Source organism: Microbacterium sp. A8/3-1 (assembly GCF_040267695.1).
Lineage (GTDB): Bacteria > Actinomycetota > Actinomycetes > Actinomycetales > Microbacteriaceae > Microbacterium > Microbacterium luteolum.
The window spans coordinates 1,806,340-1,864,010 of the sequence record NZ_CP158357.1 but is presented as its reverse complement, the minus strand read 5'-3'; the positions used below and the strand labels follow the sequence as shown (position 1 = coordinate 1,864,010).

General features: G+C 68.7%; 51 protein-coding genes and 3 tRNA genes (2 of these 54 only partly in view). 41 read left to right on the top strand and 13 right to left on the bottom strand.

The window, feature by feature from the left end:
* A protein-coding gene (locus ABS642_RS09185; protein WP_350353081.1) for a YhgE/Pip family protein crosses the window boundary here: on the bottom strand, positions 1-1,728 show its 5' portion. It extends 243 nt beyond the left edge of the window; 1,728 of the gene's 1,971 nt are visible here — the first part of the coding sequence; the start codon lies at positions 1,726-1,728; the stop codon falls past the left edge of the window.
* Positions 1,725-4,514, bottom strand: coding sequence for an MMPL family transporter (locus ABS642_RS09180; protein ID WP_350353080.1), 2,790 nt, complete (start codon positions 4,512-4,514; stop codon positions 1,725-1,727). The genes ABS642_RS09185 and ABS642_RS09180 overlap by 4 nt, the downstream gene beginning before the upstream one ends.
* A gap of 131 nt (positions 4,515-4,645) precedes the next feature.
* Here ABS642_RS09180 and ABS642_RS09175 point away from each other — a divergent pair, with 131 nt between their 5' ends.
* The gene (locus tag ABS642_RS09175) at positions 4,646-5,284 is read left to right on the top strand and encodes a helix-turn-helix domain-containing protein (RefSeq protein ID WP_350353079.1); all 639 of its coding nucleotides are present in this window, start codon (positions 4,646-4,648) and stop codon (positions 5,282-5,284) included.
* 6 nt (positions 5,285-5,290) lie between these two features.
* On the opposite strand, the gene ABS642_RS09170 is transcribed toward ABS642_RS09175, so the two are convergent.
* Positions 5,291-6,268, bottom strand: a complete 978-nt coding sequence (locus ABS642_RS09170; protein WP_350353078.1) for an o-succinylbenzoate synthase — start codon at positions 6,266-6,268, stop codon at positions 5,291-5,293.
* A gap of 150 nt (positions 6,269-6,418) precedes the next feature.
* Between ABS642_RS09170 and ABS642_RS09165 the strand changes: the two genes are divergently transcribed.
* The 12 genes from ABS642_RS09165 (at position 6,419) to ABS642_RS09110 (ending at position 17,267) form a co-directional block, all read left to right on the top strand.
* Entirely contained in the window at positions 6,419-6,751 is a 333-nt protein-coding gene (locus tag ABS642_RS09165; RefSeq protein WP_350353077.1) for a PadR family transcriptional regulator, read from the top strand.
* 1 nt (position 6,752) lies between these two features.
* Positions 6,753-7,745, top strand: coding sequence for a permease prefix domain 1-containing protein (locus tag ABS642_RS09160; RefSeq protein ID WP_350353076.1), 993 nt, complete (start codon positions 6,753-6,755; stop codon positions 7,743-7,745).
* Between the two features lie 83 nt (positions 7,746-7,828).
* The gene (locus ABS642_RS09155) at positions 7,829-8,755 is read left to right on the top strand and encodes a 1,4-dihydroxy-2-naphthoyl-CoA synthase (protein ID WP_350353075.1); all 927 of its coding nucleotides are present in this window, start codon (positions 7,829-7,831) and stop codon (positions 8,753-8,755) included.
* Between the two features lie 16 nt (positions 8,756-8,771).
* A complete protein-coding gene (locus tag ABS642_RS09150) occupies positions 8,772-9,932 on the top strand; it encodes an AMP-binding protein (RefSeq protein WP_350353074.1) in 1,161 nt (386 codons plus the stop codon).
* A gap of 24 nt (positions 9,933-9,956) precedes the next feature.
* Positions 9,957-11,036, top strand: a complete 1,080-nt coding sequence (locus ABS642_RS09145; RefSeq protein WP_350353073.1) for a hypothetical protein — start codon at positions 9,957-9,959, stop codon at positions 11,034-11,036.
* A 5-nt stretch (positions 11,037-11,041) separates the two neighbouring features.
* Positions 11,042-11,833, top strand: a complete 792-nt coding sequence (locus tag ABS642_RS09140) for a class I SAM-dependent methyltransferase (protein ID WP_350353072.1) — start codon at positions 11,042-11,044, stop codon at positions 11,831-11,833.
* Positions 11,834-11,892: 59 nt separating this feature from the next.
* Positions 11,893-13,080: a histidine kinase gene (locus tag ABS642_RS09135; RefSeq protein WP_350353071.1), complete on the top strand. Its 1,188-nt coding sequence runs from the start codon at positions 11,893-11,895 to the stop codon at positions 13,078-13,080.
* A complete protein-coding gene (locus ABS642_RS09130; RefSeq protein ID WP_350353070.1) occupies positions 13,077-13,712 on the top strand; it encodes a response regulator transcription factor in 636 nt (211 codons plus the stop codon). The genes ABS642_RS09135 and ABS642_RS09130 overlap by 4 nt, the downstream gene beginning before the upstream one ends.
* A gap of 102 nt (positions 13,713-13,814) precedes the next feature.
* Positions 13,815-14,576: an ABC transporter ATP-binding protein gene (locus ABS642_RS09125; protein ID WP_282214342.1), complete on the top strand. Its 762-nt coding sequence runs from the start codon at positions 13,815-13,817 to the stop codon at positions 14,574-14,576.
* Entirely contained in the window at positions 14,573-16,033 is a 1,461-nt protein-coding gene (locus ABS642_RS09120) for an ABC transporter permease (RefSeq protein ID WP_350353069.1), read from the top strand. The genes ABS642_RS09125 and ABS642_RS09120 overlap by 4 nt, the downstream gene beginning before the upstream one ends.
* 18 nt (positions 16,034-16,051) lie before the next feature.
* Entirely contained in the window at positions 16,052-16,711 is a 660-nt protein-coding gene (locus ABS642_RS09115) for a 2-phosphosulfolactate phosphatase (RefSeq protein WP_350353068.1), read from the top strand.
* Between the two features lie 136 nt (positions 16,712-16,847).
* Entirely contained in the window at positions 16,848-17,267 is a 420-nt protein-coding gene (locus ABS642_RS09110; protein ID WP_350353067.1) for a DUF3054 domain-containing protein, read from the top strand.
* Positions 17,268-17,289: 22 nt separating this feature from the next.
* On the opposite strand, the gene ABS642_RS09105 is transcribed toward ABS642_RS09110, so the two are convergent.
* The 4 genes from ABS642_RS09105 to ABS642_RS09090 form a co-directional block, all read right to left on the bottom strand.
* The gene (locus ABS642_RS09105) at positions 17,290-17,778 is read right to left on the bottom strand and encodes a SprT-like domain-containing protein (RefSeq protein WP_282214338.1); all 489 of its coding nucleotides are present in this window, start codon (positions 17,776-17,778) and stop codon (positions 17,290-17,292) included.
* A gap of 45 nt (positions 17,779-17,823) precedes the next feature.
* Positions 17,824-18,351: a hypothetical protein gene (locus ABS642_RS09100; protein ID WP_350353066.1), complete on the bottom strand. Its 528-nt coding sequence runs from the start codon at positions 18,349-18,351 to the stop codon at positions 17,824-17,826.
* A 110-nt stretch (positions 18,352-18,461) separates the two neighbouring features.
* The gene (locus ABS642_RS09095) at positions 18,462-19,322 is read right to left on the bottom strand and encodes a fused MFS/spermidine synthase (RefSeq protein WP_350353065.1); all 861 of its coding nucleotides are present in this window, start codon (positions 19,320-19,322) and stop codon (positions 18,462-18,464) included.
* Positions 19,323-19,353: 31 nt separating this feature from the next.
* Positions 19,354-20,625: an LCP family protein gene (locus tag ABS642_RS09090; RefSeq protein ID WP_350353064.1), complete on the bottom strand. Its 1,272-nt coding sequence runs from the start codon at positions 20,623-20,625 to the stop codon at positions 19,354-19,356.
* 178 nt (positions 20,626-20,803) lie between these two features.
* On the opposite strand from ABS642_RS09090, the gene ABS642_RS09085 reads away from it, so the two are divergent.
* The 6 genes from ABS642_RS09085 to ABS642_RS09060 all read left to right on the top strand — a co-directional run bounded on the left by ABS642_RS09085 (position 20,804) and on the right by ABS642_RS09060 (position 26,720).
* On the top strand, positions 20,804-22,093 hold the full coding sequence (locus ABS642_RS09085; RefSeq protein ID WP_350353063.1) for a sugar ABC transporter substrate-binding protein: 1,290 nt from the start codon (positions 20,804-20,806) through the stop codon (positions 22,091-22,093).
* 15 nt (positions 22,094-22,108) lie between these two features.
* The gene (locus ABS642_RS09080; protein ID WP_282214333.1) at positions 22,109-23,086 is read left to right on the top strand and encodes a sugar ABC transporter permease; all 978 of its coding nucleotides are present in this window, start codon (positions 22,109-22,111) and stop codon (positions 23,084-23,086) included.
* Positions 23,083-23,916: a carbohydrate ABC transporter permease gene (locus ABS642_RS09075; protein WP_282214332.1), complete on the top strand. Its 834-nt coding sequence runs from the start codon at positions 23,083-23,085 to the stop codon at positions 23,914-23,916. The genes ABS642_RS09080 and ABS642_RS09075 overlap by 4 nt, the downstream gene beginning before the upstream one ends.
* On the top strand, positions 23,913-25,424 hold the full coding sequence (locus ABS642_RS09070) for a glycoside hydrolase family 3 N-terminal domain-containing protein (RefSeq protein ID WP_350353062.1): 1,512 nt from the start codon (positions 23,913-23,915) through the stop codon (positions 25,422-25,424). The genes ABS642_RS09075 and ABS642_RS09070 overlap by 4 nt, the downstream gene beginning before the upstream one ends.
* A 14-nt stretch (positions 25,425-25,438) precedes the next feature.
* On the top strand, positions 25,439-26,317 hold the full coding sequence (locus tag ABS642_RS09065) for a MurR/RpiR family transcriptional regulator (RefSeq protein WP_350353061.1): 879 nt from the start codon (positions 25,439-25,441) through the stop codon (positions 26,315-26,317).
* A 115-nt stretch (positions 26,318-26,432) separates the two neighbouring features.
* On the top strand, positions 26,433-26,720 hold the full coding sequence (locus ABS642_RS09060; RefSeq protein ID WP_350353060.1) for a GIY-YIG nuclease family protein: 288 nt from the start codon (positions 26,433-26,435) through the stop codon (positions 26,718-26,720).
* Between the two features lie 48 nt (positions 26,721-26,768).
* Here the strand turns inward: ABS642_RS09060 and ABS642_RS09055 are convergent, their stop codons facing one another.
* Entirely contained in the window at positions 26,769-27,689 is a 921-nt protein-coding gene (locus ABS642_RS09055; RefSeq protein ID WP_350353059.1) for a sugar kinase, read from the bottom strand.
* Between the two features lie 168 nt (positions 27,690-27,857).
* Here ABS642_RS09055 and ABS642_RS09050 point away from each other — a divergent pair, with 168 nt between their 5' ends.
* The 7 genes from ABS642_RS09050 to ABS642_RS09020 all read left to right on the top strand — a co-directional run bounded on the left by ABS642_RS09050 (position 27,858) and on the right by ABS642_RS09020 (position 44,973).
* Entirely contained in the window at positions 27,858-29,531 is a 1,674-nt protein-coding gene (locus ABS642_RS09050; RefSeq protein WP_223626776.1) for an ABC transporter substrate-binding protein, read from the top strand.
* An 86-nt stretch (positions 29,532-29,617) separates the two neighbouring features.
* On the top strand, positions 29,618-30,622 hold the full coding sequence (locus ABS642_RS09045; RefSeq protein WP_282214327.1) for an ABC transporter permease: 1,005 nt from the start codon (positions 29,618-29,620) through the stop codon (positions 30,620-30,622).
* Between the two features lie 34 nt (positions 30,623-30,656).
* Positions 30,657-31,622, top strand: coding sequence for an ABC transporter permease (locus ABS642_RS09040; protein WP_282214326.1), 966 nt, complete (start codon positions 30,657-30,659; stop codon positions 31,620-31,622).
* A gap of 20 nt (positions 31,623-31,642) precedes the next feature.
* Complete coding sequence (locus tag ABS642_RS09035) at positions 31,643-33,325, top strand: ABC transporter ATP-binding protein (protein ID WP_350353058.1); 1,683 nt, start codon at positions 31,643-31,645, stop codon at positions 33,323-33,325.
* Positions 33,326-33,602: 277 nt separating this feature from the next.
* On the top strand, positions 33,603-37,106 hold the full coding sequence (locus ABS642_RS09030) for a DNA-directed RNA polymerase subunit beta (RefSeq protein WP_350353057.1): 3,504 nt from the start codon (positions 33,603-33,605) through the stop codon (positions 37,104-37,106).
* Positions 37,107-37,191: 85 nt separating this feature from the next.
* On the top strand, positions 37,192-41,067 hold the full coding sequence (rpoC, locus tag ABS642_RS09025; protein WP_282214323.1) for a DNA-directed RNA polymerase subunit beta': 3,876 nt from the start codon (positions 37,192-37,194) through the stop codon (positions 41,065-41,067).
* A gap of 252 nt (positions 41,068-41,319) precedes the next feature.
* Complete coding sequence (locus ABS642_RS09020) at positions 41,320-44,973, top strand: efflux RND transporter permease subunit (protein WP_350353056.1); 3,654 nt, start codon at positions 41,320-41,322, stop codon at positions 44,971-44,973.
* 29 nt (positions 44,974-45,002) lie between these two features.
* On the opposite strand, the gene ABS642_RS09015 is transcribed toward ABS642_RS09020, so the two are convergent.
* Complete coding sequence (locus ABS642_RS09015; RefSeq protein ID WP_350353055.1) at positions 45,003-45,599, bottom strand: hypothetical protein; 597 nt, start codon at positions 45,597-45,599, stop codon at positions 45,003-45,005.
* 83 nt (positions 45,600-45,682) lie between these two features.
* Here ABS642_RS09015 and ABS642_RS09010 point away from each other — a divergent pair, with 83 nt between their 5' ends.
* From ABS642_RS09010 to ABS642_RS08950, 13 genes are all read left to right on the top strand, one after another.
* Entirely contained in the window at positions 45,683-46,612 is a 930-nt protein-coding gene (locus ABS642_RS09010) for a PfkB family carbohydrate kinase (protein WP_350353054.1), read from the top strand.
* Positions 46,613-46,698: 86 nt separating this feature from the next.
* A tRNA-Tyr gene (locus tag ABS642_RS09005) sits at positions 46,699-46,783 on the top strand.
* A gap of 143 nt (positions 46,784-46,926) precedes the next feature.
* The gene (locus tag ABS642_RS09000; protein ID WP_350353053.1) at positions 46,927-47,760 is read left to right on the top strand and encodes a hypothetical protein; all 834 of its coding nucleotides are present in this window, start codon (positions 46,927-46,929) and stop codon (positions 47,758-47,760) included.
* Positions 47,761-47,977: 217 nt separating this feature from the next.
* Positions 47,978-48,157 (top strand): hypothetical protein, encoded by a 180-nt coding sequence (locus ABS642_RS08995; protein ID WP_350353052.1) that lies wholly within the window; start codon positions 47,978-47,980, stop codon positions 48,155-48,157.
* Between the two features lie 128 nt (positions 48,158-48,285).
* On the top strand, positions 48,286-49,182 hold the full coding sequence (locus ABS642_RS08990; RefSeq protein ID WP_350353051.1) for a bile acid:sodium symporter family protein: 897 nt from the start codon (positions 48,286-48,288) through the stop codon (positions 49,180-49,182).
* A gap of 9 nt (positions 49,183-49,191) precedes the next feature.
* Complete coding sequence (locus ABS642_RS08985; RefSeq protein WP_350353050.1) at positions 49,192-49,683, top strand: FBP domain-containing protein; 492 nt, start codon at positions 49,192-49,194, stop codon at positions 49,681-49,683.
* Between the two features lie 46 nt (positions 49,684-49,729).
* Positions 49,730-50,533, top strand: coding sequence for an enoyl-CoA hydratase/isomerase family protein (locus tag ABS642_RS08980; RefSeq protein ID WP_350353049.1), 804 nt, complete (start codon positions 49,730-49,732; stop codon positions 50,531-50,533).
* Between the two features lie 116 nt (positions 50,534-50,649).
* A complete protein-coding gene (locus tag ABS642_RS08975) occupies positions 50,650-51,618 on the top strand; it encodes a hypothetical protein (protein WP_350353048.1) in 969 nt (322 codons plus the stop codon).
* Positions 51,615-52,409 carry an inositol monophosphatase family protein gene (locus ABS642_RS08970; RefSeq protein ID WP_350353047.1) on the top strand — a complete coding sequence of 265 codons (795 nt, stop codon included), beginning with the start codon at positions 51,615-51,617 and terminating at the stop codon, positions 52,407-52,409. The genes ABS642_RS08975 and ABS642_RS08970 overlap by 4 nt, the downstream gene beginning before the upstream one ends.
* A 207-nt stretch (positions 52,410-52,616) precedes the next feature.
* On the top strand, positions 52,617-53,804 hold the full coding sequence (locus ABS642_RS08965) for a peptidoglycan DD-metalloendopeptidase family protein (RefSeq protein WP_350353046.1): 1,188 nt from the start codon (positions 52,617-52,619) through the stop codon (positions 53,802-53,804).
* 68 nt (positions 53,805-53,872) lie between these two features.
* Positions 53,873-53,944: transfer RNA gene (locus ABS642_RS08960), tRNA-Thr, on the top strand.
* Between the two features lie 36 nt (positions 53,945-53,980).
* Positions 53,981-54,054 (top strand) — tRNA-Met (locus tag ABS642_RS08955).
* A gap of 77 nt (positions 54,055-54,131) precedes the next feature.
* Complete coding sequence (locus tag ABS642_RS08950; RefSeq protein ID WP_282214312.1) at positions 54,132-54,368, top strand: hypothetical protein; 237 nt, start codon at positions 54,132-54,134, stop codon at positions 54,366-54,368.
* 33 nt (positions 54,369-54,401) lie between these two features.
* Here the strand turns inward: ABS642_RS08950 and ABS642_RS08945 are convergent, their stop codons facing one another.
* The 3 genes from ABS642_RS08945 to ABS642_RS08935 form a co-directional block, all read right to left on the bottom strand.
* Positions 54,402-54,827, bottom strand: coding sequence for a GNAT family acetyltransferase (locus ABS642_RS08945; RefSeq protein ID WP_350353045.1), 426 nt, complete (start codon positions 54,825-54,827; stop codon positions 54,402-54,404).
* A gap of 77 nt (positions 54,828-54,904) precedes the next feature.
* Positions 54,905-55,285 carry a nuclear transport factor 2 family protein gene (locus ABS642_RS08940; RefSeq protein ID WP_350353044.1) on the bottom strand — a complete coding sequence of 127 codons (381 nt, stop codon included), beginning with the start codon at positions 55,283-55,285 and terminating at the stop codon, positions 54,905-54,907.
* Between the two features lie 2 nt (positions 55,286-55,287).
* Positions 55,288-55,995: an SDR family oxidoreductase gene (locus tag ABS642_RS08935; protein ID WP_350353043.1), complete on the bottom strand. Its 708-nt coding sequence runs from the start codon at positions 55,993-55,995 to the stop codon at positions 55,288-55,290.
* Between the two features lie 70 nt (positions 55,996-56,065).
* Here ABS642_RS08935 and ABS642_RS08930 point away from each other — a divergent pair, with 70 nt between their 5' ends.
* Entirely contained in the window at positions 56,066-56,638 is a 573-nt protein-coding gene (locus ABS642_RS08930; RefSeq protein WP_350353042.1) for a TetR/AcrR family transcriptional regulator, read from the top strand.
* A 20-nt stretch (positions 56,639-56,658) separates the two neighbouring features.
* Here ABS642_RS08930 and ABS642_RS08925 read toward each other — a convergent pair whose 3' ends face one another.
* Positions 56,659-57,024, bottom strand: a complete 366-nt coding sequence (locus ABS642_RS08925) for a helix-turn-helix domain-containing protein (RefSeq protein WP_282214307.1) — start codon at positions 57,022-57,024, stop codon at positions 56,659-56,661.
* A gap of 71 nt (positions 57,025-57,095) precedes the next feature.
* On the opposite strand from ABS642_RS08925, the gene ABS642_RS08920 reads away from it, so the two are divergent.
* Positions 57,096-57,671 carry the 5' portion of a zinc-binding alcohol dehydrogenase family protein gene (locus ABS642_RS08920; protein WP_350353041.1) on the top strand. It continues 468 nt past the right edge of the window, so only the first 576 of its 1,044 coding nucleotides appear in the window; it begins with the start codon at positions 57,096-57,098; the stop codon falls past the right edge of the window.

Here is a 57,671-nt window from a genome sequence, read left to right as displayed (position 1 = left end):
GCGCCCGGTCCCGCCGAACAGGGCGACGAGCGCCTGGTTCACTGCGGCGAACACGATGCCGGCGAGCACCGCTGTGCCGGCGAATGCCCACCAGGCGGCGGCGTCGTAGCCGGCGATGATCTGCACGACCAGCGAGACCAGCAGTCCCTGTGCTGCGCCGATCAGGCCCGCCGGGGCGAACGCGCGCAGCGTCAGGGCGGCGGACGGACGCCGTGAGGTCAGGGTGCGGGCGGTGTGCGCGCGCATCACGAGGAAGGACGCGAAGCCGCCGAACCACAGCACCACGGCGGCGAGCAGCGGGATCGCGGTCGGGCCGAAGATCGTGTTCATCGAGGAGTTCGTCGACACCGGGTCGGCGATCACCGAGGCGAGCGACGTCGATTCCTCATCGCTGAACGAGGGGAGGGAATCGGCCGCCGTGCGCAGACCGCCGGCGAGGTCGCCGGTGCCTGTTGCGAGTGTGTCGAGGCCGGTGGCGAGTTCGGTCGTGCCGGTGGCGAGCTCGGTCGCGCCGCCCGAGAGCTGGGTCGCGCCGGAGGACAGCGAGCGCGCACCGGCCGCGGACTGGTCGATGCCCTCGCCGGCGAGCTGGTTCAACCCGCCCGCGAGCTGTGAGGCACCGGCGCCGGCCTGGGACATGCTCGCCGCGAGAGTGCTGAAGGTTCCGGGTATCGCGGCGACACCGGGGGCGACCAGGTCGCTGTTCAGCACCCCGGATGCGGTGCCGGCGGACTCCGCGACAGTGCCGGCGTCTGCCGCTGCGGTGGCGAGCTGATCGCACATCGCCTGGCCGTTCGCCGCGGGGTCGCAGGCAGCGGCCATCTCGCCGAGCTCCTGGGCCAGGTCAGCCGATTGCGTCGCCGCTGATCCCGCGGAAGCGGAACCCGCCTGGATCGCTCCGACGAGCTGGTTCATGCCTCCGAAGTTCTGCTCCAGGGCGGCAGCGCCGCTCGTCAGCCCGGCTCCGATCTGTCCGGCGCCGGCGGCGGCTTCGCGCGTCTTGCCCGCGATGGTGTCGAGTCCGGAGGCCAACGACGACGCGCCGGTGGCGAGCTGGTCCGCGCCGGAGGCGAGCTGCGTGGCGCCGTCGGGGATGGCGGCCGCGCCGTCTGCGGCGGACCGTGCGCCCGTGGCGAGCTCGACGGCGCCGTCGGCCGCCTCGCCGATCTGGTCGCCGATCGTGGTGAAGCCGACGAGGATGTTGTCCGTCGTCGCCTCGGTGAGCATCGTGCCCATGGCCGACGCGGCGACGTTCGCGATCTGACCCGTGATGAGGTCGTCGGCGACGAGTCCGTCGTCGGGGGTGGTCACGGTGATGGTGGCCTTCTCCGCGTCGCCCCCGCCGGCGGCGACCGCCTGGCCGGCCGAGGTCGCCGCGGCCGAGAACTTCTCGGGGATGGTGATGACGGCCTGGTAGGTGCCGTCGGCCAGCCCTTCCTTCGCGTCGTCCTCGTTCGAGATCACCCAGGTGAGGTTGGAGTCCAGCTCGTCCGAGCCCTCGACGAGTCCCGAGGCCAGCTGGCGCCCGAGAGGGGTGACCTGGTCGTCGATCGTGACCGGCTCATCGAGGTTCACGATCGCGGCCGTCATGGAGTCGAGGCGCTCGGTCGGATTCTGCAGCGCCGCGACGAGGATGCCGCCGACGGCCGCCGGCAGCAGCAGGACGCCGAGGATGGTCAACCAGGTGACCGGCTTGCGGGAGCGGGCGCGCTCGATGGGGAGTGTCATGCGGTCACCTCGGTGGATTCTGCGGCGATTCGGCGCGGAGCGCGCGTGTCGAGAGTCTCGGCGGCGGGCCATCCGGCCTCGGCGAGAGTGGTGCGAGCCGATGCGGCATCGGCTGCGGTGGCGAAGACGGCGACCGGGCGGGAGGCCGCGGCATCCCGCAGCATCGCCTCCGCCTGGTCGCGCTGACCGCCGCTCAGACGGTCGAGCCCGTCGATCACGACGACCGCAGAGGTGCCCCGCAGGGCTTCGGCGAGATCGGCGAGCGCGGCATCCGCATCGTCGACGAGCACGCATCCGACGTGCGAGCGCACCCAGGCCGCGCGGCCGGGGAGCAGGTGGCCGGCGACCCGGAGGCGCCCGTCGCTCGGAGCGATGCGGCCGGCGATCGTGAGCGCCAGTGCGCGGCGGGTGCGCGCGTCGCTTCCGGTCGCGATCACGGCGCCGCCCTCGAGGATCCGTACGGAGAGGCCTTCGACGACCGGTGCGTCCGCGCTGATCACCAGGTCGTCCGCTGCCACGACGGAGCCGTCGCCGGGCCACTCGGCCAGGTGACGCTCCCGCTCGACGGCTTCACCCTCGATGTCGACGCGGGGCAGGATCTTCTCCAGCCACGACGGGATCTCCCAGGCGCGCTCGCCGAGGATGGCCATCAGCGCGGGGATCAGGGTCATGCGCACGAGGAAGGCGTCGATCGCGATGCCGGCGGCGAGACCGAGGGCGATGGGCTTGAGCGAGGAGTCGCCCTCGGGGACGAACGCCACGAAGACCGCGAACATGATGAGTCCTGCGGCGGTGACGACCTTCGCCGACCCGGTGAACCCGCTGCGTACCGCGCGGAGTGCGGCGGCTCGACGGGTCGCGCGGTCGATACCCTTGGGTCCCTGAGCCTGTCGAAGGGCCTTGTCGTGGACGAAGTCCTCGCGCATGCGGGAGACGAGGAACACCTGGTAGTCCATCGCCAGGCCGAAGAGCACGCCCATCAGGATGATCGGCATGAAGCTGATGATGGGGCCGACCTTGGCGACGTGCAGGGCGTCGGCGAACCAGCCCCACTCGAAGACCGCGCCGACGACGCCGAATGCCGCGACGATCGAGAGGAGGTAGCCGAGTGCGGCCGTGATCGGCACCCAGAGCGAGCGGAACACGATCGTGAGCAGGATCAGCGAGAGCCCGATCACGAAGATGCCGAACGGCAGGAGCGCGTTGCCGAGCTGATCGGAGATGTCGATGCCGACGGCCGTGAAGCCGGTGACCTTCAGATCGATGCCGAACTCGTCGAGCCACTCGTCGTGGTGCGACCGGATTTCGCGGACGAGATCCGCGGTCGCGGGGTCGTCGGGTGCGGTCTCGGGGATGATCTGCACGATGCCCGTGTCGGCGGTCTCATTGGGGGTCGCGAGGGCGACCTCCTTCACGCCGGGGATGTCGGCGACGGCGTCTCCGAGATCCTCCATGAGCGTGAGCGGATCGGTGGAGGTGACGATGGTCCCGGTGAGGATCAGGGGGCCGTTGAATCCGGGCCCGAACTCCTCGCCGACGAGATCGTAGCTCTGGCGCGCCTCGGAGTCCTTCGGCAGCACGCCGGCGTTGGGCAGCGCGAGGTTCAGGCTCAGCGCGGGCACGGCCACGACCCCAAGGCCGATCACCACGGCGGCGGAGACCAGGACGGGATGCTTGGTGACGCCGCCGACCCAGCGGTCGCTGAACCCGCGACGCGGTGTGGCGACCTTCTGGCCCTTCTTGGGCTTGAGTTCGCGACGAGGACGGCCGACCACCTTGCCCTTCATGAAGCCGAGCAGCGCGGGGGTGAGGGTCACGGCGATCGCGACCGCGATGGCGACGGCGACGGATGCCGCGATGCCCATGGTGGTGAGGAACGGGATGCCGGCGAAGCCGAGGCCGATCAGGGCGATGAGCACCGTGACGCCCGCGAACACGACGGCGGATCCGGCCGTACCGACGGCTCGGGCCGCGGATTCCTCGGGATCGACTCCTTCCCGCACCTGGTCCTGATGCCGGGCCATGATGAACAGCGCATAGTCGATGCCGACCGCCAGGCCGAGCATGAGCGCGAGGAGAGGGGTGGTGGAGGAGACGGTGGCGAACGCGGTCGCCGCGAAGATGCCGGCCATCGAGATGCCGACGCCGAGGACCGCGGTGAGGAGGGGGAGGCCGGCGACGACGAAGGAGCGGAACGTCACGATCAGCACGAGCAGGGCGATCAGCAGTCCGACCGCCTCGGTGAGCGTCAGGCCGGGGATCGATGTGGCGAAGAGGTCGCCGCCGAGCGCGGTCTGTGCACCGTCGGGGAGCTCGGCGCCGAGATCGTCGGACACGGAACGCAGCGCATCCTTCGTCTCATCGGAGACGTCGGTCGACTCGCCGTCGAACTGCAGCCGTACGATCGCCGCCGTCTCCTCGTCGTTGATCATGCCGCTGACCATCTCGTCATACGGCGAGTTCGCGGCGAGCACGCCGTCGAGGTCCTCCAGTTCGCCGATCGACTGCTCGATCTCGTCGCGGTAGTCGTCGTCGGTGACCTTGTCGCCGTCGGCGGCGACGACGATGATCTGCGCGCTGGTGCCGCTCACCTGGGGGAACGACCGCGAGAGCTGCTCGAGTCCCGCCTGCGACTCGGTGCCGGGGATCGAGAACGAGTTGTCCGTCCCCGCGCCGAGGACGAGGGCGCCCGCTCCGGCGATGCCGAGCGCGAGGAGCCAGGAGACGAGGACCCGCCACGGGTGCCGGTAGGACCAGCGGCCGAGCGAGGACAGGAGAGTGGACACGCGTTCCTCCGAGAGATGCCGATTGGATACACAGGTGTATTCAATACATAGATGTATCGTAAAGTGAACCGCCCGCCAGAGTCTGTGTGCGGGGTGTGAATCATGCGAGAGTGAAGGGTCAGGAGGTTTCGATGACGACACCCGCAACCCGCAGTCGGGAGAACACGCGAGCCCGGCTCCTCGAGGCGGCGGCACAGGTCTTCGCCGAGGTCGGACTCGACGGCGCTTCCGTCGAAGCCGTGTGCGAGCGCGCCGGCTTCACCCGCGGAGCGTTCTACTCGAACTTCGAATCGAAGGACGAGCTCTTCCTGATGCTCACGGCCAGCGTCGCCGAGGTGCGCGTCAGCGCCGTGCGCACGAGGGTCGAGGAGATGACCGCCGAGGGGGCGCTCGCCGAAGGCTGCGATCCCATCGATCTCGTGCAGCAGGTGATGGAACTCGGGGGCGATGATCGCCTCGGAGTGATGCTGATGAGCGAGATCCGCATCCGCGCCCTGCGCGACGAGCAGTTCGGCATCGCCTACCTGGCGCAGGAGCGCGAGATGGTCGCGAGTATCGCGCAGATCGTCGAGGACATCGTCGCGGCGGGGCGGCTGAAGCTGCGGCTGCCGGCCGACGTCGCTGCCCGCATGCTCATGATCGTCTGGGAGGGGATGACCGTTCGCGGGGCGATGGCCGGTCAGGATGACGAGCGGCTGCGTCACTCCGGCAGCGAAGAGCTCGGCCGCCTGGTCCAGCTGCTCGTCGTGGACGAGCGCCGCATCGACTGAGTCGGCTCAGGCCGAGGTGAGCAGCTCGTGGCAGCGGCCGAGTCGCTGCAGCCACCAGTCGCGCCGTTCGTCGGAGGCGGCGAGGCGAGCGAGCGCTCCGTCGTCGGGTGCGACCCTGCCGACGGCGATCGAGCCGTCCACCGGGCGCAGTTCCGCGACGTCGTCGAGGAAGAGCGAGGCGGTGCCGAGGCCGCAGTCGTAGTCCAGGTTCGGGAGAGCGGCGGCGAGCGCCGCCCCCTGGGACAGACCGATCGCGGTGTCGAGAGCGCTCGAGACGACGGCCGGGAGCCCGGCGGCCGTGACGATCTGCAGGGCGTGGGTGACGCCGCCCAGCGGCTGGGCTTTGATCACGAGCACGTCGGCAGCGCGGGCGCGGGCCACGGCGAGGGGATCGGACGACTTGCGCACGCTCTCGTCCGCGGCGACCGGGATGCCCATGTACTTCACTCGCCGGCGCAGGTCGGCCAGTTCCGGCACCGACGCGCACGGCTGCTCCACGTACTCGAGGTCGAACTCGTTCAAGGCGTGGACGGCGTGCTCGGCCTCGTCGACGTTCCACATGCCGTTCGCGTCGACGCGGATGCGGCCCTCCGGTCCCATGGCCTCGCGCACGGCACGCACGCGGGCGATGTCGTCCGAGAGCGTCTGTCCCGGCTCGGCGACCTTCACCTTGGCGGTCCGGCATCCGGAGAAGCGGGCGAGCACCTCGGCGACGCGCTCCGCCGGGATCGCGGGGATCGTCGCGTTCACGGGGATCCGATCGCGCAGCGGCGCGGGCTGCGGCTGCCAGCCGAAGTCGATGGCGCCGGCGAGCCAGGTCGCGGCCTCGGCATCGTCGTACTCCGCGAAGGGGGAGAACTCCGCCCACCCTTCCGGCCCCTCGAAGAGCAGGGCCTCGCGCGTGTCGACGCCGCGGAAGCGGGTGTGCATCGGGAGCGCGACGACGCGGGCGGAGGCGAGGAGGTCTGCGAGCGGGGGGAGCATGTCCCCATTGTGCCCCGCGGGTCTGCTTCTGCCGCTCCCGTGGCAGGTGTGGCGGGTTGAAGGACGTTGCAGCCGCCACGTTCGCCACGGGAACGACGCGCAGCAATGTGTGATTGACAATGGTGTGTGACGCACAGTAACGTGTGATTCATGAACGAGACGCTCGACACACACCTGCAGGAGCTGCGACGCGGCACCATCGTGCTCGCCTGCCTGCAGCTGCTGCGGTCGGCGGGCTACGGCTACGGGCTTCTCGAGGAGCTCGAGCGCCGCGGCTTCGCCACCGACGCGAACACGCTGTATCCGCTGCTCCGCCGACTGGAGAAGCAGGAGTACCTCACGAGCGAGTGGAACACCGACGAGGCCCGGCCCCGCAAGTTCTACCGCACCTCGGAGGCCGGCATCCGCCTGGCCGACACCCTCACCGACGAATGGCGATCCCTCACGACGGCGATCGCATCCCTCACCTCAGAGGAGCACTGACATGCCTACGAAGACCACCCTCACGGAGCGGTACATCACCGCAACGATCCGCAGCCTCCCCGCGACGGCACAGGCCGATGTGCGCGCCGAGCTCGAGGGGTCGATCGCCGATGCGGTCGAGGCTCGCGTCGAGCAGGGCGAGCCTCGGGAGACCGCGGAGCGCGCTGTGCTCACCGAGCTGGGCGACCCCGGCGTCCTCGCGGCCGGCTACGCCGATCGCCCGCTGCACCTGATCGGGCCGCGCTACTTCCTGGTCTGGTGGCGGCTGCTGAAGCTGCTCCTGTGGATCGTGCCGGCCTGCGCCGCGTTCGGCGTCACGATCGCGAAGATCCTCGAGTTCGCCACGATCGGTGAGACCATCGGCGCGGTGGTCGTCGTCATCATCCAGGTGATCGTCAACGTGGGCTTCTGGACCACGCTCGTCTTCGCCATCCTGGAGCGGACCGTGCCGGTACCGGAGACCGGATGGACCGTCGACCAGCTGCCGGAGATCTACGACACCCGCGCGGGATTCTCGGAGATGATCGGCTCGATCATCTTCCTCGTCCTCGCCGGCGCCGCGATCCTGTGGGATGCGCTGCGCGGCTTCGTCCGCATCGACGGCGACGCGCTGCCCATCCTGAACCCGGAGCTCTGGCCCTGGTGGATGACAGCGCTGCTCGTCCTGATGGCGGCCGAGCTGCTGCTCGCGATCGGCGTCTACCGCGCCGGACGCTGGAACGCCGGGTTCGCGGTGACCAACACCGTGCTGGCGATCGCCTTCGCCGTCCCCGCGCTGTACCTGCTCGCCAGCGGTCAGCTCGTCAACTCCGAGTTCCTCGACTACCTGTCGACGAACCATGCCGACGACCTCGCGAACGCGAACGCCGGTGCTGCCGAGCAGGGCGGGGTGCTCCGCGTGGTCAGCGTCGTCCTCGGGGTCGTGACGATCGGCATCGTCGTATGGGACATCATCGACGGGTGGCTGAAGACCTTCCGCGCTCGCCGGAGCTGACAGCATCCGCGCACGGAACGCCGCCTTCCTCGGGAAGGCGGCGTTCCGTCGTTCTCCGGGAGGCGGGGAATAGGCTGGATGCCGTGACCACCGCATTCGTCTCCGACCTGTTCGACCCCGCCGAATGGGTGCTCGCGCCCGGAGCCGAGGACTACACCGACATCACCGCGCACGTGACGCACGACGGCGGTGTCGCCCGCATCGCCTTCCACCGGCCGGAGGTGCGCAACGCCTTCCGCCCGCATACGGTCGACGAGCTGTACCGCGCGCTCGACATCGCCCGTCAGGACCCTCGCATCGGCGCGGTGCTGCTGACCGGCAACGGCCCGAGCCCGAAGGACGGCGGCTGGGCGTTCTGCTCCGGCGGCGACCAGCGCATCCGCGGTCGGGACGGATACAAGTACTCCGACTCCGACCCTTCGACCGGCTCGGGGACCCAGGACGCGTCCGCCCGGGTCGGACGGCTGCACATCCTCGAGGTGCAGCGTCTCATCCGCTTCATGCCGAAGGTCGTCATCGCCGTCGTCCCGGGATGGGCTGCCGGCGGCGGGCACTCGCTGCACGTGGTGTGCGACCTGACGATCGCCTCCGCCGAGCACGGACGTTTCAAGCAGACGGATGCCGACGTCGGCAGCTTCGACGCCGGATACGGCTCCGCCTACATGGCCCGCCAGACCGGGCAGAAGTTCGCGCGGGAGGTGTTCTTCCTGGCCGAGGAGTACTCCGCGCAGCGCGCCTATGAGGCCGGTGCCGTGAACCGCGTCGTGCCGCATGCCGAGCTCGAGCAGGAGGCGCTGAAGATGGCGCGCACCGTGCTGACCAAGTCGCCCACCGCGATCCGGATGCTGAAGTTCGCGTTCAACGCGGTCGACGACGGGCTGGTCGGGCAGCAGGTCTTCGCGGGTGAGGCGACGCGCCTGGCCTACGGCACCGACGAGGCCGTCGAGGGACGGGACTCCTTCCTCGAGAAGCGCGACCCCGACTGGTCCTCGTTCCCCTGGCACTACTGAGGCCGGCGGACACGCCATGACCGCCCTGATCGCGACCGACGCCGAAGATCCGGCGCAGCTCCGCGACGCGCTGCGGCGTGCTCTCGACGACGGACCGGCTCTGGGATTCGGGATGCTCGCCGGCGCGCCCGAGGAAGTGCCGGAGGGCATCGCGGCGGTCATCGCGACCTCGGGTTCGAGCGGCATCCCGAAGCGCGTCTCCCTGAGCGCGGAGGCGCTGCGGGCGAGCGCCGAGGCGACAGCGATCCGCATCGGCAGCGGGCGGTGGCTGCTCGCGCTGCCCGCGGGCTACGTCGCGGGGCTCCAGGTGCTGGTGCGCTCGATCCTGGCCGGCACGGAGCCGGCGGTGATCGACGGGCGCTTCTCACCGAACTCCTTCGCCGAGGCCACCCTCTCGATGCTGCGTCCGGCTCCCGGGGCGGGCGCCGGGATACCCGACCTGTTCACGTCCCTCGTGCCCGCCCAGGTCGCGACACTGCTCGACGCGTCCGACGACACCACCGTGCGCGCCGCCCTGCAGGCTTACCGGGCGATCCTCGTCGGCGGCCAGTCGCTGCCCGAACCGCTCCGCGAACGCGCGGCCGATCTCGGCGTCCGCCTCGTGCGCACCTACGGCTCGACCGAGACGAGCGGCGGCTGCGTGTACGACGGTGTGCCGCTCGAGACGGTCACGGTGCGTGCGGTCGACGGAGAACTGCGGATCGCAGGTCCGATGCTCGCCGAGGGCTATCTCGGCGACGGGACGCTGACCGCACGGACGTTCGTGCGCGACGAGCACGGCATCCGCTGGTACCGCACCGGCGATCTCGGGCTCGTGGAGGACGGCGTCGTGCGCGTGCACGGTCGCGCCGACAACGTCATCGTGTCGGGCGGGATCAACATCTCCCTCGACCGCGTCGAGCGGATCGTGCGGCGAGTCCCCGGCCTCCACCAGGCTGTCGTCGTCGGCGTCGAGGATGCGCGCTGGGGAGAGGCGTCGGTGATCGTCGTCGCGCGCGGCGAGGTCCTGCGGCGGAGCGAGGGGGAGCAGCTCGCGCATGCCCGCGACGCCGTGGGCGACGAACTCGGAAAGCACGCGAGGCCGGCCCGGCTGATCGTGGTCGACGAGCTGGAGGTGCTCTCCTCCGGCAAGCCGGACCGCGAGGCGATCCGGCGCGCGGTCGTCGAGCTCCACTGACGCGCGGCCTGCCAGACTCGTCGGATGGACGTGCTGCGACTGGCCGGAGTGCCCGGTGTGGGCAAGAGCACCGTCGCCTGGGCGGTCGCCCGGGGATTGGCGGCCGACGGCGAGCGCGTCGGATACGTCGACATCGACCAGCTCGGGATGTGCTACCCCGCTCCACCCGACGATCCGGACCGCTGGGATCTCAAGGAGGCGGCGCTCCAGCGCGTCGCTGCACGTTTCGCGGAAGCCCGCGTCGAGCGGCTCGTCGTCTCGGGCGTCGCTGATCCGGCGGACCCGCCCCGGGCGAACGGGCACCCGACGGTCTCGCTGTGGCTGGACGCGGAGGAGGTGACGAGGCGGGAGCGTCTCGCTCCGCGTGGCTGGCCGCAGGGGCAGGTCGACGAGGTGGTCGCGATCGGAACGGCGGAGTCCGCGACGGCGCATCCGTCTTGGGCGAAGGTCGACACTGACGGGAGCGCCGTCGACGACACCGTGCGCACCGTGCTCGCCCGATGGCGGACGGATGCCGCGACTGCGGCGACGACGGTGGCCCCCGTGCCCGCACCCGCGAGCACGGAGGACGACGTGACGGGTCGGGTGATCTGGATCACGGGGCCGCGGTGCTCCGGCGCCTCGAGCGTCGCCTGGGAGATGGCGAGCGCGCGATGGGCGGAGGGACTGCGGACGGGGTTCGTCGACGTCGCCCAGCTCGGCTTCGCGTGGAATGCGCATCGCGCGGTCGGAACGCGGAACACCGCGGAGATGCAGGGGCTGTTCGCCGGCGTGGGGGCGCAGACCCTCGTCGTGACGGCGCCGTTCGAGATCGACCCCGCGGAGGTCGGCCAGGCCTTCCCCCACGCGGATCTCCGCTTCTTCCGGCTCGACGCGGACCCCGAGACCCTGCGCGCGCGAGCCGTCCGGAGAACCACGGGCGAGGGTCCGCGGATCATCGGAGACGATCTGCTCGACGGAGCGCCCGAGGCGGTCGACCTCGCCGTCGCCCATGGCGTGCGGCAGCGGCAGACGCCGGTGCGTGCCGGAGAGCAGATGATCGACGCGACAACGTCGTCGGCATCCGAGATCGCCGAAGCGGTGCGGGCGCACCTGCCAGACTGAGCCGTATGGCCTTGTACACCCACGGACATCATGAATCCGTCCTGCGCTCTCACAACATCCGGAACATCGCGAACTCTGCGGCCTATCTCCGCCCGCACCTCGAGGCGACGAACCGCCTCCTCGACGTCGGCGCGGGCCCCGGCTCGATCACGGTCGACTTCGCGAGCGTGGTCGCCCATGTCACGGCCACGGAGATCGATGAGTCCGCGCTGTCTCTGTCGCAGGGCCTCGCCGCCGAGCGCGGCCTCACGAATCTCGACTTCTCGGTCGAGGACGTCCACGCGCTGAGCTTCCCGGACGACTCCTTCGACGTCGTGCACGCGCATCAGGTGCTGCAGCATGTCGGCGATCCGGTGCAGGCGCTCCGCGAGATGCGTCGCGTCACCGTCCCCGGTGGCATCGTCGCGGCGCGCGACGCCGACTACGCCGGTTTCCTGTCGTTCCCCGTGCTGCCCGAGCTCGACCGCTGGCTCGCGCTGTACCGCGAGGCCGCCCGTGCGAACGGCGGGGAGCCGGATGCCGGTCGCCGCCTGCTGTCCTGGGCGCGCGCCGCCGGGTTCGAGGACGTCACGGCGACGGCATCCACCTGGTGCTACGCGTCACCTGCCGAACGCGCGTGGTGGGGCGGGATGTGGGCCGATCGGATCCTCGAGTCCGCCCTCGCGCGCCAGCTCGTCGACAGCGGGATGGCGACCCCCGACGACCTCCGCGACATCAGCGTTGCCTGGAAGCGCTGGGCCGATGACGGCGACGGGTGGTACCTGGTTCCGCACGGCGAGATCCTCGCCCGCGCGTAGGCGCACGGATACATCTCGAGGCGGATGCCGGCGCTGAGGCGCTCGCGTAGCGTGGGGGAGTGATCCGCCCGCTCTCCCGCACGGCGCTGATCCTCGACATCGTCGGGGCGGCGCTGCTCTTCCTCGTCCTGACGCCGATGTCGGTCGTGTTCTACGGCCCCGGCACGGGGAACCAGGCCATCAACGGCGTGGCGGTCGCAGCCGTGGCCGTCGCGGGCTTCCTGATGTTCGGCGGCGTCGCGATCGGCCGACTCGCCCCGGGACTCGCGCTCGCCGCCGCCTGGGCGGGTGCGGCCGTGCAGATGCTGGCGGGCTTCGGCCCGCTGCCGATCGACTTCGCGATCCTGCTCGTGCTGTACGCGACGTCCGCCTGGGGGACCAGGCGGGTGCTCTGGTGGGGGTTCGGATCGGCGCTGGTCGGCGGGCTCATCGCCGCGCTGTACATGGTCTTCGTGAACGGCGTCGCCCTCGGCCCCGGCACCGGCTGGGAGAAGGTCACCGCGGGAACGCTGCTCCTGATCGTCTCGGTGCTGGCCCTGGGATTCGCGTGGGTCTGCGGTCTGCTCTGGCGTGTCGTGCTGCGTGCCCGGCGCACCCGCTCCGCACAGCTGCAGGCGGAGTCGCTCGCCGCCGAGGAGCAGGAGCGTGTGCGCATCGCGCGCGACATGCACGACATCGTCGCCCACTCGCTGGCGGTCGTCATCGCGCAGGCCGACGGGGCCCGATACGCGGCCGCGACGAAGCCCGAGATGGCCACCGAGGCGCTCGGCACGATCGCCTCGACGGCCCGCGGCGCGCTGAGCGACGTGCGGATGCTGCTCACGCAGCTCCGTCACCGTCAGGGCGACGGACCGCAGCCGACGCTCGCGGACCTCGAGGCGCTGTTCGCGCAGGTGCGCCAGGCCGGCGTCGAGCCCCTCGTCACGGTCGATCCGATGCCTCCGGGCGAGCCGCCGGGATCGATCCAGCTGGCGGTGTACCGCATCCTCCAGGAGGCGCTCACGAACGCGATCCGCCACGGCGACGGCACCGTCCACGTGCACCTGGCCTGGCTTCCCGAGCGCGTCGACATCGAGGTGCGCAACACTGTGTCCGGCGGAGCGTCGACGGCTCCCGGCGGGCACGGGCTCATCGGCATGCGCGAACGGGCGCAGCTGGTCGGCGGTAGTCTGCAAGCCGAACGCCGAGGGGCGCAGTTCGTCGTCCACGGCTCGCTCCCGATCGGCCAGGGAGGAGAGCAGGCATGATCAGAGTCGTCCTCGTCGACGATCAGGCGCTGTTCCGCGCCGGCATCCGCATGCTCGTCGCGTCGCAACCCGACCTCGAGGTGGTCGGCGAGGCGGGCAACGGCCAGGAGGCGCTCGAGGTCGTGCGCACGAGCCGCCCCGACGTCGTGCTGATGGACATCCGGATGCCGGTCATGGACGGACTCACCGCGACCGCGGAGATCCTCGCGCGTCCGGAGCCACCGCGCATCGTCATGCTCACGACGTTCGACCTCGACGAGGCGGCGGCCCGGGCGATCCGGCAGGGAGCGAGCGGCTTCCTGCTCAAGGACGCCGACCCGGAGTTCCTGCTCGCCGCGATCCGCACGGTGCACGCCGGGTCCAGCGTCATCGCGGCATCCGCCACGCGCGATCTGTTCGAGCACTTCGCGGAAGCACCCAAACCGGTGCCCCCGCAGTTCGCCGACCTCACCGACCGCGAGAGGGAGATCTTCGCGCTCGCCGCGCGGGGCCTGTCGAACGCGGAGATCGCCGGGCGCGAGTACCTCAGCGAGGCCACGGTGAAGACGCACATCAGCCGCATCCTCACCAAGCTCGCGCTGCGCGATCGGGTGCAGCTCGTCGTGTTCGCCTTCGAGCACGGCCTCGCCTGAACGGCATCCGCTCTTCCTCGCCCGACGATCATCCTTCCGATGTACGCGGATGCCTCCTCCGGGCGACGCGCCGGGACGGCCGCGGAAAATAGCGTCGGTGTCATGGAGATCACGACCACCGACCTCGGGCTCGCCGCCCGCGTCCAGCACCTGAAGAAGACCTACGGCTCCGGTGAGGGGACGGTCCGCGCGCTCGACGATGTGAGCGTCGGCATCCGCCGGGGCCAGTTCACCGCCATCATGGGCCCGTCCGGCTCGGGCAAGTCCACGCTCATGCACATCATGGCGGGGCTCGACAGCCCCAGCGAAGGACGAGCCTGGATCGGAGACACCGACATCACGGGCCTCGGCGACCTCGAGCTCACGATCCTGCGCCGCCGACGCGTGGGGTTCATCTTCCAGGCCTTCAACCTCGTGCCGACGCTCGACGCGCTGGGCAACATCATGCTGCCGTTCGAGCTCGACGGGCGCCGTCCGAGTGCGATCGAACGGGCGCGTATCGACGGGCTCATCGACTCGCTCGGACTCGGCTCCCGCCTGAACCACCGACCGCATCAGCTCTCCGGCGGACAGCAGCAGCGCGTTGCGATCGCGCGGGCGCTCGCCACGGCCCCCGACCTCGTCTTCGCCGATGAGCCGACCGGCAATCTCGACTCGAAGACCGGGCGCGAGGTGCTGCAGCTGCTCGCCTCGGCCAGTCGCGAGCACGGCCAGTCGATCGCCATGGTCACGCATGACGCGATCGCCGCGAGTCACGCCGACCGCGTCCTCTATCTGGGCGACGGCCGGATCGTCGCCGACCACCCGCGGCAGACCGCCGAGGAGATCTCCGCCTACATGCTCGCCGCCGAGGTGGCGGCATGACCGCCGTGGCGACCGTCGTCCCCGAGACGGCAGCGACCGGCCCTCGCCTGGGCTGGCTCCGCGACCGGGGGATGGGAGCGAGCATCCTCGTGGCCGCCCTGTCGGCGGCGTTCGGCGTGATCCTCGTCGAGGTCACGGCGTACATCGGCGCGGTGCTGCAGGCCGATCCGTTCATCGGCGACAGCGGCACGCTCGCGTTCATCGTGGCGTTGCTGTCGGTGCTGCTGACCGCGGTCGCGATGTACGTCGCCGCGATCGTCACCGCGAACACGTTCGCGACCATCATCGCCGGCCGCACCCGGCAGATCGCGCTGATGCGCCTGATCGGCGCGACCGCACGCTCGCAGCGGGCGCAGGTCGGCAGACAGGGCTTCATCGTCGGCGTGCTCGGCGCCGGCATCGGCCTGCTCGCGGGACTCGTGCTGGCGGCGGTGGGAGTGCACATCGGCGCGCAGTTCCTCGACAACGATCCCACCGGCTTCTCACTCGCGCAGCCGTTCATCGCGCTGCCGGTGATCGGCGTCGCGCTCACCACGTGGGCGGCCGCATGGGCGGGCTCGCGCCGGGTGCTCTCGGTGACGCCGCTGCAGGCGCTCGGCGGCTCGGTGGAGCGCACGCACGACGAGGTCTCCGGAAAGGCGGGTCGGCACATCGGGTCCTGGATCCTGGTGATCACCGGTGCCGTGCTGCTCGCCGCCGGTGTGGTGATCGGGTTGGTGAGTCCTCTCGGCGTCGTCGTGGCGTTCCTCGGCGGCATCCTCTCCTTCACCGGACTCGTCCTCGGGGCCGTGATGTTCATGCCGCCGGTGCTGCGTCTGGTCGGGCGCCTGTTCGGGTCGAGCGCGACCGCCCGTCTCGCCGCGGAGAACGCGCTGCGGTATCCGGAGCGCTCCTCGCGCATGGCGATCGGCGTGGTCATGGGCGTGACGCTGGTGACGATGTTCGCCGTCGCGCTGGAGTCCGCGAAGCGTCTCATGATGAGCCAGGTGACGGGCGAGATCCCGGAGGAGTTCTTCGCCCCGTTCGACGCCTTCGCCTCGATCATGATGGTGCTCGTCGCCGTCTCGGCGGTGATCGCCGCCGTCGGACTCGTCAATCTCCTCACGATCGGCGTGGTGCAGCGTCGCCGGGAGCTCGGACTCCTGCGGTCGATCGGCCTGTCCAACGCCCAGGTGCGGACGATGGTGCTGCTCGAGGCGACGCACATCACGGTCACCGCGACTCTGACCGGGCTCGTCCTGGGCGTCGTCTACGGGTGGATCGCGGCGCAGTCGCTGCTCGGCTCGGTGCCGACCCTGCCGGAGTTCACGCCGGCCGGACTCGTCGCACCGCAGATCCCCTGGATCCCGGTGGCGATCATCGTCGTGGCCACCGCCGTGCTCACTCTCGTGGCGGCGGCGACGCCCACGCGACTCGCGACCCGAGTGGCCCCGGTCGAGGCGCTCGCCGCCGACTGACGCCTCTAGGCTGGACGGATGCCGTCGCCGTTCGATCAGTCCACGTATCAGGTCCGTCTCGACTGGGGGACCGCGGGCCTCGCCCGTCTGGCACCGGCCGACATCGTCGTGGTCGTCGACGTGCTGCGGTTCTCCTCGACGGTGACGGATGCCATCGCCGCGGGCAGCGAGATCGACCTGGCGGACGCGGTGGAGTGGTCGACCAACGGCGCGGCCGTCGCGACGGCCGCCTGTGCCGAGGCCACCGTGCTCGTCGGCGGCATCCGCAACGCGTCGGCCGTGGCGCGCGCGGTGCAGACGGTGCAGGAGCGCCGGCAGGCGCGGACGTCGGTCGCCGTCATCGCGGCCGGGGAGTGGGACGAGGTAGGGCGACCGCGGTTCGCGGTCGAGGACCACCTCGGTGCGGGAGCGATCATCGCCGCGCTCACGGATCTCGGCATAGACCACACCGCACCGGACGCGGCGGTCGCCGCCGAGGGATTCCGCGCCCTACGTCGCGCACTGCGTCATCTGCTCAGCGCGAGCGGCTCCGCCCGCGAGCTCGAGGTCGGCGTCCCGTCGACGGCGCGGATGGCGGCATCCGGCGTGGTGCCGACGACGCCGGCCGATGCGGCCGTGCTCGACGCGGTCGATGCCGTGCCGGTGCTGCGCGAAGGACGGTTCACGCGTTTCGAGTGAGCAGCCGCGCCTCCCTCGGGAGGAGTTCTCGGCGATCGGAGGAGCTTCCGCGTCGCATCCTCCGCCCATCGGGGTGATCTCCGCCCGGGACCGCGGGGCGCGCCAGGGCTCGGTGCCCGGCACGTAGGGTCGTGGCATGAGGTTCCTCCCCGCAGTCATCGTCGACGCCCTCTTCGTGCTGATCTTCGCCGCCATCGGTCGCGCGTCGCATCAGGAGGATCCGGCCGGATTCCTGCTGACCGCCTGGCCGTTCCTGGTCGCGCTGGTGATCGGGCACCTCGTGGCCGCCCTGCTGCCGGGCAGGCCCCGTCGGCCGTGGTCCCTGATGTGGGGTGCGGTCGTGTGGGTGGTGACGGTCGCGGGCGGGATGCTGGTGCGCGTCGTCGCCGGTGACACCGCCGAGGTGCCGTTCATCATCGTCGCGACGATCGTGCTCGGCGTCTTCCTCGTCGGGTGGCGTGCGGCCGCGGCCCTCGTACGACGTCTGCGCGGCTCTCAGTCCGCGGGCGAAGCGGATGCCGCAGCCGTCGAGGATTCCGTCGGGCCGATCGACTGACCGTTCTGCGGGCAGCCGCGGGTCAGCGCGGCATCTGCGCGGACAGGCGTGCGTCCGTGGTGATCTCGCGGCGCGTCCAGGCGAACACGTGGCGCGGGTCGAAGGTGCGGGAGCACCGCGCGCACGAGGTCGCTCTCGTGGGGCGGCGATGGCGGTACGTGACGTGCCCGGCGGGGCAGCGGCCGACCCAGGGGGCGAGCTCGACGGCCGTCTCGCCGCGGTGCGTGGTGCCGCCGACGTAGCCGAGGTCGCGCGCGACGCCCTTCCACGCCGGACCGTGCGCCGCCGTGTGCCCGGCGAGTGCATGTGCGACCTCGTGCAGGAGCACCTGATGGATCTCGTCGTCTTCGAAGCGAGCAGCGAGATACCGCGACACGGTGATGCGCTTCTTCGTGTAATCGCACAGTCCGGCACGGCGCTTGGCGTTGTCGAAGCCGAAGGACCAGGTGTCATCCAGATGCATCCTGATCAGTGCTTCACCCCAGATGCGCACACGGTCGAGTTCCGCCATGCGCCCAGGCTAAGCCATGCCGCGGACATCGCGGTGGAGGCCTGCTCAGCCCGCGACGAGCTGCGAGGTGCGCCGGCGCTCGGCCGCCTCGATCGCCAGCAGCGCGGTCTCGAGATCGCGATCCTCCGCACCGGACTCCCGACGCAGGAACAGCGAGCGCTTGAAGCTCTCGCGCGCCGTCTCGTAGTCCTCCGCGTCGTAGGCGTTCTTGCCGTGGTGGTGGTGGGCGAACGCCGCGATCGACACCCAGCGCTGGCCCTCCGCCTCGTCGGCGCAGGTCGCCAGCTCCTGCTCGGCCGCGGCATAAGCGCCCCGATACTGGAGGATCGTCGCGTGCAGCACCCGCGCCCGCAGCACGTCCTTGCGCGTGCCCGCCATGCGCGCCTGCCGCACCGTCTCGTCGGCCAGCTTCAGTGCCTCGTCGAGACGATCGAGCACCTTCAGCAGCCACACGCGCTCGAGCAGCGCGGGGAGACTGCGCTGCGACTCGATCTCCGCGAGGCGCGCCGCGCACTCGTCGAGGTCGACCAGCTCGCGGAGGGTCTCCTGGTCGTATCCCTGGATGAAACTCATTGCTCTCCTTCCGCAGCGTCCCCGTCCAGTCTGCCTGGCCGTCGCGCGCTCCCCGGGGCGGCGCGCCCCGCACGACGGCATCCGTTCCGGAAGTCCGCCGAGGTGCGTGCTCAGCGCAGGAAGAGCGACGCGTCGGGGCGAGGGGATGCCACGGCGTCGGCGTCCGTGACGATGCGCGCGCCCTGCACGAAGGCATCGACCTCGGCGCCCTGCGCGATCTTGGCGGGGTGGGGACCGGCGGCCAGCATCCGCGGCAGCCACTCGGTCGGGAGCGGCGCGGCGGACGCGGCGATCACGAGGTTCCCGAAGCGGCGTCCCTTCAGCACCTGCGTGTCGGCGAGGACGCCGATCTCCGGGAGCACCTCGGCGATCGTGGCGGCCTGACGTCGGGCGAAGGCGAGGCCCGGTCCGTCGGCGACGTTCACCAGCAGCACGCCCGAAGGGGCGAGCAGAGCGGCGAGCTCGCGGTAGAACTCGATGCTGGTGAGGTGTGCCGGCGTCTGGGCACCCGAATAGACATCGGAGACGACGAGGTCGCAGTTCTCCTGCAGGGCGGCCGGGAGGCGGCGGACGCCCTCGCGGGCGTCTCCGATTCGGATGCGGATGCTCGCGCCCTTGGGCAGCGGCAGGTGCTCGCGGACCAGCTGCGCGAGCGGTGCTTCGAGCTCGATGACCTGCTGCCGCGAACCGGGGCGCGTGGCGTCGATGTAGCGGGGGATGGTCAGCGCTCCCGCGCCGAGGTGCACCGCGGTGAGTGGGCCGGAAGGCAGCTGGTCGATCACCGCGCCCATGCGCACGATGTACTCGAAGTGCAGGTGGGTCGGGTCGTCCAGGTCGACGTGCGACTGCGGAGTCTCGTCGACGACGAGCTCGAATCCGGTGGTGAACTCGCTCGGAACGATGCGCGCGATTCCGCCATGGTCGAGGCGGGCCTGAGGGTGCTCGGTGTCCCTCGATCGCGTCCTGCCCATGCGCACGAGCCTACGCCCGCACGCGCGGCGGTCAGTTCTGTCTGCCGTTCGCGCAGGTCTCCTGATCCGCGGTCTGGCCGGAGATGCTCGGGTCGAGCTCTGCCCGAGGAGCCGGAGCATCGGTGGCCGGCGCGTCGGTCGACGGCGTCTCGGTCTGCGGAGCCTCCTCTTCTGTCCCCGGTGCGGGGTCCACGAGTTCGACTCCCTCGTTGGTCGTCACGTCGCCGGTGATCTGCACGGCCTGCCCGGCGCGAAGTGCGGCCCAGATCGTCTCGGCTGCGTCATAGTCGGGCACCCGCCGGTCCTCGTCATCCGGGTCGACGAAGACCGGATACTGCAGGAATGCGAAGTCCGAGAAGGGCACGTCCTTGATCGAGATGGCCAGCTGGGCCAGGCGGATGGGGTTCGAGAGCTCGTCGCTGGGTTCGATGTTGTCGACGACGGTGTTCGCGAGGCCGAGCACCTTGGCGGGATCGGTGAGGACCTCGTCGCTCATGATCTTCTGGATCAGTCGCGACATGTACTGCTGCTGGTTGGAGATGCGTGCGAGGTCGCTGCCGTCGCCGACACCGTGTCGGGTGCGGATGAACTGCAGGGCCTCGATGCCCGACACCGAGCGCATGCCGGCGGGCCAGTCGATGCCGGTCTGCTCGTCCCGGATGCCTTCGCCGCCGATGCAGACCTCGACGCCGCCGATCGCATCGGTGACCTCCATCACGCCGTCGAAACCGATCTTGGCGGCGAACGGGATGTCGATGCCCGTCAGGTCGGTGACGCTCTTCGCGACGCAGGAGAGGCCTGCGCGCTGGTAGATCTCGTTGATGGCGGAGTAGTCGGTGGCCGAGGCGATCGATCCGTCCGTCAGGGTGCACTCCGGCGTCGACATCATGAGGTCGCGGGGGAAGGACACGACGGTGACGTTCCGCGGCTCGGCGGAGACGTGCACGAGCAGGTTGACGTCGTTCAGGACGCCCCCGTCCGCTTCCGAGCAGCGCTCGCCGAGAAGGCTCGTCGAGACCTCTCCGCATTCGTCGGTGCCGACGATGAGCATGCTGAATTCGCCGGGGTAGGCGTCGATCGTGGGCGGCTCGACCTCCGGAGCATCCTCCAGGGTCACAGCGCCGTCGCCCATGCGGTTGACCAGGTCCACGACGACGAATGCGGCGACGGCCAGGGCCGACGTGAGGACGATGGCCACCACGATGCCGGTGACCTTCAGGAACCGGGAGGCGGTGCCGCGGGTGCGCGTGTCTGCGTGGCGGGCGTCCCGGGATCGGTCGCTGTCTCGAGTGCGTCTGGGCATCCGGCGAGCATACCCACGGCACTGCACGGGCAGCCGAGAACCGGCAGCGAAGCCCGATGTTACGGGCGCATGACGATTGTGAGAGGAACTTGCAGCGAATTAGTTAGTCGTGGATACTTTTTCCTACCAGGTGAGCATCCGATGCCCGCCAGGAGCAATTTCGAAGAGGAGATCCCTGATGCACAAGCGCATTCTTCCGGTCGTGGCGCTGGGCGCCGCGGCCACGCTCGGCCTGGCAGCCTGCGCCGGCGGTGCCACCGAGAGCGGCGGCACCGACGGAGAGGGCCAGGAACTCACCGTCTGGATCATGAAGGGCACCAACCCCGACGCGACCGCCTTCTACGACAAGGTCTCCGAGGCCTTCGAAGAGGAGACCGGGGCGAAGGTCACCATCGAGGAGATCCAGTGGGCCGACGCCCACGATCGCTTCGTGACCTCCATCGCCGGTGGCACGACCCCCGACATCGCCGAGACCGGTACCACCTGGACCGCCGAGTTCGCCGACGCGGGCGCGCTCGAGCCACTCGACGAGTACGTCGACGCCGAGAAGGGCCTGCGCGACGACCTCGTCGAGGGCCTCGCGGTCGCCGGCACCTATGACGACGAGCTCTACGGCATGCCGTGGTACGCCGGCGTCCGGTCGATCGTCTACCGCACCGACGTCTTCGAGGAGCTCGGTCTCGAGGCTCCGAAGACGTGGGACGACATCGTCACGGCAGGCGAGGCCATCAAGGCCGCGAAGCCCGAGATGCTCCCGTTCCCCGTCGCCGGCGACGCCGAGTTCCAGGTCTACCCCTGGGTCTGGGGCGCGGGCGGAGAGATCGCCACGCAGGACGGCGGCGAATGGACCAGCGAGCTCGACAGCAAGGAGTCGCAGGCCGGCATCGAGTTCTACACGGGCCTCGCGACGCAGCACGGCTTCTCGTCCGCCGGTGCCACCACCTGGAAGGAGACCGACCTGCGCGACGCGTTCACGCAGGGCAACGTCGCCATGATGCTCTCCGGCTCGTGGACGCCGAAGGCGCTCATCGAGGCGAACCCCGACCTCGAGGGCAAGATCGGCGCGGCGGTCATCCCCGGCGAGGACGGCGGCATCGCTCCGTCCGTGCTCGGCGGATCGCACCTGTCGGTCTTCAACACCACGAAGAACGCCGACCTCGCGTGGGAGTTCGTCAAGCTCATGACCACCGGTGAGTTCGCCGAGCAGTGGTCGAAGGAGACGGGCTACTTCCCGGGCGTCCAGTCCGCGATGGAGGAGGCCCTGGCCTCGACCGACCCGCTCGTCGCACCGTTCGCCGAGCAGATGGTCGACGGCGGAGCATCCGTCCCGGTCACGCCGAACTTCGGAGCCGTCCAGGCGAAGAAGACGACCAACGCCATGATCCAGGCCATCCTCAGCGGGCAGAAGGACGTCGCGACCGCGACGAAGGACGCCGCCGCCGAGATGACCGAACTGCTCAACCAGTAAGGAAGCATCCCTTCCATGTCGATGGTGCAAGCGCCACTGCCGGCCACGAAGGCGGAGTCCACCTCCGCCTCCGTGGTCGGCGGCGGCCGGCAGGGGCGAGGCATCTCGCTCCTCAAGGCCCGCCCCTGGCTCCTCCTCGCTCCCGGGCTGATCATCCTCGCGGTGCTCATGCTCTGGCCGCTCGTCCAGGTCGTCATCTACTCGCTGCAGGACTACGGCCTGCGCGAGATCAACACGGGCGAGAACAACTGGATCGGTCTCGAGAACTACGCCGAGGCGCTCACCAACCCGACTCTCTGGACGGTGGTGCTGCCCAACACGGTCGGCTTCGCGGCCGTCGCGGTCTTCGTCACCGTGGCGGTGGGCACGCTCGTCGCCCTGCTGCTGGCCCGTCTCGGCACCACGTGGCGCGTCATCGTGTCGAGCTGCATCATGGTCGCGTGGGCGATGCCCGCCGTGACCGGCACCTACGTCTGGACCTTCATCTTCGATGCCGACCGCGGCATCTTCAACTCCGTGCTCAAGGACCTCGGTCTCATGGACGGCTCGGTCAACTGGTTCACGAACCAGTGGTCGTTCTACGCGATCGTGCTCCTCAACGTCGTGCACCACGGCTTCCCGTTCGTCGCCATCACGGTGCTCGCGGGTCTCCTCGGCGTCTCGAAGGAGATGCTCGAGGCCGCAGCCCTCGACGGCGCCGGCGCCTGGCGCCGCTTCTGGAAGATCATCTTCCCGACCCTCAAGCCGGTGTTCTCGGTCGTGATCATCCTGTCGACCATCTGGGACTTCAAGGTGTTCGCGCAGGTCTACCTGATGCCGGGTGGGTCGGGCGGCAACCGCTCCGTGCTCAACCTCGGCGTCTGGTCGTACGTCGAGTCGTTCGGCCAGAACCGGTATGGCTTCGGTGCCGCGCTCGCGGTGCTGCTGACGCTCGTCCTGATCGGCATCACGATCGTCTACATCCGCTCCCTCATGAAGGAGGACGAGCTGTGAACCCGCGCGCTTCGCTCCGGTCCCGCATCGGCATCGGCATCGCGGTCGCCGCGGTCCTCATCTTCACGCTGTTCCCGGTGTACTGGATGGTCTCCAGCGCCTTCGACAAGAAGGCGTCCAGCGGCGGGCAGTCGCTGCTGCCGCAGGAGTTCACGTTCGACAACTTCGCGTTCGTGCTCAATGAGGGCGGCTTCGGCACCTTCCTGCGCAACTCCGCGATCGTCGCCCTCGTGACCGTCCTCGTCAGCGCTCTCGTCTGCCTGCTGGCGGCGGTCGCCGTGGCGCGCTTCCGCTTCAAGTTCCGCACCACGGTGCTCATGATGATCCTCGTCGTGCAGATGGTGCCTCTCGAGGCGCTCGTGATCCCGCTTTTCCTCCAGGTGAAGAGCCTCGGCCTGCTGAACAGCATCCTCGGCCTGATGATCGTCTACATCGCCCTGTCTCTCGCGTTCGGCATCTGGATGCTGCGCGGCTTCGTCGCCGCGGTGCCCGTCGAGCTCGAAGAGGCCGCGTACATCGACGGGGCGAGCTGGTGGCGCATGTTCCGCTCGATCCTGCTGCCCCTGGTCATGCCTGGCCTCGTCGCGACCAGCATCTTCAGTTTCATCACGGCGTGGAACGAGTTCATCTTCGCGATGACGATCCTCGGCGCCGAGACCGACCAGTACACGGTGTCGATCGGCCTGAAGTCGTTCTTCGGCCTGTTCTCGAACGACTGGGGGAGCATCATGGCCGCCTCGACGATCATCACGGTTCCTGTCATGATCTTCTTCGTGATCGTTCAGCGTCGACTGGCCTCCGGCATGGTCGCGGGGGCGGTGAAGGGATGAGCTCCGACCTCGAGCGTCTCGCCAACGGCGTGCTCTGGCCCGGATTCCTCGGGACCGCGGCTCCGGCCTGGCTCCTCGACGAGCTGCGCGACGGTCTCGCCGGTGTGGTCTACTTCGGGCAGAACGTCGGCGACGGGCTCCTCGCCCTCAGCGACGAGATCCTCGCAGCCAACCCCGACGCCCTGATCGGTATCGACGAGGAGGGTGGGAGCGTCACCCGGCTGGAGTCCGCCTCCGGCTCGACCGTTCCCGGAGCCGCACAGCTGGGCCTGCTCGACGACCTGATCGCCACCGAGCGGACGGGGGCGGAACTCGCCCGGCGCGTGCGCGCCATCGGGGCGAATGTCATCCTCGGACCGGTCGCCGACGTCAACACCGACCCGACCAATCCGGTCATCGGGGTGCGCGCCTTCGGTGCGGATCAGGAGCTCGTCTCGCGTCACGTCGTCGCGACGGTCGACGGCATCCAGGACGGCGCGGTCGCCGCGTGCGTCAAGCACTTCCCGGGTCACGGCGACACGCACGTCGACTCGCATCACGCGCTGCCCGAGATATCCCTCGACATCGAGGAGTTCGAGCGCGTGCACCTCGAGCCCTTCCGCGCCGCGATCGAGGCGGGGGTGGATGCCGTCATGACGGCGCACATCGTCGTCCCCGCCTGGGGCGAGGCGCCGGCGACCCTGAACCCCCGCGTGCTGGGGATGCTCCGGGAGTGGGGCTTCGATGGCGTGATCATCACGGATGCCCTCGACATGGCCGCGATCCGGGAGACCGTCGGCATCGGCGGCGGAGCCGCTCTCGCGCTCGCCGCGGGCGCGGATCTCCTCTGCATCGGCAACCCGACCAATCCCGGCGCCGCCGCGCTCCCCGACCAGGACCTGCGGGACTTCCTCGCGGCCCGTGACGGGATCGTCGCCGCTCTGCGCGACGGGTCGCTGTCCCGGGAGCGCGTCGAAGAAGCCGCCCGACGGGTCGCGGTGCTCGCCGCCCGGCTCAGGACCGCTGCGGACGGGCAGCAGGAGACGACCGAGGAGTTCGACGCGGCCGAGATCGTCCGTCGCGTCATCTCGTTCACCGGTGACGCGCCGACGGCGGCATCCGGACTCGCGGTGGTCGACGCGCGCCGCCGCTCCTCGCTCGCGGTCGACAGCGCCGCCGGCTACGTGTCCGGTGCTCTCGCCGCGGACGGGTTCCGCGTGCGCCTCGACGTCGCGAGCAATCCTGTGACCGAGCAGGACCGGGTCCTGGACGAGGCCGCCACAGCCACCGGGACCACCGTTCTCCTGATCGACCGGCCGGACGCGGATGCCGCGCAGCGCGCCCTCGTGGAACGCGCCGCCGTGCGCGACCCTCACGCGGTCGTCGTGAACGTCGGCCTGCCCGCCCGGCATCCGCTGCCCCTGCCGACCATCGAGGTCGCCGCAGCGAGCCGGCTGGGCGCACAGATCGCCCGGGAGACGCTGTTGGGGCGCACCGCTCCGCCCGAGAGGGTCGCCGCCGCCGGCTGAGGCGGGTTCCGCCGATGGACGCCGACGTTCTCGCACTGGTGCGCCGCTCGCTGCCGAAGCTGAGCGCTGCCGAGGCGCGCGTCGCGGAGACCATCCTGGGCGACCCGACGCTCGTGATCGATCTCGCGATCAACGATCTCGCGAAGCTGTGTCGCACGTCGTTGTCGACCGTCGCGCGCTTCGCGCAGACGCTGGGGTACAGCGGGTACCGGGAGCTGCGGGTCGCGGTCGCGCGCACGGTCACGCTCGCCCAGGCGCAGCAGGCGCGGTTCGGGCTCGACAGCACGACGATCGACCCCGAGGACGAGCCCGCCGCCATCGCGGCGAAGCTCGCCGCGATGGAGATCGACGCGATCGAGAAGACCGCGCTGGCGATCGATGCGGCCGGAATCGATCGCGTCGCGAGGGCCGTGGTCGCCGCCCGGCACATCGACCTGTTCGGGCAGGCCGCCTCGTCCCTGACCGCGCAGGACCTGCAGCTGAAGCTGTCTCGCATCGGCTGCTCGGTGTCGCACTCACCCGATCCGCATCTGGCGGTGACCACGGCGTCGCTGCGCACGAGCGACGACGTCGCGATCGCGTTCTCGCACAGCGGGGAGACCCTGGAGACGGTGCGGGCCCTCGAGGTGGCGCGAGACGCCGGCGCGCTCGTCGTCGCCGTCACGAGCGTGGCCGACTCGTCGCTCGCCCTGGTCGCCGACGTGGTGCTTCTCACTCACGCGCACGAGTCGCCGTTCCGGATGGCGGCGATGTCGAGCCGCATCGCCCAGTTGGCCCTGGTCGACGTGCTGTTCGTCCGCGTCGTGCAGCACCGCGGCGAGCCCGTGGCCGTGCCGCTCCAGCTCACGCACGACGCGGCCGCGGCGCGCCGCCGCACGTCCCCCGGTCGTTGAGCGAGGAGCGCCGTCGCACGTCCCCCGGTCGTTGAGCGAGGAGCGCCAGCGACGAGACGAAACGCGGTTTCGTCGCTCGACCTGAGTGTCGGCATCCGCTCCTAAGTTCTCAGGCATGGGCTACGTCTACATTCTTCGGTGCTCCGATGGCACGTTCTACGTCGGGAGCACTCGCGACCTCGATCGGCGGCTCGTCCAACACCAGCAGGGCATGGGGAGCGCGTACACGAAGCGACGTCTGCCGGTGGAGCTGGCATGGAGCGGAGAGTTCTCCCGCATCGACGAGGCCTTCGCCTGGGAGAAGCGGCTGCAGGGCTGGAGCCATGCGAAGCGCGCCGCCTTCATCGCAGGAGGATTGGATGCCGTCATCGGCTGGAGCGCCCGGACGCGGGCGGCGCGGTAGGGCGTTTCGTCTCGCTGGCGCTCGCTCAACGACCGGGGTGGTGGCGGATCAGTCGACGTGGTCGCGAGTGCTCGCGAGAGCGCGCGTGGCGATGCGGTGGCCGCGGGCGAGGCTGCCCGCGAGCGAGAGGCCGGTCAGGATGCCGGCGAGGAAACCGGCGGCGAACGCGTCTCCGGCGCCGATCGTCTCGACGACCGGGACATCGAGGGCCGGACTCTCCGCCCGCTCGGCACCGTCGAACGCCACGGCGCCGCCCGGGTCGGTCACCAGCAGGTATCGGGGCTCCGGGAACAGGGCGCGCAGTCGATCCGGATCGCCGGCCCCGAACACGGCCTCGGCGTCGGGCCGCGAGCAGAAGACGACATCGGATCGGCGCGCGAAGTCGGCGATCAGAGCCGTGCCTTCGTCCTCGCGGCCGCGCCACAGCGCCGGACGCCAGTTCACGTCGAAGCTGAGCAGTCGGTCGGGGCGGCGATCCGCGAACAGCGACTCCTGGGCGGCGCGCGCCGACGGCGAGAGGGCCGGGGTGATCCCGGACGTGTGCACGAGCGCGGCCTCGGCGAGAAGAGCGGATGCCGCGGGCGACTCCAGCGTCTGCGGCGACAGGCCGGCCGCCGCGGACCCCGCGCGGTAGTAGTGCATCGTCCCGTCCACGGCGCCGTCGGGTCGAGGCGCGAGCTCCTTCACGTAGAGCCCGGTCGGAGCATCCGGATCGATCTCCACCGCGGCGTCGTCGACGCCGTGCCGGCGCAGCTCCGCCGTGAGGAATCGCCCGAATCCGTCGTCGCCGACGCGCGAGACGACGGCGGTGCGGATGTCGGCCGATGCCAGCGCGATCGCGGTGTTCCACTCCGCGCCGGCGAGGGAGCGGTGGAACGTGCGACTGTCCTCGAGCGGGGCGGCCAGGGCGGGGACCAGGGAGACCATGCCCTCACCGAAGCAGACGACGAGAGGGGAGGAGTCGGGCACGATCTGGACACTACCGGATGACACCCAGTCGCGAGATGTCGATACCGGATCGCAACCTGCGGGTGTTTGGTATCTGAGAATTCACTGGGTAGCGTCGAGGCATCACCGTGTCCGGAGCGAAGAGGCTCCGGGACGTGCACAGAAGCGCCCTACAGGGAAGGTCACAGAATGCACCACACAGTCACCCGACGGCGAGGACTCATCGCCATCACCGGAGCAGCGATCGCCGCTCTCACCCTGGCGGGATGCGTCGCCAGCGACCGCGGCGATGAGGGGGCAGAGGGCTCCGGCGATGTCGACGGCACGTTCGTCTTCGCCGCGTCCTCCGACCCGGCCAGCCTCGACCCCGCCTTCGCGCAGGACGGTGAGACGTTCCGTGTCTCGCGTCAGATCTTCGAGGGGCTCGTCGGCACGAAGCCGGGCACCGCCGACCCGGCACCGCTCCTCGCCGAGTCGTGGGAGTCGTCCGAGGACGGCATGTCCCACACCTTCACCCTCAAAGAGGGCGTGACCTTCCAGGACGGCACCCCGTTCAACGCCGAGGCCGTGTGCTTCAACTTCGACCGCTGGTACAACTGGACCGGCCTGGCCGCGTCCGAGGCCTTCGGGTACTACTACAACAAGCTCTTCAAGGGCTACTCGTCGAACCCCGAGGAGGCCGTCTACAAGTCCTGCGCCCCCGACGGGGACAACAAGGTCACGATCGAGCTGAACAAGCCGTTCGCCGGATTCGTCGCCTCGCTGTCGCTGCCGTCGTTCGGCATGCAGAGCCCGTCCGCGCTCGCCGAGTTCGGCGCTGACGAGGTCGGCGGCTCCGCCGAGGCTCCGCAGCTCTCCGAGTACGCCATGGGGCACCCGGTCGGAACCGGCCCCTACCAGTTCGACGAGTGGGCCCCGGGCGAGCAGCTCACCCTCAAGGCCTACGGCGACTACTGGGGTGAGGCAGGCCAGGTCGACGAGATCATCTTCCGCACCATCGACGACCCGACCGCCCGTCGCCAGGCGCTCGAGTCCGGCTCGATCGACGGCTACGACCTCGTCGGACCCGCTGACACCAAGGCTCTCGAAGACGACGGCTTCACCATGGTGTCGCGCCCGCCGTTCACGATCCTCTACCTGGCGTTCAACCAGGCCGTGCCGGAGCTCCAGGACCCGAAGGTCCGTGAGGCGCTCTCGTATGCGATCGACAAGGACGCGCTGATCAGCCAGGTCCTCCCGGAGGGCACCGAGAAGGCGATCGAGTTCGTGCCGCCCGTCGTGAACGGATACAACCCCGACGTCACGACGTACGACTTCGACCCCGAGAAGGCCAAGTCGCTCCTCGCCGAGGCCGGCTACACCGAGGCCAACCCGCTGAAGCTCGACTTCAACTACCCGGTCAACGTGTCGCGTCCCTACATGCCCGACCCCGAGCAGATCTTCACCGTGCTGTCGTCGCAGCTCGCCGACGTCGGCGTCGAGACCACCCCGGTCTCGGAGGAGTGGGTCGAGTACCTCGACCGCACCACCGGCACCCCGGACCACGGCATCCACCTGCTCGGCTGGACCGGTGACTACAACGACACCGACAACTTCGTCGGCGTCTTCTTCGGTCAGGAGGGTTCGGAGTGGGGCTTCAACAACCCCGACCTGTTCCAGAAGCTGACCGAGGCCCGTGGCGTCGCCAGTCTCGAGGAGCAGACCGCGCTGTACGAGCAGATCAACGAGGATGTCGCGCAGTTCATCCCCGGTGTCCCGCTCGCGCACCCGGCGCCGACCCTGGCGTTCGACCCGCGCGTGAAGAGCTACCCGGCCAGCCCGGTGAACGACGAGGTCTTCACGGACATCGTCCTCACCAAGTAGGTCTGACCATCTGAGGTGCCGTGTTCCGGTCCCCGCGCATCGCGGGGACCGGAACACGGCGTACCTTCCGATCATCGGAGATCTCTTTGCTGCGCACCATCGGCAGGCGACTGCTTTTCCTCGTCCCCACTCTGATCGGCCTCAGCATCCTGCTGTTCGCCTGGGTCAGGGCCCTCCCCGGCGGCCCCGCGGTCGCCCTTCTCGGTGAGAAGGCGACGCCAGAGGCCGTCGCCAGAGTCAACGAGCTGTACGGCTTCGACAGGCCGCTGCTCGAGCAGTACTTCATCTGGATCGGACGCCTCCTCCAGGGAGACTTCGGCACCTCGATCCAGACCAACCGTCCCGTCGTGGAGGAGTTCTTCCGACGCTTCCCGGCGACCTTCGAGCTGAGCGTCGTGGCGCTCATCTTCGCCGTCGGCGTCGGCATCCCGCTCGGGTACTGGGCCGCTCGCCGGCACGGCAAGCTCACCGACCATGCGTCGGTCGTGCTGAGCCTCGTCGGCATCACGATCCCGGTGTTCTTCCTCGCCTTCATCCTGAAGTACGTCTTCGCGGTGCAGCTGGGCTGGCTGCCGTCCGACGGCCGGCAGAACCCTCGAATAGATGCCACGCATCCGACCGGGTTCTACGTATGGGACGGCATCATCACCGGCGAGTTCGACGCGTCGTGGGATGCGATCCTGCATCTCATCCTTCCCGCGCTCGCCCTCGGCACGATCCCGCTCGCCATCATCGTCCGCATCACGAGGGCGAGCGTCCTCGAGGTGCAGAACGCGGACTACGTCCGCACCGGACGGGCGAAGGGCGTCGGGTCGTCGACGCTGCGCAGTCGCTTCATCCTGCGCAACGCGATGCTCCCGGTGATCACCACGATCGGCCTCCAGACCGGTCTGCTGATCTCGGGCGCGGTGCTCACCGAGACCGTGTTCGCCTTCCCCGGGATCGGCTCGTTCCTCGCGCGAGCCATCTTCACGAGGGACTTCCCCGTGCTCCAGGGATTCATCATCTTCATCGCGATCGCGTACGCGCTGATCAACCTCGCGGTGGATGTGTCCTACAGCTTCATCGACCCGAGAGTGAGAGTGCAGTGATGTCCCTCACCATCGTCCGCAAGGAGGCCGCATCATGAGCGTCGCACTCCCACCCGCGCAGGGACCGTCCGCGGAGAGCGGCGGCGCCATCGACACCGTCGCGATCGCCCAGGCCGGCCTCAGAGAGGGCTCCGGTGGATTCTGGAGCGATGTGTTCCGTCGGCTCCGCCGCAACCCGACGGCATGGATCGGCGCGGCCATCGTGCTCGCCTTCATCCTCGTCTCCGCTCTCGCACCGCTGCTGGCGCCGTACCCGGAGACCGCGCTCCCCGGGGCGAAGTTCATCACCCCGACCCACATCCCCGGTCCCGGTGAGCTGCCGGAGTTCCCGCTCGGGCTCGACCGCTTCGGCGGCGACGTGCTCTCCAAGCTCATCTGGGGCGCGCAGGCTTCTCTCCTGATCGGCGTGATCTCGACGGCCATGGGTCTGGTCGGCGGCATGGTCCTCGGCCTGCTGGCCGGCACCTTCGGCGGATGGGTCGACACGATCATCATGCGTGTCGTCGACATCATCCTGTCGGTGCCGAACCTGCTGCTGGCCGTGTCGATCGCGGCCATCCTCGGGCAGACGCCGTTCGCGGTCATGATCGCGATCGGAGCCTCGCAGGTGCCGATCTTCGCTCGTCTGCTGCGAGCTTCGATGCTGCAGCAGCGGTCGAGCGACTACGTGCTGTCGGCGCAGACGCTCGGCCTCGGCCGCGGTCAGATCACCATGTCGCACGTGCTGCCCAACGCCATCGGCCCGGTCATCGTGCAGGGAACTCTGACGCTGGCAACCGCGGTCATCGATGCGGCCGCGCTGTCGTTCCTCGGTCTCGGCGGCGGTCGCCCCGAGACGGCGGAGTGGGGTCGCATGCTCACTTACGCGCAGGCGGAGCTCGCGATCGCACCGTGGCTGGCCTTCCTGCCCGGTATCTGCATCGCGGTCACCGCGCTCGGCTTCACCCTGCTGGGTGAAGCGCTGCGTGAAGCGATGGATCCCCGGACGAGGGCGCGATGAACGCGCGGGAGGAGGGCGCCATGAGCGCCGCGAAGGAGAATCGGATGCCGGCCGAGCCGTTGCTTTCGGTCCAGGGCCTCGCCGTGGACTTCGCCACGATGGACGGCGTCGTGCACGCCGTCGAGGGCGTGGACCTCGAGATCGCCGCCGGCGAGACCGTCGCGATCGTGGGGGAGTCCGGTTCGGGCAAGTCCACCACCGCGATGGCCATCATCGGCCTGCTGGCCGGGGGTGGGAAGGTCGCCTCCGGCAGCATCCGCCTCGACGGCCGGGAGATCGCGCATGCTCCCGAGAACGAGCTGCGGATGATCCGCGGCCGCGACATCGGCCTCGTGCCGCAGGATCCCATGTCGAACCTGAACCCGGTCGCGAAGATTGGCACGCAGGTGGCCGAGACACTGCTCGCGCACGGTCTCGCCAACCGGCAGAACGTGCAGGCGAAGGTCGTCGAGGCGCTCACCGCCGCGGGGCTTCCCGACCCGGAGCGTCGTGCGAAGCAGTATCCGCATGAGTTCTCCGGCGGCATGCGCCAACGCGCGCTCATCGCGATCGGCCTGGCGTGCAAGCCTCGCCTGCTGATCGCGGACGAGCCCACCAGCGCGCTCGACGTCACGGTGCAGCACACCATCCTCGACCAGATCGGCGCGATGACGCGCGAACTCGGAACGGCGGTCCTGCTCATCACGCACGACCTGGGTCTCGCGGCCGAGCGCGCCGAACGGGTCGTCGTGATGCACCGCGGCAAGGTCGTGGAGCAGGGGCCCGCGCGGCAGATCCTCGAGGCTCCGCAGCATCCGTACACCCAGTCGCTCGTGGCGGCGGCGCCGTCGGTCGCTGCCGCGCGTCTGCGGCCGGAGGCGTTCCGCGTCGAGGAGCGCGCGGAGGCTGTGGACGAAGCCGAGGCGGCGAAGCCGAAGGACAACATCGTCGAGATCGAGAACCTCACCAAGGTGTACCCGGTGCGGGGACGCGGCGAGGACTTCGTGGCCGTCGACGACGTGTCGCTCGCGATCCCGCGGGGCGAGACGGTCGCGATCGTGGGGGAGTCCGGGTCGGGCAAGACCACGACCGCACGGATGCTGCTGAAGGTGGTCGAGCCGACCAGCGGGCTGATCCGCTTCGAGGGCAAGGACATCTCGTCGTTGAGCCGGGCGGAGACGAAGAACTTCCGTCAGCAGGTGCAGCCGATCTTCCAGGATCCGTACTCGAGTCTGAACCCGATGTTCACGATCGAACGCCTGATCGCAGAGCCGCTGGACTTCTACAAGAGGGGGAGCGGGTCGGACCGGCGAAAGCGCGTGCGGCAGCTGCTCGACGACGTGGCGCTTCCGCAGTCGATGCTGCGCCGCTATCCGTCCGAGCTCTCCGGCGGGCAGCGCCAGAGGGTCGCGATCGCGCGCGCCCTTGCGCTCTCGCCGGACCTGATCGTGTGCGATGAGCCGGTGTCCGCGCTGGACGTGCTCGTGCAGGATCAGATCCTCAAGCTGCTCGGCGACCTGCAGCGTGAGTACGGGCTGAGCTACCTGTTCATCTCGCACGACCTCGCGGTGGTGCGGCTGATCAGCGACTACGTGTGCGTGATGAAGGACGGCAAGCTCGTGGAGGCGGCCTCCTCGGAGGAGATCTTCACGAACCCGCGCGACCCGTACACGCGCCGCCTGCTGGCCTCGATCCCGGGCAACGAGCTGAACATCGCGTCCTGACCGGCGCCGACACCCCGGCTCGCTGTCGAAACCCCCTGCCGCGCGCGGCAGGGGGTTTCGACGTCGGAGCCGGGGTGATGAGGGGCTTTTACCGCAGCTTCCGAGATTGGTCAAGGACTGAGCTTGCCATGTCGCAGAATCACACGTATAGTTGGTAGTTGCGCTCGCTTCTCCCTGCCCTCATATGGTGGTCGGCATTCGTTGAGTCTTTGAGCGCACACTCCACCTGACGACAAAGGAATCGAGAAGCCCTGCGGGGCTCACGGAGGTTATTCCCTTGGCTGCTGCTCGCAACGCATCCACATCCACCACCACCAAGAACGGACGCGGAGCATCCCGTCTTTCGTTCGCCAAGATCTCCGACACCCTGACGGTCCCAGACCTTCTGGCTCTGCAGACCGAATCCTTCGGTTGGCTCGTCGGCAACGACGCCTGGAAGGCGCGCGTGGCCGAGGCCAAGAAGGCCGGCCGCACCGACGTCAACGAGAACTCGGGCCTCGGCGAGATCTTCGAGGAGATCTCTCCCATCGAGGACCTCGGCGAGACGATGCAGCTGTCGTTCACGAACCCGTATCTCGAGCCGGAGAAGTACTCGATCGACGAGTGCAAGGAGCGTGGCAAGACCTACGCCGCTCCGCTGTACGTCGAGGCCGAGTTCATGAACCACCTCACCGGTGAGATCAAGACCCAGACGGTCTTCATGGGCGACTTCCCGCTCCAGACCGACAAGGGCACGTTCATCATCAACGGCTCCGAGCGCGTCGTCGTCTCGCAGCTCGTGCGCTCGCCGGGTGTCTACTTCGACAAGACCCCCGACAAGACGTCCGACAAGGACATCGTCTCGGCGCGCGTCATCCCGAGCCGTGGCGCATGGCTCGAGTTCGAGATCGACAAGCGCGACCAGGTCGGCGTGCGCGTCGACCGCAAGCGCAAGCAGTCCGTCACCGTCTTCCTCAAGGCGCTGGGCATGACGAGCGAGGAGATCCTCGCGGAGTTCGCCGGCTACACCTCGATCGAGGAGACGCTCGCGAAGGACACGATCGTCACGAAGGAAGATGCGCTCCGCGACATCTACCGCAAGCTCCGTCCGGGCGAGCAGGTCGCCGCCGAGGCCGCCCGCGCGCTGCTGGACAACTTCTACTTCAACCCGAAGCGCTACGACCTGGCGAAGGTCGGTCGTTACAAGATCAACCACAAGCTCGGTCTCGACCAGCCGCTGAACTCGTCGGTCCTGACCGTCGAGGACATCGTCGCCACCATCAAGTACCTCGTGCGCCTGCACGCCGGTACCGAGGAGACCTTCACGGGGATCCGCGGTGGCAAGAAGGGCGAGATCCGTCTCGCGACCGACGACATCGACAACTTCGGCAACCGTCGCATCCGCGCGGTCGGCGAGCTGATCCAGAACCAGGTCCGCACCGGCCTGTCCCGCATGGAGCGCGTCGTCCGCGAGCGCATGACCACGCAGGACATCGAGGCGATCACGCCGCAGACCCTGATCAACGTGCGCCCCGTCGTCGCCGCGATCAAGGAGTTCTTCGGAACGTCGCAGCTGTCGCAGTTCATGGACCAGAACAACCCGCTCGCCGGTCTGACGAACAAGCGTCGTCTCTCCGCGCTGGGCCCGGGTGGTCTGTCCCGTGACCGCGCCGGTGTCGAGGTCCGTGACGTCCACCCGTCGCACTACGGCCGCATGTGCCCGATCGAGACGCCGGAAGGCCCGAACATCGGTCTGATCGGTGCGCTCGCGACCTTCGCACGCATCAACTCGTTCGGCTTCATCGAGACCCCGTACCGCAAGGTCGAGGGTGGCGTGGTCACCGAGCACATCGACTACCTGACGGCTTCCGAAGAGGTCGACTTCAACATCGCGCAGGCCAACGCCCCGCTCGATGCCAAGGGTCGCTTCATCGAGAGCCACGTCCTGGCCCGCCCCAAGGGCGGCAGCGGCGAGGTCGACATGTTCCTCCCGGAGGACATCGGCTACATCGACGTCTCCCCGCGCCAGATGGTGTCGGTCGCGACCTCGCTCGTGCCCTTCCTCGAGCACGACGACGCACAGCGCGCCCTCATGGGTGCCAACATGCAGCGTCAGGCTGTGCCGCTGCTCCGCAGCGACTCGCCGCTCGTCGGAACCGGTATGGAGGGCTACACGGCCATCGACGCCGGTGACGTGCTCACCGCCGACAAGGCCGGTGTCGTCTCCGAGGTCTCCGCGGACCGCGTCGTCGTCATGCTCGACGAGGGCGGAACGCAGGAGTACCACCTGCGCAAGTTCGACCGCTCCAACCAGGGCACGTCGTACAACCAGAAGGTCGTCGTCTCCGCTGGTGAGCGCGTCGAGGTCGGAGAGGTCATCGCCGATGGCCCCGCGACCGAGAACGGTGAGCTGGCCCTCGGGAAGAACCTCCTCGTCGCCTTCATGACGTGGGAGGGCTACAACTTCGAGGACGCGATCATCCTCAGCCAGGACCTGGTGAAGGACGACACCCTCTCCTCGATCCACATCGAGGAGTACGAGGTCGACGCCCGCGACACGAAGCTCGGCAAGGAGGAGATCACCCGTGACCTCCCCAACGTCAGCCCTGAGCTGCTGAAGGACCTCGACGAGCGTGGCATCATCCGCATCGGCGCCGAGGTCCGCCCCGGCGACATCCTCGTCGGCAAGGTCACGCCGAAGGGCGAGACCGAGCTGTCGGCCGAGGAGCGTCTGCTCCGCGCGATCTTCAACGAGAAGAGCCGCGAGGTCCGCGACACGTCCCTGAAGGTGCCTCACGGCGAGCAGGGCACGATCATCGCGGTCAAGGAGTTCAACGCCGAGGACGGCGACGACGAGCTCGGCTCCGGCGTGAACCGCCGCGTCGTGGTCTACATCGCCCAGAAGCGCAAGATCACCGAGGGTGACAAGCTCGCCGGCCGTCACGGCAACAAGGGTGTCATCGCGAAGATCCTCCCGATCGAGGACATGCCGTTCCTCGCGGACGGAACTCCGGTCGACATCGTGCTGAACCCGCTCGGCATCCCGGGTCGAATGAACTTCGGTCAGGTCCTGGAGACCCACCTCGGGTGGATCGCGAAGCAGGGCTGGAAGGTCGAAGGCAAGCCGGAGTGGGCAGCGCGTCTGCCCGAGCAGGCGTTCGAGGCCGCCCCCGGCACGAAGGTCGCCACCCCGGTGTTCGACGGTGCGAGCGAGGAGGAGATCGCTGGTCTCCTCGACGCGACCACGCCGACGCGCGACGGTGACCGCCTGATCGGTTCGAGCGGAAAGGCCCAGCTGTTCGACGGCCGCTCCGGCGAGCCGTTCCCGGCGCCGGTCTCCGTGGGCTACATGTACATCCTGAAGCTGCACCACCTGGTCGACGACAAGATCCACGCACGTTCCACGGGTCCGTACTCGATGATCACGCAGCAGCCGCTGGGTGGTAAGGCGCAGTTCGGTGGACAGCGCTTCGGTGAGATGGAGGTGTGGGCCCTCGAGGCCTACGGCGCCGCATACGCGCTCCAGGAGCTCCTCACGATCAAGTCCGACGACATCCTCGGCCGCGTCAAGGTCTACGAGGCGATCGTCAAGGGCGAGAACATCCAGGAGCCGGGCATCCCCGAGTCGTTCAAGGTGCTCATGAAGGAGATGCAGTCGCTCTGCCTGAACGTCGAGGTCCTCTCGGCCGACGGCACGCTGGTCAACCTCCGCGACACCGACGACGAGGCCTTCCGCGCAGCGGAGGAGCTCGGGATCAACATCTCCAGCCGCTTCGAGGCCGCCTCGATCGACGAGATCTAACCCTTCGGCGGGCTCAGGTACCCACTGGGTGGCTGAGCCCGTCGAAGCCAGACTTCTCAAAAAGAATTCCGACACAGGAGAATCAGTGCTCGAGTCAAACACTTTCGATGAGCTTCGCATCGGCCTCGCCACCGCGGACCACATCCGCGCGTGGTCGTACGGTGAGGTCAAGAAGCCCGAAACCATCAACTACCGCACCCTGAAGCCCGAGAAGGACGGTCTCTTCGGAGAGCAGATCTTCGGGCCGTCCCGCGACTGGGAGTGCGCGTGCGGCAAGTACAAGCGCGTCCGCTTCAAGGGCATCGTCTGCGAGCGCTGCGGCGTGGAGGTCACCAAGAGCTCCGTCCGTCGTGAGCGCATGGGTCACATCGAGCTCGCCGCTCCCGTCACCCACATCTGGTACTTCAAGGGTGTCCCCTCGCGTCTCGGCTACCTGCTCGACATGGCGCCGAAGGACCTCGAGAAGGTCATCTACTTCGCCGCCTACATGGTCATCTCGGTCGACGAGGATGCTCGTCACCGCGACCTGGGCACGCAGGAGAACAACATCCGTCTCGAGCTGAAGACGCTCGGCGACCGTCGTGACGCCAAGATCGCCGAGCGCCTCGCTCGTCTCGAGGAGGAGCTCGCTGCTCTCGAGGCCGAGGGCGCCAAGGCCGACGCCAAGAAGAAGGTGAAGGACGCCGCCGAGAAGGAGATGTCCCTCATCCGCAAGGGCGCCGACGAGGCGATCCTCAAGCTGGAGCGCGTGTGGGAGGACTTCCGCACGCTCGAGGTCGGCGCACTCCGTCCCGAGGACGACGTCTTCCACGAGCTGCAGGACCGCTTCGGTCAGTACTTCGAGGCCTACATGGGCGCCGAGTCGATCCAGCGTCGCCTCGCGGCGTTCGACCTCGCTGCCGAGGCGGAGAACCTGCACCTGCAGATCTCCGAGGGCAAGGGCCAGCGCAAGATCCGCGCGATCAAGCGCCTGAAGGTCGTCAACTCGTTCCTGGAGACCGGCATGAGCCCGGCCGCCATGGTCCTCGACGTCGTTCCGGTGATCCCGCCGGAGCTGCGCCCGATGGTGCAGCTCGACGGTGGCCGCTTCGCGACCTCCGACCTCAACGACCTCTACCGTCGTGTGATCAACCGCAACAACCGTCTTCGTCGTCTGATCGACCTCGGTGCCCCCGAGATCATCGTCAACAACGAGAAGCGGATGCTGCAGGAGGCCGTCGACGCACTGTTCGACAACGGTCGCCGTGGTCGTCCCGTCACCGGTACCGGCAACCGTGCCCTGAAGTCGCTCAGCGACATGCTCAAGGGCAAGCAGGGTCGCTTCCGTCAGAACCTGCTCGGCAAGCGCGTCGACTACTCGGGCCGTTCGGTCATCATCGTCGGACCGCAGCTCAAGCTGCACCAGTGCGGTCTGCCCAAGCAGATGGCTCTGGAGCTCTTCAAGCCGTTCGTGATCAAGCGCCTGATCGACCTCGGTCACTCGCAGAACATCAAGGCGGCCAAGCGTGCGGTCGAGCGCACCCGTCCCGAGGTCTGGGACGTGCTCGAGGAGATCATCCGCGAGCGTCCGGTGCTGCTGAACCGTGCACCCACCCTGCACCGTCTCGGCATCCAGGCGTTCGAGCCGCAGCTCGTCGAGGGCAAGGCCATCCAGCTCCACCCGCTCGTCTGCGCGGCGTTCAACGCCGACTTCGACGGTGACCAGATGGCTGTGCACCTGCCGCTGTCGGTCGAGGCTCAGGCCGAGGCCCGCGTGCTGATGCTCGCGTCGAACAACATCCTGAAGCCGTCCGACGGCCGCCCGGTCACCCTGCCTTCGCAGGACATGATCATCGGTCTGCACCACCTGACCACGGTCAAGGAGGGCGCAGCCGGTGAGGGTCGTGCATTCGGTTCGGTGGGCGAGGCGATCCTGGCCAAGGACGAGGGCACCCTCGACCTGCAGGCCAAGGTCCGCATCCGCATCCCGGGTCTGACGTTCCTCGAGGGCGACGCTCCCGAGGGCTACGAGCGCCACGGCCTCGTCGACGCCTCGCTGGGTCAGGCGATCTTCAACGACACGCTCCCGAAGGGCTACCCCTTCGTCCGCGAGCAGGCTGACAAGAACAAGCTGTCGCAGATCGTCAACAAGCTGGCCGAGGAGTACCCCAAGGTCGAGACCGCCGCGTCGCTGGACCGCATCAAGGATGCCGGTTTCTACTGGGCCACGCGCTCCGGTGTGACCGTCGCCCTGAGTGACATCCTCACCCCGCCGAACAAGGCGGAGATCGTCGCCGGCTACGAGAAGCAGGCCGCGAAGGTCCAGTCGCAGTACGAGAAGGGCCTCACGACCGACACCGAGCGTCGTCAGGAACTCATCAAGATCTGGACCGAGGCGACCGACGAGGTTCAGGCCGCCATGAAGGCGAACTTCCCGGAGGACAACACCATCAACCGCATGGTGTCCTCGGGCGCCCGTGGTAACTGGCTGCAGATCCGGAACATCGCCGGTATGCGTGGTCTGGTGAACAACCCCAAGGGTGAGATCATCCCGCGTCCGATCATCTCCTCGTACCGCGAGGGTCTGTCGGTGGCGGAGTACTTCATCGCGACGCACGGTACCCGTAAGGGTCTGGCCGACACCGCTCTGCGTACCGCCGACTCGGGTTACCTGACCCGTCGTCTGGTGGATGTCTCGCAGGACGTCATCATCCGCGAAGAGGACTGCGGCACGTCGAAGGGCCTCGAGCTCCCGATCGCCGCTCCGAACTCGCAGGGTGAGCTGGTCCGCGACGCGAACGTCGAGAACTCGGTGTTCGCTCGTACCCTGGCCTCCGACGTCGTCAGCGAGTCGGGCGAGGTTCTCGCCTCGGCCGGAGACGACGTGGGCGATGTCCTGATCGACAAGCTGGTCGCTCTCGGTGTCGAGACCATCAAGGTCCGCTCGGTTCTGACCTGCGACTCCGCCGTCGGTGTCTGCGCGCAGTGCTACGGCCGTTCGCTGGCGACGGGTAAGACCGTCGACATCGGCGAGGCCGTCGGCATCATCGCGGCCCAGTCGATCGGTGAGCCCGGTACCCAGCTGACGATGCGTACCTTCCACACCGGTGGTTCCGCGTCGGCAGACGACATCACGCAGGGTCTGCCCCGCGTGCAGGAGCTGTTCGAGGCTCGTACCCCCAAGGGCGCGTCCCCGATCGCCGAGGCCGATGGTCGCATCACGATCGACGAGACCGACAAGGGCAAGAAGGTCATCCTGACGCCCGACAGCGGCGACGAGCCCGTCATCTACCCGGTGCTGCGTCGTGCGACGCTGCTCGTGGAAGACGGACAGCACGTCACCGTCGGTCAGCCGATCCTGGTCGGAACGCTCGACCCCAAGGAGATCATGCGCGTCATGGGTGCTCGCGAGGTGCAGCGTTACCTCGTCGGCGGCGTCCAGGGCGTGTACCGCTCGCAGGGTGTGCCGATCCACGACAAGCACATCGAGGTCATCGTCCGTCAGATGCTCCGCAAGGTCACCGTCGTCGATCACGCCGACACGACCCTGCTCCCGGGTGAGATGGTCGACCTCAAGCGCTACCAGGCGATCAACCGCGAGGCTGTCGCCGAGGGCAAGCGTCCGGCTTCCGGTCGTTCGGAGCTGATGGGTATCACGAAGGCGTCGCTCGCGACCGAGTCGTGGCTGTCGGCTGCGTCGTTCCAGGAGACGACCCGTGTGCTCACCGAGGCTGCCATGCAGGGCAAGCGCGACCCGCTGGTCGGTCTCAAGGAGAACGTCATCATCGGTAAGCTCATCCCCGCCGGAACGGGACTCTCGAAGTACCGTGACGTCACGGTCGAGGCGACCGAGGAAGCCAAGAGCGAGCGCTACCCGAACCGGATCTTCGCATCCGACGGTGCGTACGCCGACGGCGACTTCGGTTACGTCGACTTCGACGCGTTCTCGACGGACGACATCACGCCCGGTACGTACAACTGATACAGCTGACGCACTGAGTGACTGAGAAGGCCCCGGGGTTCACCCCGGGGCCTTCTTCGTGCGCGCACGCGCATCCGATCCCTCGCGCGGGGGAGGAGAAATCGTGCCGTGGGGGGACCCGGGCGGTACCACCGGCGGATGGCAGGGCGAGGCGGAGACGCTTTGCTGGAGTTGATCGCTCTCGACCGCGGCCAGGAGCCGCGTCGGGGCGGCGTCTCTTCCCGGTCGGACCGAACGAAACTCCTCTCACACATGACATTCCTCACGCGCGCCAGCCTCGCCAACCGCGCCATCGTCGGCCTGATCACGATCGCCGTCGCCGTGTTCGGCATCATCGCGATGTCGTCGCTCCGCCAGGAGCTGACGCCGTCGATGACGCAACCCGGTGCGTACATCTCGGTGAGCTCCAGCGGACTCTCGCCCGACCAGATGGTCCAACTCGCGACCGAGCCCGTCGAAGAGGCCCTCGGCGGGGTGAGCGGACTCACTTCGGTCAGCTCCACCACGCAGAGCGGCAATGCGCAGGTGATGGTCAGCTGGCCGTTCGAGCTCGATGCGGACGAGACGCTTCGCGCGATCAAGGCGGCGGTCGACGGGGCCAAGGCAGCGCTGCCGAAGGACGCCACCGTCGTCGTGCAGTCGGGTTCCGCATCGGAGCTGCCGGCGATGGTTCTGAGCGCGGGCTCGACCACCGATGCCGAGACCTTCGCCGAGGCGCTCGAGCAGAGCGTCCTGCCCGAGATCCGTGCGGTCTCCGGGGTGCGTGCGGCCACGCTCGAAGGCCGCGAGTCCCAGCAGGTCGAGGTCTCACTGCGACCGGCCGACGTCGAGCGTCTGAAGGTCGACCCCGCGATGGTGCTCGCGGCGTTGCAGAGCAACGGCGCGGTGCTGTCCGCCGGTCAGGTCGGCACGGATGAGGGGCAGGTCGCGGTAAACGTCGGCCCTGGCACCGACAGCATCGAGGCCATCGCTGCGCTTCCCCTGCAGGTCACCGAGGGCGCGGTGCAGATCCAGGATGTCGCCGACGTCACGCTGAAGCCCCAGCCGGCAGGCTCGCTCTCGCGCGTGAACGGCAAAGCCGCCCTCACGATCCAGGTCATGCCCGCCCTCGGGGCGAACGCCGTCGAGATCTCGCACGGCGTCACCGCGATCCTCGATCGATACAGCGACTCGCTGAAGGCCGAGTTCGTTCCGATCTTCGATCAGGCGCCCTACATCGAGCAGTCGATCGAAGACCTCTCGACCGAGGGTGGTCTCGGGCTGCTCTTCGCGGTCATCATCATCTTCGCGTTCCTGCGCTCGTGGCGTTCGACGATCATCGCGGCCGTGTCGATCCCGCTGTCGCTGCTCATCACGATGATCGCGCTGCTCTGGACCGACAACACGCTCAACATCTTCACGCTCGCCGCGCTCACGATCGCGATCGGACGCGTCGTGGACGATTCGATCGTCGTGATCGAGAACATCAACAGGCACGCCGAGAGGAAAGTGCCGACGGTCGCGGACATCGTCGCCTCGGTCAAGCAGGTGTCGGGTGCGATCATCGCCTCGACGGCCACGACGATCGCGGTGTTCCTGCCGATCGCCTTCGTGTCGGGCGTCACCGGACAGCTGTTCCGTCCGTTCTCGATCACGGTGACGATCGCGCTCGCCGCGTCGCTCGTGGTCGCGCTGACGATCGTCCCGGTCCTGGCGTACGTCTTCCTGCGATCGCGCGGGGCGCGACGCTCCGCAGCGGCGACCGCGGGCGGCGTGGCCGCTGCGTCGGAGGCGGAAGCCCCCGTGGAGGATGCCGAGTCGTTCGCACGCGCCGAGATGAGCGCACCGGAGGATCGGCTGCAGCGGGGGTTCATGTCCTTCCTCGGGGCGACGCATCGGCGTCCGGTCATCACGCTCGCCGCGTCGACGGCCGTGCTGCTGGGGACATTCGTCCTCGCGACGCAGATCCCCACGGACTTCCTCGGCGAGTCCGGCCAGCAGAGCATCACCGTGACGCAGACCCCGGAGAAGGCCGCCACCGTCGAGGATCGCGTCGCTGCGGCCGAGCCGGTCGAGCGCGCGCTGCAGGGCGTCGAGGGCGTCGAGAGCGTCCGGTCCACGATCCCTGGAGCATCCACGAGTGCCGGCGAGGAGAACATCAACACGTTCGACGTCACGCTCGAGAAGGGTTCGAAGGCCGCGGAGGTCCAGGACGGGATCGATCGGAAGCTCGCGAAGCTCGGTGATCCCGAGCAGTTCGAGGTGCAGACCGCGGATGCCGGCGGCGGGGGAGCAGGGATCGATCTGCGCGTGATCGGCGACGATCCGAAGGCGCTGGCAGCGGCGAGCGACTCCCTCATCGAGGCTCTCGAGAAGGAGAAGAGCGTCCAGAGCGCTTCGAGTGATCTCAGCGGAGAGCAGCCGATCGTGCAGGTCACAGTGGATCCTCTCAAGGCAGCGGCTCTCGGTTTCGATCAGCAGCAGATCGCGGCAGCCATCACGGCCGCCCTGAACGGGACGCCGGCGGGGAGCGTGGTGCTCGACGGGCGAGAGCGTGACATTGTCATCCGCACCGGAGCCGTCAGCGGAGGAGCCGACGCGGTCGCCGCGATGGCGCTCCCGGTGACGTCCAAGCAGACCGCAGCTGCGCAGAAGGCGGCGCTCGATGCGCTGGAAGCCCAGCAGAAGCAGAAGGCGGAAGAGCAGACGGCGAAGGCTGCCCGCGAGATGGACGACCAGATCGCCGAAGCGAGCACTCAGCGCTCGCAGCTCGGAGAACAGCTCGGCTCCCTGCGAAGCCAGCTCGCCCAGCTGGAGGCATCCGCACCCGTGGTGCCGGCACCGCAGACACCGGAGACGCAGGCGGCGATCGACGCCGAACGCGAGCGTCAGGAGCAGATCGCGGGGATGCTGTCGGCGATCGGGCAGGCGCAGGCCGGCATCGAGGCCGCTGACGCGCAGATCGCACAGCTCCGCGAGGGCCGGGCCGAGTCCGCTGCGCAGCAGGAGGAGGCCACGCGCCTCGAGGCCGAGCAGAAGGCGGCGTCCGAGGTGCGAGGCACGGCCGTGCGGGTCGGCGATGTCGCGACCGTGACCGAGGAGATGACGGCACCGTCGATCTCGCGGGTCGGCGGCGAGCGGGTCGTGACGATCACGGTCACCCCGAAGAGCGGTCAGCTCGACGCAGCCACGAAGGCCCTGGACGCGGCCACGGCGCAGTTCGACCTCCCCGCAGGTGCACGCTTCGAAGTGGCCGGCGTCTCCGCCGATCAGGATGATGCCTTCGGACAGCTCGGCCTCGCCATGCTCGCGGCGATCGCGCTGGTCCTGCTGGCGATGGTGATGACCTTCCGCAACCTGCGTCAGCCGACGATTCTGCTCATCGCCGTGCCGTTCGCCGCCACCGGTGCGATCGTCGGACTGCTGCTCACCGGCACGCCGCTCGGCCTCCCGGCGCTGATCGGACTCCTGATGCTCATCGGCATCGTGGTGACCAACGCGATCGTGCTGCTCGACCTGGTCAACAAGCTGCGCGAGGGTGGGGCCGATCTCGCTGAGGCGGTCTACCACGGAACGCGACTGCGTCTGCGCCCGATCCTGATGACGGCGACGGCGACGATCTTCGCGCTGCTCCCGATGGCGTTCGGGATCACGGGAGGCGGGGTGTTCATCTCCCGTCCGCTCGCGATCGTCGTGATCGGCGGCCTCATCAGCTCGACCCTTCTCACGCTGGTGCTCGTGCCGATCCTGTACCTGCTGCTCGAACGCTCGCGTGAGCGCCGCATGGTCAAGCGCGCAGAGCGGCGGGCGCGGCGCGAGCAGGAGAAGCTCGACGCGCAGGAGCCGGGTGAGGACGAGGGCGTCGCGGTCTTCGACGACGGCTCCGAGGGCACGGACGACAGCGTGCCGGCGGTGCAGCGCGAGTGAGCGCCCGACCGCCGGCCGGCGCGCGGTCGTCAGTCGAAGATGTGCGCGACGATCGACGACGTGTAGCCGGACGGCGACAGGTTGGAGTACCGGGTGTCGATCATGATGTCGTCACGCCAGAACAGCGTGCGTCCGTCGGTCACCGGATACTGCGTGTTCGGCCAGGTCTTCTCGCAGCGGGTGCCGCCGTCGGGGGTGAAGCAGGCGAAGCCCTCGGTGTCGGCGAGTGCGTTGAGCATGTCGAGCGCCGGGCCGCGATTCATGGCGGAGATCGTCGTGACGAGCCTGGTGGTGTCGGCTCGGGGATCCGCCCAGATGCACGTGAGCGTGCCGTCGGTGCCGACGCCGGACGGGCCGAACGCGGCGTCGTTGAGGGGCGTGCCCTCGAGCTGGGCGAGTACATCGTCGGAGAGGATCGCGCGGCAGTCCGTCGGCAGCGCGACGCCCTTCGCGGTCGGCGAAGGGCTGGGGGACGGCGTTCCGGTCTCGACGGGGCCATCGGATGCTCCGGCCGACGGACTCGGCGATCCGCCCGCGTTTCCCGAGTCGTCGGATGCCGGTCCGCACGCGGTGAGGACGGCCACGAGGAGGAGTGCCGCGGCGCCTGCGGGGAATCGCGCGTTCATGGCCACACCGTAGCGCGGTTGCGGTTCGGGGGACAGCATTCGTGCGGCACGCTCGCAGTGGCGCGTCGCGGTAGGGTCGGCGGATGAGCATCGAGACTTCCACCGCAGGATCCGTCGTCGTGATCGGCGATGCCCTGATCGACGAGATCCGCGACGATTCGGGTGTGCGGGAGTTGGTCGGCGGGGCCGCGCTCAACGTGGCGGTCGGGCTCCGACGTCTCGGCGTCGCGACGACGCTCATCGCGATGGTCGGCGAGGACGAGGCCGGAGCGCACATCCGCGAATACCTCTCCGATCACGGAGTGCGTCTCATCGAGAGCGCGGCTCCGCACGGCTCCTCGCGTGCAGTCGTCCAGCGCGCGGCCGACGGGGAGCCCGACTACGTCTTCAACGAAGCGGCCCGGAAGCGCAGCATCCGCTATTCCGGCGAAGCTCGCCAGGCCATCGCGGAGGCGGGACTGGTCGCGATCAGCTGCTTCCCCTTCGACGTGCCCGCCGAGGTGGACGCCCTGCTCGAGGCCTCAGCGGGGGCGCGCCTGGCGATCGATCCGAATCCGAGGACCGGCATGCTGAGCGATCGGGCCGAGTTCGTGAGGGGCTTCGAGCGGGCTGCGGCGGGTGCCGACATCGTCAAGGTCGGCGCCGACGACGCGGCGATCCTGTACGACGGCGACCTCGCCTCGCTGCGCGCTCGACTCCGCGGCATCGGAGTCGGGGCGGTGCTCGCGACGGCGGGTGCCGACGGCGCGCTCCTCGAGACGGATGCCGGGACCGCTGCGGCCCCGATCTCGGACCTCCCCGGCCGCGTCGTCGACACGGTGGGTGCGGGGGATGCGACCCTTTCGGCGGTCGCCGCCGGCCTCGTTGCGGGGACCCCTGCAACGCTCGACGAGTGGCGCGCGCTGCTCACCCGCGCCATGGACATCGCCGCCGCGACGTGCCGTGCCGAGGGCGGTTTGCTCCGCACGCCGGAGTCTCTCGCGGAGGCCGAACGAGGCGTCTTCGGCAGCTGACGGGCCGATTTCATGTGCCCGCGTCTGGCGGGTATGATGGTCTTTCGTGCCCCCGGTTGGCTGTTCAAGTCGGACGGGTGCGCTCTGGCGAGTTACCCAAGCGGCCAAAGGGATCTGACTGTAAATCAGACTGCATCGCATTCGGGGGTTCGAATCCCTCACTCGCCACCAGACCATAGAGGCCCGGAATCTCGCAGAAGTTTGCGAGTCCGGGCCTCTGGCGTTGACGGAGGACGATCAGTCCATCCCCTCGGAACCCCTCCGTGGGGATGGCAGAGTCTCGTTGTGTCGGAGCTGTCGGCCATGATGGGATCGTGAACTGGACTCCTCGGGATGGCGACGCTTCGAACCATCACACGCTCGTCGACGGTATTCCGCCGTACATGGCCAGCCCGCTCCAAGACTGGTTCCGCAGCCAGTTCGCCTACAGGGCATCGGGCCGAGTTGGTCTGAGGTACAACATCGAGAAAATGCAGCGATACGATCTCGCGACTCGCTCAAACCCGTTGGTCGAGGCCTTGCGTACCATCGGTCCCGATCGACTATTCGATTCATTCAACGCTGAGCAGGCGTTGCGCATCATCGACTGGACCATCTACGACAACGCGGGGCGGCTTGCTGGCTATGGCGGACCTGATCAAAACAAGAAGCTCGAAGACATCCTTAGCGCCGGTAGCTCGATGTGGAAGGTCGGGCAACGCGAAGGCGTAGCTGGGCTGGAGCGCCGAGTCCCCGAAGGCGTGCAGCAAGCGGCAGAGGCGGCGATGTCGGTTCCGGGCGCAGGGGCGCTCTTGTCTGAGGCATGGCATGCGGCGTTCGGACGCTCGCCGGACTACGAGGAAGCCTACGAGAAGGCGATTAAGGCTGTCGAGGAGGCGGGTGTGCACGTCGTGACACCGAACAACTTGAAGGCGACGCTTGGAACGCTGGTCCGTGACATGAAGGCTCAGGCTAACTGGAAGCTGGATCTTCCGACGACCGATGCGGACGTTCCTATCAAGATGGCCGAGGCCCTTTGGGCCGGTCAGGAAAGCCGACACGGCGGTAACGGCTATAGGAAGCCCACCCAGGCTGAAGCCGAAGCTGCAGTTATGCTCGCAGTTCCCCTCGTCCAGTGGTTCACTTCGGGAGCCATCGCTCGCCGCTAGCCAGTCGCACCGCCGATTCGCTGAACCGGCGTGGCCGACGCGCTGAGGGCATCGAGTCCAGCCATGTCGTGCGTTCCGGCGAAGAGGTGCATATAGGTGCTGTAGGTCACGTTGATGTTCGAGCGCCCCATCCACTTCGCCACGTCGTGGATGTTGTACCCGGCGGCTGCACACGCGCTCGCGTAGAATCGCAGACCCGTTCCCCTGGCTATGGAGCTTGCTGTCCCCGCTCGTGTACGTGATCGGGCGTCACGCCGTCATCCGACGCCGAGGAGGGAAGGGGGCAGCTCCTCTCATCGTGACGATCGCGATCCAGGTCGCCGTCTTCATCGCGACGATGGTCTGGACTGTGGCGCTGGTGCTGCAGGTCACGGCGGCCATCCTGCCTGGGAAGTGATCGAGCCGGTGTTTGACGACGCGCCGGTCCAGTGGACGCAGGTCCAGCTGATGCAGGGATTCGATGATCCGTCGCCGGTGACAATCACTCCGTGACACCGAGGCCCTGCATCCGCCACACTGAGTCCCATGGGATCAGCGTTGACCACCATCGGATTACCCGTCGCCCTCGGCATCATCATGCTGGGGCTCGGACTCAGCCTCACTCTCGCCGACTTCGCGCGGGTGCTGAAGCAGCCCAAGGCGGTGATCATCGCGCTGCTCTGTCAGCTGCTGCTGCTTCCGGCGATCTGCTTCGGTCTGGTGCTCGCGTTCCAGCTGCCGCCGATCCTCGCGGTCGGCATGATGATGCTCGCCGCATCGCCGGGCGGCACGACGGCGAACCTGTACAGCCACCTGTTCCGGGGTGACATCGCGCTCAACATCTCGCTGACCGCGGTGAACTCGGTGATCGCGGTGATCACCCTCCCGCTCATCACGAACTTCGCCATCGCCTACTTCCAGCCGTTCGACGACAGGCTCGGACTGCAGTGGTCGAAGGCGCTCGAGGTGTTCGCGATCGTCCTCCTGCCGGTCGCGCTCGGAATGCTGATCCGTCGGTTCTGGCCGCGGTTCGCCTCGGGCATGGACAAGCCCGTGCGCATCGCATCCGTGATCATCCTGATCGTCGTGATCGCCGGTGCCGTGGCGTCGAACTGGGCGCTCCTCGTCGCCAACTTCACCCAGCTCGCCCTGATCACCGTGCTGTTCTGCGTGATCAGCCTGACCATCGGGTTCCTCGTCCCGCGGTGGCTCCGAGTGGGCAGGCGACAGGCGATCGCCACCTCGTTCGAGATCGGCATCCACAACGCCACGCTCGCGATCGTGATCGCACAATCCGTGCTCGGCTCGGTCGAACTGAGCCTCCCCGCGGCGGTCTACGGCGTGCTGATGTTCTTCATCGCCTTCGGATTCGGATTCCTCATCCGCGACCGTTCGGCGGCGGAAGCGGGAGCCCCGGCCTCGACGGCACCAGAGGGTTCATAGACTGGAACGATGCGAGCGCTCACCGAAGCCGAAGTCCGGGCATCGTTCGTCAATGCGGACGAGGGCGAGCTGCGCACCCTCGAGATGCCGCACGACTTCGTGCTCGTCGACTGGGACTACCTCGACTTCTTCGCCTGGCGGGACCCGAGTGCGGCCAAGCGCGGGTACGTCCTGATCCAGCACGAGGGCGGCGTCGCCGGGGTCGTGCTCCGTGCGTCCGAACCGGGCAGGGGGCGCTCCGGCATGTGCAACATCTGCCATACGATGCAGCCGGGAAACCAGGTCGCCCTGCTCTCGGCACGCCGCGCCGGAGACGCGGGCCGTCGCGGAGACTCCTTCGGCACCTACATCTGCGCGGACCTCTCCTGCCACGAGAACGTGCGGCTGGCGCACCCTCTCGCGCCGAACGAGGTGCGCTCACCCGGGCAGGTGGACTTCCGGCTCGACGGAACCCGTCGGCGGATGGAGGCGTTCGTCTCGCGCGTCTGGGCGCAGGACTGATCGCGGTTACGCTGGACCCACACGTCCCATGCTCGAAGGAGAAGCCATGAGCGATGCCATCCTGTTCTCGGTCGATGAGGGGATGGCGCGGCTCACGCTGAACCGTCCGACCCGGCTCAACGCATTCAACGCCGACCTCGCCCACGCCTGGAAGGACGTGACGGCCGAGGCCACGTCGAGAGCGGATGTGAAGGCGATCCTGCTGGACGCCTCCGGCCCGGCCTTCTGCGCCGGTGGCGACGTCATCGACATGGCAACGACGATGGGGTCGTCCTCCGGTGCCGACATCACGGCGCTCGCCGAAGTGATCAACGCCGGCATCCGCTCGCTCACCGAATCGTCGGTGCCCGTCGTCGCCGCGGCGCATGGGACGACGGCCGGCGGAGGGCTCGGCATCCTGCTCTGCAGCGACTACGCCGTCGTCGGATCGCGTTCCCGGCTCGGCAGCCTCTACGCGAACATCGGTCTCACTCCCGACCTGTCGGTCTCGGCGCAGCTCGCACGCGCGGTCGGACAGCGCCGCGCGCTGCAGCTCGTCCTGCAGGATCGCCTTCTCACCGCCCAGGAGGCGGTCGAGTGGGGCCTCGTCGCGGAGGCTGTCGAGGGAGAGGATGCCGCGGCCGAGGCGGAGCGGGTGCGGGCTCGTGGCGAAGAGATCGCGCGCTTCTGGCTGGCCGGAGCCGCCGACGCGTACGGACAGGCGAAGCACCTGGTGCGTTCTCAGCCGGAGCGTTCGTTCGTCGAGCAACTGAGCGAGGAGGCCCGTTCGATCGGGGCCGCCCTCGAGACTCCGGATGCGCAGGCGCGGGTCGCGGCCTTCGCGGCGGCATCCGCGAAGAGATCCGTCTGACTGCTCCTGCACCGCCAGCACTTCCGCGATGACTTCGCCCGGTTCGGGCGGCCGCCGTGGCAACGGGCCGCACGCGTGGCAGGATGAGGGCAACGCCGCTCAACGAGAGGATGGCCATGTCTCAGCCGGACACCACCGCGCATCAATCGACGCAGGGTGAGAAGAAGAACATGTCGCTGCTCATCAGGGGGGCGATCTGGATCGCCATCGGCGCGCTCATCGCGGCCGCTCTCGTGTGCGTCGTCTGGGTACTGATCGGCGATCAGGACGGCCTGATCGGTCGGGCGTTCCTGACCATCCTGCTCCTGGCCGCCTTCGCCGGCATCGCGATCCTCGAAGCGGGGCTCGCGCCGAACAGGCCGGACTGGCTGGCTCTCGCCAGCATGGTGACGTGGATCGTCGCACTCCTCGTCGGCGCCGTGAAGATCTGGCTTCCCGAGGAAGACGGCTACTTCACCGGTGCGGAGCGGTTCTTCCAGCTGCTGCTCGTCATCGGCATCCTGCAGCTCGCCCTGCTCCACGTGCGTCTCTTCACTCCCGCGGCGCGGCGCCACGTGACGACGTTCACCCGGATCATCTACATCGCGACGATCGTGTTCCTGGGCGGCCTCGTCGGCCTGCTCATCTTCTACCTGGCCTTCCCGCACAGCTTCGACTACGGCGAGCTCTACTGGCGCATCGTGGTCGCGCTGACGATCCTCGCGGCCGTCGGCACGACGCTCATCCCGCTCCTGAACGCGCTCTTCGCGCCGAAGAAGCCTTCGCAGGCATCCGCCGCGATCGCCGCCGCTCCGGCCTGGCCCACGTACGCCGACGGCCTCACCCCGCTCCCCGTGCTTCCCGACGGAAGTCCGGACTGGAACGCCTACTACACGGGCTACCCGACTGTCGCGCCGCAGCAGCAGGCGCTCGGGCAGGCGCCGGCAGCGGCGTTCCCTGTGGTCCCGGAGCCTGTCGCGCCGCAGTACGCGCAGCCGTTCACCCCGCCCGCCCCGCAGGCGCCCGAGGTTCCGGCGGCCCCGCAGCAGGCGGCTCCGCCCGCGTTCCCGCCACCCCCGCCTGCCCCGCAGCACCCCGCACCGTGACGCTCGAGGGCGAGCTCAAGGATCTCGCGACGGAGATCGCGCGTGAGGCCGGAGAGCTCGCGCTCCGCCGTCGCCGCGATGGTGTGCACCTCGCCGCCACCAAGTCGACGATCGCCGACATCGTCACCGAAGCCGACCGCGAGGTCGAGGCGCTGATCCGCGAGCGGGTCGACGCCGCCCGCCCGGACGACGGGTTCCTCGGTGAGGAGTCCGGCGCCGACCGCGGGACGAGCGGCATCACCTGGGTCGTCGATCCGATCGACGGCACCGTCAATTACGCCTACGGCATGCCGGCGTACAACGTGAGCATCGCCGCCGTGCGCGGCTCGGCCGAGCCCGAATCGTGGGAGGCGCTCGCCGCCGCGGTCAACGCCCCTGCGCTCGGAGAACTCTTCACGGCGGCTCGTGGACATGGCGCTTGGGTGGGGGAGACCCGCCTCGCGGTCACATCGGACACATCGGCCGGGGCTCTGCTCGCCACCGGCTTCGGCTACGACCCGGCCACGCACGACGGCGACCTCGCGACCGTGCGACGGGTGATGACGATGGCCCGGGATCTGCGTAGATCGGGATCGGCCGCGCTCGACCTCGCGTACGTCGCCGCCGGGCGACTCGACGGTTACTTCGAACGAGGACTCAAGCCGTGGGATTTCGCGGCGGGAGCGCTCCTCGTCGAGGAAGCCGGCGGTCTGGTCTCGCGCCACGACCTCGATTCGGCGAGGCCCATGCTCATCGCCGGAGGACCCGAGGTGCATGCGCGCCTCCTCGCGCTGCTCGGTGAGAAACACTGAGCTGTTCATGGCATTCCCAGGCGGATACCGGTAGGGTTTTATGCGATCGTTACTTTCACCACCCGAAGGTGAAAGCTGAGTTTGCGCCCCCGAGCTTGACGCACGACCGAGAGAATAACGCTTTTGCCCTTCGAGAATCCCCAGGCTGCCTCTGCGCCCACGCGCCGGTCCAGCCGACTCCGCACTGAGGCCTCTGAGGCCCCCGCGGTGGGACCGACGGAGTCTGTCGCAGCAGCTGAGGCCGTCCTCGCCATCGCCGCTGTCACCCCGCTTTCCCGCCGTGCCGCCCGCCAGCGTGTGACCGCGGACGCCCCGATCGACGACGCGCCCCTGGCCCGGATCGATGACGCACCTGTGCAGCCGGCCGACGTCGAGCCCGACGCCGCTGATGCTCCGGCAGTGACCGACAAGGTCGAAGAGCTCGTCGAGGTTTCCGAGCCGGTGGAGGCCCCCGAGGCTTTCGAGATGCCCGCAGCGCCGAGCGCGGACGCGTCGGATGACGCGGTAGACGCAGACGCCTTCGAGCGCGCCTCCCGCGCGTTCCGTGCGACCGGGCCCGTGCCCACGGCATCCGCTCCGTCCGAGCCCGTCGCGGACGACGCGACAGCCGAGGGCGACGCCGCCACGGCTGCTCCCGACGTGGCGCAGCGCCGTTCGCGCAGCGCGCGCAAGGTGTTCGCCGTCGGTGCGACTGTCGGTGTCATGAGTCTTGCGGGTCTGCTCGCGGTCTCGATGACTCTCCCTGCCGAGGCTGTGGCCGCCGCCCAGGGGACCTCCGTTGCTGCGACTTCGCTCATCGCGTCCTCTCAGCAGGCCGCCGATGGCGACTCCGCCGACGAGATCCAGGCCTTCGTCGCTCCTGCCGGCGTCCAGAACGAGTCGCTGACACGCGCCGACGGGTTCAGCACGATCTCGCTCGTCCAGGTCGCTGCCGAGCAGGGCATCAACTACTCCAACGAGGTCTTCACGAACGACCCCGACGCGGCCATCCAGTGGCCGTTCCTCGTCGGCGTCGGAATGACCGACGGCTACGGCATGCGCAGTGGCCGCATGCACGAGGGAATCGACTTCGTCCCCGGCGACGGCGCTCCCGTCCAGGCCATCGCCGACGGGACCGTGCGCATCGCGACCGAGCAGGGCGACGCCTACGGCGTGACCGTCTACATCGATCATGTGATCGACGGCGCGGTCATCACGAGTCACTACTCGCACATGCAGTACGGATCGCTCCAGGTCGCCCAGGGACAGACCGTGAAGGTCGGCGACATCGTCGGCAAGACCGGAAACACGGGCCGTTCCTACGGCGCGCACATGCACTTCGAGCTCATCGTCAACGGATCGACCATCGATCCGCTGCCGTGGCTCCGCACGAACGCGGGTCGACACTCGGACTGACCGCCTTGATTTCATGAGGACGCCATGGTGATGGTATTCTCGTGTGGTTGCCCCGAGAGGGGCAGCACGCCCCGATAGCTCAGTGGCAGAGCACTTCCATGGTAAGGAAGGGGTCGTCAGTTCAATCCTGACTCGGGGCTCGCAGCATTCTTCTCACACGCGGACGGATGCCTCGCGGCAGGGTAGCTCAGCTGGTTAGAGCGCACGACTCATAATCGTGAGGTCGCGGGTTCAAGCCCCGCTCCTGCTACAGATCAAGACCCCCGGTTTCCGGGGGTTTTGTCGTTTCTGCCCGACGGCATCCTCTGCGATGGTTAGGCTCACTGCATGCCTATGCCAGATGAGACCACTTCCGTCAGCCTCGCCTGGGGAAAATCTCTCCTCGGTGTCGCGGCGCTGATCTTCAGCGTGTCCATCGTGTTGGCAGCGGGAGAGTGGTGGCAGTTCGTCACTTTCGGCGTGATGGTGCTGCTCGGCGTCGTCCTGCTGGTCAGCGGTGTGCGTGACATCGTTGCGAGTCGTCGCGAGAAGCAGGTATCGCGAGACGAAGTCACCGAGAGCTGAAACACCCCTCGGGCTCGAGCGACGAACGCGCCCTCAGTCGTCCGGGATGAGCCTCTTGCCGGTCAGTGACGTGGCCTCGCGCGTGTAGTCGAGGCCGTCGTAGAACGCGAGCACCGCGTCGTTCCCCGCGCGGACCATCAGCATCACCTTCGGGCAGCCCAGCGCCACGAGCCGTGCTTCTGCCTCGTGCACGAGTCGTCGGCCGATGCCTTCGCCGCGGCGGGCCGGCGCACTCGCGAGGTAGTACAGCCACCCACGGTGCCCGTCGTACCCCGCCATGACCGCGCCGACGAGCATCCCCTGATCCACGGCGACGAGCAGCAGCTCCGGCCACACCGCGCGAGCTCGGCGGATGTCGGCTCGCGGATCGTTCCAGGGGCGGGTGAGACCGGTCTCGTGCCAGAGGTCGATGACCGGGTCGATGTCGGCATCGGTCAGGGCGCGGATCTCCAGAGTCACCTGGCAAATCTACTTCGGCGCCGGTGGAGCGGTCGAACGAGGGGGTGGTGTCCGCCCTGGGGCACCACCCCCTCCGCTCAGTCCACGCGGGACACGTGGTAGTGCGAGATGAGGAGCTCGTCGTCGTCCTCACGCTCGAAGACCAGCGTGAGGTGCGTCGCGATGTCGTCTCGCCCCTCGAGGTGGAACACAGCCGCCAGGTAGGCCACGACCGCGTCATCTCCGAGGTCGTGCGCCCGCAGGACGTCATACTCCACCGTCAGGGGCACCGGCTGGGAGTCGTAGTACGCCACAACCCCTGAACGCCCGATCGAGTGGTGCGGCCGCAGGCCCTGGAAGAGCGCGTCCGCGGTGAAGGCGGAGGCGATGCGGTCGAGGTCTCCGTCGCCGATTCCCTGCTGCCATCGGGACAGCGCCGATGCGATCCGGGCTGCCGATGGCGTCACCTGCGCGGTCATGGTCAGTGCCCTGCGCTCTGGCCGCCGTCGATGTGCAGGAACTCGCCCGTGACGAACTCGTTCTGCTCGAGGTAGACGATCCCGCGAGCGATGTCATCCACCGTGCCGGCCTTCTGCAGGGGGTGGAAAGCCGCGAGCTGCTCCGGTGTCGCGCCGCCCTGCAGGGGAGTGAGGATCATTCCGGGCGAGACGGCGTTGACGCGGATGCCGCGGTCGCCGTACTCCACGGCGAGCGACTTCGTGGCTGCCGCGATCCCGCCCTTCGTGAGGGAGGCGAGCACCGACGGGATGTCGGATCGTGCGGATTCGACGAGCGTCGTGGTGATGTTGACGATGTGCCCGCCGCCCTGCTCGAGCATGGGGACGATCGCGTTTCGCGTGAAGTGGAAGAAGCCTCCGAGGTTGACGCCCAGGTTGAGCGCGTAGTCCTCATCGGTCGTATCCGTGAAGGGCTTGGCGGTGAACACCCCCACGTTGTTGACGAGCGTGTCGACTCGTCCGAAGCGGTCGAGGGCGGTGCGCACCACGTTCGCAGCGGTGCGGGGATCGGCGGCGTCACCGGGGACGGCGACGGTTCCCGGGTCGTCGCCGTCCGTGATCGAGCGGGACGTGGCCACGACGGCGTATCCGAGCTCGCGGTAGGCGGCGACGAGTCCGGCACCGATTCCCTGCGAGGCACCGGTGATGATCGCGACTTTCTGAACAGACATGATTCTCCTATAGACGATCGGTCAACTACTGACATTGACCGTTATAGACGATCGGTCATATACTTGTCAAATGGGTCGGACATCGGATGCACGGGAGCGGCTGCTCGAAGCCGGAGAGCGGCTTTTCGGCGAGCGCTCGTACGGGGCGATCGGCGTCGCCGAGATCAGCGCCACTGCGGGTGCGCCGAAGGGCAGCTTCTACTACTACTTCCCGTCGAAGCAGGAGTTCGCCGTCGCTGTGATCGATGAGCACTGGCGCCGACAGAAAGAGGAGTGGTCGAGCATCCTGTCGGCGGAGGGCAGCCCCGTCGATCGCCTGCACCGGCTCTTCGAGGCCACCGCCGCCGTGCAGCGTGAGGCGAAGTCAGGCGTCGGTGCCGTCGCCGGGTGCATGTTCGGCAACCTGGCCCTTGAGCTCTCGTCCACGGAGCCAGTCATCCGGGAGCGGCTCCAGGAGATCTTCGACACCCAGGTCGACATGGTCGGAGCAGCGCTCGGCGACGATCGGCGTGAGATGGCGACCGCCGTCGTCGCGAACCTCGAAGGTCTCGTCCTGCTGGCGAAGCTGCGCAATGATCCGTCGCTGATCGAGTCCCAGTGGGACAGCACTGCCCGGATGCTCGAGGCCGGCGCCTCGGCCTGAGGCTGCGAGACGCAGCCGTGTCAGTCGGCGGGCGGGAAGCGCTCGATGTTGGCTTCGACCCAGCCGCGGAGGGCACGCAACGGCTTCTCGGCGTCGACGCCGAGGTCGGTGAGGGAGTACTCCACGCGGACCGGGACTTCGGCGAAGACCGTGCGCACCAGCAGTGCGCGCGCCTCCAGGCGCCGCAGCGTCGCGGTCAGCACCTTCGGGCTGATCCCCTGCAGGCGCGTCTTGAGCTCCCCGAATCGCTGCGGCCCGTCGCTGAGCGCCCCGATCGCCAGCGCGCTCCACTTGTCCGCGAGCAGATCGAGCACTCCGCGGCAGGGGCATTGCGCGTCGTACACGTCGTGAGGAGCATCGATGCGGCAGGCAGTCTCGGTCGGCATCCGTCCATGGTATCTCTTGGATACTTAGGGCGCTTGCGGGTAACTGGGGGTCTTCGGATAGCGTGACGGGCATGGCAAACGACACCTTCTCCCTCCCCGACCAGATGCCCGCGATCGGCGCGCGCGGCCGACGACCTGTCACGGATCCCGAGTCGCTCTCCGACCTCACCCTGCCCGTTCCATCCCCGACGGGCAGGGATCTCCTGGTCGAGGTCGAGGGCGTCTCGATCAACCCCGTCGATGTGAAAGTCCGCGCCGGCTCGCCGACCTCGGGTGCGCATCGCATCCTCGGCTACGACGCCGTCGGCGTGGTCGTCGGCCTCGGCGATCAGGCCACCCGCTTCGCCGTGGGGGACCGGGTGTTCTACGCGGGCCAGATCGACCGCCCCGGCACGAACAGCCGCTACCACCTCGTCAACGAGAACATCGTGGGGCACGCTCCGCGCTCGCTGTCCGTCGCGGAGGCGGCAGCGCTCCCGCTGACGGCGATCACGGCGTGGGAAGCGCTCTTCGACAAGCTCCGTCTCGATGACCGCAGCGAAGGGACCCTTCTCGTCATCGGTGCGGCCGGCGGTGTCGGATCGCTCCTCATCCAGTTCGCCAAGGCGCTCACGAAGCTTACGGTCATCGCGGTCGCCTCGCGCCCG

Coding starts and splice junctions, on each gene's coding strand:
- ABS642_RS09175 (WP_350353079.1), top strand. CDS start 4,646: ATGACGACACCCGCAACCCGCAGTCGGGAGAACACGCGAGCCCGGCTC.
- ABS642_RS09170 (WP_350353078.1), bottom strand. CDS start 6,268: ATGCTCCCCCCGCTCGCAGACCTCCTCGCCTCCGCCCGCGTCGTCGCG.
- ABS642_RS09165 (WP_350353077.1), top strand. CDS start 6,419: ATGAACGAGACGCTCGACACACACCTGCAGGAGCTGCGACGCGGCACC.
- ABS642_RS09160 (WP_350353076.1), top strand. CDS start 6,753: ATGCCTACGAAGACCACCCTCACGGAGCGGTACATCACCGCAACGATC.
- ABS642_RS09150 (WP_350353074.1), top strand. CDS start 8,772: ATGACCGCCCTGATCGCGACCGACGCCGAAGATCCGGCGCAGCTCCGC.
- ABS642_RS09145 (WP_350353073.1), top strand. CDS start 9,957: ATGGACGTGCTGCGACTGGCCGGAGTGCCCGGTGTGGGCAAGAGCACC.
- ABS642_RS09140 (WP_350353072.1), top strand. CDS start 11,042: ATGGCCTTGTACACCCACGGACATCATGAATCCGTCCTGCGCTCTCAC.
- ABS642_RS09130 (WP_350353070.1), top strand. CDS start 13,077: ATGATCAGAGTCGTCCTCGTCGACGATCAGGCGCTGTTCCGCGCCGGC.
- ABS642_RS09125 (WP_282214342.1), top strand. CDS start 13,815: ATGGAGATCACGACCACCGACCTCGGGCTCGCCGCCCGCGTCCAGCAC.
- ABS642_RS09120 (WP_350353069.1), top strand. CDS start 14,573: ATGACCGCCGTGGCGACCGTCGTCCCCGAGACGGCAGCGACCGGCCCT.
- ABS642_RS09115 (WP_350353068.1), top strand. CDS start 16,052: ATGCCGTCGCCGTTCGATCAGTCCACGTATCAGGTCCGTCTCGACTGG.
- ABS642_RS09110 (WP_350353067.1), top strand. CDS start 16,848: ATGAGGTTCCTCCCCGCAGTCATCGTCGACGCCCTCTTCGTGCTGATC.
- ABS642_RS09105 (WP_282214338.1), bottom strand. CDS start 17,778: ATGGCGGAACTCGACCGTGTGCGCATCTGGGGTGAAGCACTGATCAGG.
- ABS642_RS09100 (WP_350353066.1), bottom strand. CDS start 18,351: ATGAGTTTCATCCAGGGATACGACCAGGAGACCCTCCGCGAGCTGGTC.
- ABS642_RS09095 (WP_350353065.1), bottom strand. CDS start 19,322: ATGGGCAGGACGCGATCGAGGGACACCGAGCACCCTCAGGCCCGCCTC.
- ABS642_RS09090 (WP_350353064.1), bottom strand. CDS start 20,625: ATGCCCAGACGCACTCGAGACAGCGACCGATCCCGGGACGCCCGCCAC.
- ABS642_RS09085 (WP_350353063.1), top strand. CDS start 20,804: ATGCACAAGCGCATTCTTCCGGTCGTGGCGCTGGGCGCCGCGGCCACG.
- ABS642_RS09080 (WP_282214333.1), top strand. CDS start 22,109: ATGTCGATGGTGCAAGCGCCACTGCCGGCCACGAAGGCGGAGTCCACC.
- ABS642_RS09070 (WP_350353062.1), top strand. CDS start 23,913: ATGAGCTCCGACCTCGAGCGTCTCGCCAACGGCGTGCTCTGGCCCGGA.
- ABS642_RS09065 (WP_350353061.1), top strand. CDS start 25,439: ATGGACGCCGACGTTCTCGCACTGGTGCGCCGCTCGCTGCCGAAGCTG.
- ABS642_RS09060 (WP_350353060.1), top strand. CDS start 26,433: ATGGGCTACGTCTACATTCTTCGGTGCTCCGATGGCACGTTCTACGTC.
- ABS642_RS09050 (WP_223626776.1), top strand. CDS start 27,858: ATGCACCACACAGTCACCCGACGGCGAGGACTCATCGCCATCACCGGA.
- ABS642_RS09040 (WP_282214326.1), top strand. CDS start 30,657: ATGAGCGTCGCACTCCCACCCGCGCAGGGACCGTCCGCGGAGAGCGGC.
- ABS642_RS09035 (WP_350353058.1), top strand. CDS start 31,643: ATGAGCGCCGCGAAGGAGAATCGGATGCCGGCCGAGCCGTTGCTTTCG.
- ABS642_RS09020 (WP_350353056.1), top strand. CDS start 41,320: ATGACATTCCTCACGCGCGCCAGCCTCGCCAACCGCGCCATCGTCGGC.
- ABS642_RS09015 (WP_350353055.1), bottom strand. CDS start 45,599: ATGAACGCGCGATTCCCCGCAGGCGCCGCGGCACTCCTCCTCGTGGCC.
- ABS642_RS09010 (WP_350353054.1), top strand. CDS start 45,683: ATGAGCATCGAGACTTCCACCGCAGGATCCGTCGTCGTGATCGGCGAT.
- ABS642_RS08990 (WP_350353051.1), top strand. CDS start 48,286: ATGGGATCAGCGTTGACCACCATCGGATTACCCGTCGCCCTCGGCATC.
- ABS642_RS08985 (WP_350353050.1), top strand. CDS start 49,192: ATGCGAGCGCTCACCGAAGCCGAAGTCCGGGCATCGTTCGTCAATGCG.
- ABS642_RS08980 (WP_350353049.1), top strand. CDS start 49,730: ATGAGCGATGCCATCCTGTTCTCGGTCGATGAGGGGATGGCGCGGCTC.
- ABS642_RS08975 (WP_350353048.1), top strand. CDS start 50,650: ATGTCTCAGCCGGACACCACCGCGCATCAATCGACGCAGGGTGAGAAG.
- ABS642_RS08950 (WP_282214312.1), top strand. CDS start 54,132: ATGCCTATGCCAGATGAGACCACTTCCGTCAGCCTCGCCTGGGGAAAA.
- ABS642_RS08940 (WP_350353044.1), bottom strand. CDS start 55,285: ATGACCGCGCAGGTGACGCCATCGGCAGCCCGGATCGCATCGGCGCTG.
- ABS642_RS08935 (WP_350353043.1), bottom strand. CDS start 55,995: ATGTCTGTTCAGAAAGTCGCGATCATCACCGGTGCCTCGCAGGGAATC.
- ABS642_RS08930 (WP_350353042.1), top strand. CDS start 56,066: ATGGGTCGGACATCGGATGCACGGGAGCGGCTGCTCGAAGCCGGAGAG.
- ABS642_RS08925 (WP_282214307.1), bottom strand. CDS start 57,024: ATGCCGACCGAGACTGCCTGCCGCATCGATGCTCCTCACGACGTGTAC.